The organism is Cronobacter sp. HA18003, assembly GCF_011605905.1.
Taxonomy (GTDB): Bacteria; Pseudomonadota; Gammaproteobacteria; order Enterobacterales; family Enterobacteriaceae; genus Cronobacter; species Cronobacter sakazakii.
The window spans coordinates 1,551,821-1,609,491 of record NZ_JAANQO010000011.1 but is presented as its reverse complement, the minus strand read 5'-3'; the positions used below and the strand labels follow the sequence as shown (position 1 = coordinate 1,609,491).

Genomic DNA, 57,671 nt, shown 5'->3' with positions numbered 1-57,671 from the left:
CGTCTTATAATTAACTTTATTGGTGCCGGTGACGATACGCAGTTCGCGCGCCGTCAACTGTGCGTTAATAACCGCGGAGCGAGAGATGAGATCGGTGTAGTCCGTTCCACGATCGTCCATCCCTTTGCCGGTAATCACGATTTTGCCGTCAGTGACCTTAAAGTTGCTGACTTTGCCGGCGGTCATGTCAACGGTGCCGGTGACCAGCGTTGAGCGACTGGTATTAATGAAACCGCAGCCGTCACAGGTAATACCTGACGGGTTGGCGATAATGACCGCCGCTTTTTTTCCTGCGACTTCCACCATGCCGTTTAACTGGCTGGGGCTGGATGACGCCACTTCGTTTAAAATGACGCTGGCGCTACCGTGTGACATATTCGCGTTGCCGTTGACGTTGCCCGCAAGCGTCGTGTTACTGCTGCCGGCACCGTTATTGAGCACGACACCCGCGCTGTTAACGTCGAACTGTTTGTAGTAGTTATGGGAAACGCCGCCACTGGAAGGGGCGCTCACATCAACGACTGTCGCACCATTACCCGCAACATTGACCGTGGTATCAGGCGATTTTTGTTGATCGACCACAATGGCGGCATTCGCGTAAGTCACCATTCCGAGCGCCATCCAGGTGCCCAGGCAAAGCGCGCTGATGCGATATTGTGGCGACGATACAGACATTTTCATAAATAATCCTTCATTTAACAGAAAATAAAATAGCCTGCCGCCTTAATTGCAGGCAGACCGGTTTTTCTCTTGCTGAGAAACAGTAAAAACACTATGGCGCGCTGGTTATTCCGCGCAAAAATAAGCAGTAATGAAATGAGTCGGGGATATTCCTCCACGCTCCATGTGGGTGATTAAAACGCGCTTGCGTAATAACGATAATGTAAATGCAGCCTTTCGCCTTATTTTCTTAATCATGGCGTCATGGGTAAAAAGTAAAAAGCCGCTGCAAGTTCCAAAAAAAGTACCAGAAAAGCACTGGCGGTGACGGTAACAAAGAGATTTTATCAAGTCAGATGGTTAATACCGATGGGTAGGGGGCAGTTAAATGTTTTTACTTATCAATCAATAGCTCACTGAAAGTTATCAGATTAATGAATAATTTTTGAAAAGGATATTTATAATATTTTATTGATTTTTATAAAGATAATGGAGGTTTAGCTCGTTGAGTGAAGCACGAAGAAAAGTCTGGTTCCGGATGATGTATCGTCGTGAATAATCATCGGGATTAATAACAAAAATAAAATGTGACGCACCGACACACTTTTTCGTCGTCATTATCTTTTTGGATATTTATGCCGAATGAATTAATTTATTATGCAGTTATTAATAATGGAATACATGACGGCGCGCGTTATTCAAAAAACCAAAAAAAACGCCGCAGCAACATAGCGGCGGCGTAAGGATAACAGCGGTTTGTGACGTATTAGCGCGTCCAGCGGTGCCCGGGTTGACCGTTGATATAGAGTGTACGGCGTTCATTTTCAGGCAGCGTCACGTCAATGGCCTGCCACGCGGGCTGGTAATCGCCGGTTGTCGAGAACGTCAGGTGAATAGCGTCGGCGCTGCATTGCATCTGCCAGTTCACCCACAGCGCGTTCCCCTCGCGATAGCCCCAGCTTTCGCCATCATCCTCAAACAACAGGCCCGAACTTTGGCCGTTGCCCGGCACCGGGTAGAGCTTCAGCTCGCGCGCGTCGTCGCGCTGCGCATCCACATGACGCAGGCGCGCGCTAAGCGGCAAGCCGCTGCCTGCGCGCACCAGCAACGGCAGACGTTCCAGCGGCGCGTCCAGCGTCACCCACTGACCGCCGGCATACCACTGGCCGGTGTGGAAATCGTACCAGCCGTGGTCATTCGCAGGCAGCCAGAGCGTGCGGTTGCGCGCGCCTGGCTCCACCACGCTCGCTACCAGCACGTCGCGCCCCAGCATAAACTCGTCGCATTCGCGGAAGGTCTGCGGGTCGTGTTCGTGGTCGAGGAACGTCGGGCGCAGCATCGGCTCGTCATCGGCATGCGCCTGCCACAGCAGCGTGTAGAAATAAGGCAGCAGACGGTAGCGCAGCTCAATGGCGCTGCGAATAGCAGGCGTCACCGCCGGGTACATCCACGGCTCGTTAACGGTATGATCGTCATTCCACGAGTGAATCGTAAAGCGCGGATGCATCACGCCGTTCTGTACCCAGCGCACGAAGAGTTCCGCGTCCGGTTTATCGCCGGAGAAACCGCCGACATCGTGGCCGACGTTGTAGAGCCCTGATAGGCTCATGCCAAGCCCCATGCGAATGTTGTAGCGCAGCGTCTGCCAGCTGGTGCGGTTATCGCCGCTCCAGGTCTGTACATAGCGCTGCATCCCGGCGCAGCCGGAGCGTGAAATCAGGTACGGGCGTTTCTCTGGTGCGAAGGCCTGCTGGGCTTCCATCGAGGCGCGCATCATTAACAGCGGCATCACCGGGCGGATATGTTTAATCGCCACCGGCTCGCCGAAGCCGTGGCAGCGCGCTTCGCCATCCCAGACTTCATATTCGTTATTGTCATTCCAGGTGGAGTCGATGCCCATCTCCAGCAGCTGGGTGGTGACGCCGTTCTGCCACCAGGCGATGGTTGCCGGGTTAGTGAAATCGAGATGCGAGCCTTCGTCATCCCAGAAGCTGGAGCGCTCCGGCGCGTCGGTTTCGGAATCGCGGATAAACAGCCCCTGCTGTGCGACCTCCTGATAGCGCGGGTGATCCTGCAACAGGCAGGGCTTGATGTTGGCGGCAAGCTTAAGCCCGGCGTCATGGAACGCGGCGCTCATCGCTTTTGGCTGCGGCACTTTGTCGTAGTTCCAGTTAAAGACATAGCGCTTGTTATTGATGGAGGTGTACCCCGACGAGAGCTGGAAGGAGTCGCACGGGATCGCGTGTTCTTCACACAGGCGAATAAAGTTCATCAACTGGTTCTGCGCATCCGGCGCGTCGGTGTAATGCATCGTTGAGCCGCTGTAGCCAAGGCTCCATTTCGGGCCGAACAGGGTTTTACCGGTCAGGCGCACAAAGGCTTTGGTGACATCCAGCACGCGCGGGCCGACGAACAGGTAGTAATCGATATCGCCCGCCTCGGCCTGCCAGCGGCGGTAGGGGAGGTGATAGTTGTCAATCTCATTGCCGAGATCGAGCCAGCAACTGCTCAGGTTGTCGTAAAACAGGCCGAAGCTCACCTGCGCGCGGCGGGTAATGGTAAACGGAATATGTTTATACAGCGGATCGGTGCTGGCGGCGTTATAGCCCATCGCGTCCAGGTTACGCATCTCGAAGCGGCGGCCGGTGCGCTCCAGGTTGCCCGCTTTTTCGCCCAGCCCGTAATAGCGGTCGTCTTTCTGGCGGCGCTGATAGTGCGCCACGCCGTCGCCATGCGCGTTGATAAGATAAGCGCTGGTGGGGCGATCGCTGGTAAGAAACTGCCACAGGCCGTTATCGTCGCGGTAATGCCACTCCAGCCACAGCGGCTGATGCACCGTTACGCGCAGTTTATCGCTGCTGATAACGAGGCGCTCCGGCGTTTCGTCAAGCGTAAAACCCGGCAGGCTAAAGCCGTCGAGGCTGTCGCGCGGGCGGCCTTCCCACGGCGTGTCGTCGGAAGGCGCAATGCTCCACGTGCGGTTAAGCGCATACGCGCCGCGGCGTTTCACCGCCACGCGGAACAGGCCCGGCTCCAGCACCCACAGGCAGAGCGTATGGGCATCATCGATGGTCAGCTCGACGTGGTGGTCGTCGGAATGGGTGAATTTCCAGTGTTTGAGGGTTTTCATCAACATCTCCCTATGAAGCGCGCTTGTTGCGGCGCTCGGCAATAAAGGCAACCAGGAACACAGCGCCAATCAGGTCAAAGAACCCCATGGCGACAAACAGCGGGTTGAAGCCGATTTTGTCGGCGGTCACCCCGATAATCAGTGAGAACAGGAAGCTCGCAATCCAGGCGCAGGAGCCGCGCATCCCGTTTACCGTGGCCATCTGGCCGCGATCGAACGATTCCACCACCAGCGCGCTCAGCATGCAGGAGATAATCTGATGCCCGAAGCCGCCGATGGAGATAAGAATGATGGTGATGTACGGGTCTTTGGTAATGGTGACAATCGCGAGCGACACCATGAGAAACGCGCCGGTCACCGAGCTTGCGACCACCGAGTTGATCTGCGTGCAGCCAAAGACGCGCACATAAAGTTTGGTGAGATAGCCGCTCGCGACCGAGCCTAAATCGGCGGCGAGAAACGGCAGCCAGGCGAACATGGCAATCTGCTTGAGATCCATGCCGTGTTCTTTGGCGAGATACAGCGGCACCCAGAAGCTCATCACCGCCCAGGCGGGTTCGGCCATAAACGCCGGGATGGCGATGCCGTAAAAGCGTTTGTTTTTGGCGACGGTTTTCAGCGCGGTGAAGAAGGGCAGGCGCACCGGCGGCGGCTCGTTATCCTGGCGAATGAAGGCCAGCTCCTCCTGGCTCAGGCGCGGGTGTTTTTCCGGGTTGTGATAAAAGAGCCACCACAGCACCACCCAGGCCAGCGCCAGCACGCCGGTAAACAGAAACGCGCCCTGCCAGCCGAAGGAGATATGCGCGAAGTAAATAATCGGCGGTGCGAGCATCGCGCCGATGGAGAACCCGACGCCCGCCCAGCCTGCGGCGACCGGGCGCTCTTTTTTCGGGAACCATTCGCCGAGCGTTTTGGCGTTGGCGGGCGTCGCCGCCGCTTCCGCCGCGCCCATAAAGAAGCGCAGGATAGCCAGATGCAGCCAGCTGCCGGCCCCGGCGTGGAAAATACACATCAGCGCCCAGATGGAGGCGCAAATCAGAAAGCCAAGCTTTAAGCCAATCACGTCAATCAGCCAGCCGCACAGCGGCTGAAACAGGGTATAGGCGAGCTGGAACGCGCCCACGATATAAGAGTATTGCTCGGTGGTGATGCCCAGGCTCTCTTTCAGCTCCGGCGCAAGAATGCCGAGGGAGTTACGGGTGATGTAGTTGACGGTTACACCCATCAAAAACAGCACCAGCACCCACCAGCGCAGATGGCGGATGGCGCGGCGGGTTCGGGTTTTTACCGCGCCGACATCCTGATTAATGCTCTGACTCATTTATTCTTCTCCACGGTTAGCCTGACGGGTATAACAACTCGCATTCCGGACGCGCCGGAAACCACAGCAGAGACCGCTATTTATTTGAATTAACATGCTTTTTGTAGGGGTTGTCATACACGTTTTCGATAAAAGTTGTACGACAACCTGAGAGTAGAGCAGCATCTGGAATGGTAGTAGCCCCTTTTATGCAAGAATTTTCATCATTCACAGTGATGTGTTAAAAGAAGCCCTGCTGGCACGGATATATCGTTAAAACCAGCCGTGAAAAATCTTTCATTTCACAACTGGAGATGGATCACAAAATGAGTAAAAAGCTCCAGGTGGCCCGGATCGCCGAACAAACCGGCCTGTCGCTCAGCACCGTTTCCCGCGTGCTGGCGGGTAAAGCCAATACCAGCGAAAAAGCGCGCCGCCGGGTGCGGGAGTGCGCTAAAGCGCTGGGCGTGCTGGAGGATATGGCGGCTGGCAGGCTGCTGCTGAACAGTCTGGTGGTGTTCGCGCCGCGCCGCGCGTTTGATGAGCGGTCCGACATCTTTTATTACCGCGTGATCCAGAGCATCAACAAAGCGCTGGAGCCTCACGAAGTGCGGCTGCGCTACTGCGCGCTGGAGGAAAACGACGCCGATGCCAATCTGTTTCTCGCGCGGATGAACGATCCGCAGACCGAGGCGGCGCTGCTGCTCGGCATCGACGATCCGCACATTCACGATCTGGCGTGTGACGTGGGCAAACCGTGCGTGCTGATCAACTGCCGCGATCGCAAAATGCGCCTGCCGGCGGTCGCGCCGGATCACCGGGCAATTGGCGAAAACGCGGCACGCTATCTCTTTGAGATGGGCCATCGCGAGGTGCTGAACGTGCTGTGCCTGCGGCGCTATACGATGGAGCTGCGTCTGGCGGGCATCCGCGACGCGTGGGAGGCGCAGAATCTGGCGTTTGACGAGACGCGCCATTTGCTGACCGCGCCCGATTTCAGCGCGCGGGGTAGCGAGGCGCTGGTCACGCGGTTTCTTGAGGAAACGCCCGCGGCGGCGCTTCCCGGCGCGCTGCTGGTGGGCGGTGATTTTATGGCGGCAGGCGCGGTAAAAGCGTTACAAAACGCCGGGCTACGGGTGCCGCAGGACATCTCCGTAATGAGCATCGACGCCTTTAACCTGGCGGCGATTGAAGATGTGCCGCTGACGGCAGTGCATGTGCCGCGCGACGCGCTCGGCGAAGAGGCGGTGTTGATGCTGCAACAGCGGCTTATCCGCCCACAGGCGGCGATCGGCACGCTGCTTCTGAACGGCACGCTGGATGTCCGTGAATCGGTGCGCCGCGTCAGGCCAGGGCGGGGGAGCGCCAGCGTGCAGCGCGACGGCCTGTATGATTAACGCCCGTCGCCGCAGACCTCGCAGTGCGGGTTGCGCGCCAGTTTCATCTCGCGAAACTGTGTGCGCAGCGCGTCATAGATAACCAGCTTTCCGGCGCACGGCTCGCCGTAGCGCGCCAGCACTTTGATGGCTTCCATCGCCTGCAGGGAGCCAATCACGCCCACCAGCGGAGCCATCACGCCCGCTTCCACGCAGGTCAGCGCGTTCTCGCCAAAAAGACGGCTCAGGCAGCGGTAGCACGGTGCGTCGGGCTGCCACGTAAAGACGCTGATCTGGCCCTCCATGCGGATAGCCGCGCCGGAGACCAGCGGCACCTTATGATGGAAACAGGCGGCGTTTAGCTGATTGCGCGTCGCCACGTTATCGGTGCAGTCGAGCACCAGGTCATGGCGGGCGATAAGTGCCGCGAGCGCGGCGTCATCGAGCTGTGCGTTGACCGTTTCGATAACGCAGTGCGGGTTAATGGCGGCAAGCGCCTCACGCGCCGATTCCACCTTCGGCTGGCCGATGGTGGCGTCGCGGTGCAGCACCTGGCGCTGGAGATTGGAGAGCGCGACGGTATCGAAATCAAGCAGCGTCAGCCTGCCGGTGCCCGCCGCGGCCAGATAAGGCGCGGCCGCGCAGCCAAGACCGCCGAGGCCCACCACCAGCACGCGCGCGGCCTTCAGCCGCTCCTGGCCGTCGAAATCGAAATCCCGCAGGATGATTTGCCGGTTATAGCGCAGCATCTCGGCATCGCTTAACGCCTCGGTCATCTCAGCCTCCGAACAGGTGGTTAAAGAGCTCAACCTCAACCCATTCGCCCGGCTCGACGTTGCCGCGCTCGCGCTCCAGCACGATAAAGCAGTTGCCCTGGGTGAAGGAGCTGAAAATATGCGAGCCCTGATGGCCGGTGCTCACCACTTCCGGCAGGCCGTCCGCGCCGGTGCGCAGCACGCCGCGCTGGAAATCGAGTCGTCCGGGGGATTTTTTCAGCCGCGTTGCCGCCCGCACGCGCAGGCGCGGCGTGAACACCTCCTTCTGGCCGCTCAGTTTCGCAATCAGCGGGCGCACCAGTTGATAGAACGTGACGGCGGCGGAAACCGGGTTGCCCGGCAGCCCGCAGAACCAGCTACTGGCAAGGCGGCCAAAGGCGAACGGTTTGCCAGGCTTGATGGCGAGCTTCCAGAAGCCGATTTCGCCAAGCTCTTCCAGCAGCGTTTTGGTGTAGTCCGCTTCGCCGACGGAAACGCCGCCGGAGCTTAACACCAGATCGGCCTCACGGTCGGCTTCCTGAAATGCGGCGCGCAGGGCGTTCGGGTCGTCGCGGATAATGCCGAGGTTCACCACGTCACAACCGAGCGCGTCGAGCATCAGGTGCACCGCGAGACGGTTGGTGTCGTAAATCTGGCCTTCCGCGAGCGGCTGGCCGGGAAGCTGGAGCTCATCGCCGGTGGAGAAAATGGCGACGCGCGGCTTGCGCACCACGTCCACTTCCGCAATGCCGAGCGAGGCAAGGAGCGGCAGTTCGGCGGCGCTCAGTTTCTGGCCTGCTTCCATTACCACCGCGCCCTGGCGAATATCTTCGCCGCGACGGCGGATATGCTGACCCGCGCGCACGTCAGCGGTAAAGCGCACGCCCGCGTCGCTGGTCTGCGCCTCTTCCTGCATGATGACGGTTTCACAGCCCGGCGGCACCGGCGCGCCGGTCATGATGCGGATAGCCGTGCCCGCAGGCCATTCGCCGCTAAACGGCTGGCCCGCGAACGCTTTGCCCGCCACCGGCAGCCACGCGCCGGACGCGACATCCGCGAGACGCACGGCGTAGCCATCCATCGCGGCGTTATCAAAGCCCGGTACGTCCAGCGGCGAGGTCACGGCACGCGCTGTCACCCGGCCCATGCTTTTAAGCAGCGGCAGCGTCTGCGTCTCATTCAGGGGAATGATGCGGGAGAGCATCTCCTCAAGGGCGGTTTCCAGGGACATCAGTCCGGCGGTCGGTTCCATGTTTCACTCCAGCGCGACAATCACAAAGCGCCTATTATGACAGAAAGGGCGGTAGGGATGTATGTTTCGCCCTTTACGCCGCCCGCCGGGCTTTACATCACATTTGCCTCTTTCTATATTCAAAATTCGTCTGAAAGCGCGGCGACGATAATGATATTTATAGAAAAAACGCAGCCGCCTGAGAATAATTTTGCTGAATACTTACGCGCCGAACCATCACCAGCGAGGAACCGCAGTGCCTAAAAGTGACGTTTTGCCTGAAGAACAGGTGTTATCGGTTTCCGGCCTGAGCGTGCGTTTTAAAGATGAAAGCGGCACTACCGACGCGGTGCGCCAGCTCTCGTTTAGCCTGAAACGCGGCGAAACGCTGGCGATTGTCGGGGAGTCCGGCTCGGGGAAATCGGTCACGGCGCTCTCGCTGATGCGCCTGATTGAACAGGCGGGCGGCGAAATGGAGAGCGGCCCGCTGCTGTTGCGCCGGCGCAGCGAACAGGTGATTGATCTGCGCACCTTCAGCCAGAAACAGATGCGCGACGTACGCGGGGCTGACATGGCGATGATTTTTCAGGAGCCGATGACCTCCCTGAACCCCGTCTTTCCGGTGGGTGAGCAAATTGCCGAATCCATTCGCCTGCATCAGGGGTTCGGGCGCGAAAGAGCGATGCGCGAAGCCAAACGGATGCTCGATTTAGTGCGTATCCCGGAGTCCGAAGCGATGCTGGCGCGCTTTCCACACCAGCTTTCCGGCGGGATGCGCCAGCGCGTGATGATCGCGATGGCGCTCTCGTGCCGCCCGGCGGTGCTTATTGCCGACGAACCGACCACGGCGCTGGACGTCACCATTCAGGCGCAAATCCTGCAGCTTATCCGCGTCTTGCAGCAGGAGATGTCGATGGGCGTGATTTTTATCACCCATGATATGGGCGTGGTCGCCAATATGGCCGACCGGGTACTGGTGATGTATCAGGGCGAGGCGGTGGAATCCGGCAGCGTCGAGGAGATTTTTCGCCGCCCGGCGCACCCGTATACCCGTTCTTTGCTGGCCGCCGTGCCGCGCCTGGGGGCGATGAACGGCACCGATCTGCCGCGTAAATTCCCGCTCAATCACGCGCCGCGGTGTGACATGGACTCGCCCGACGCCGAGCAGGATACCGTGGTGCCGGACAGCGAGCCGATTCTTCAGGTGCGCGATCTCGTGACGCGCTTTCCGGTGCGCAGCGGCATCTTTAACCGCGTGAAGCGCGAAGTGCATGCCGTAGAGAAAGTGAGTTTTGACCTCTGGCCCGGCGAAACGCTGTCGCTGGTGGGCGAATCGGGCTGCGGTAAATCGACCACCGGGCGCTCGCTGCTGCGGCTCGTGGAGACGCAGGGCGGCTCGATTACCTTTGGCGGCAGGCGCATCGATACGCTCTCCGACAGCGCGATGCAAGCGGTGCGCCGCGATATGCAGTTTATCTTTCAGGACCCTTACGCCTCGCTCGATCCGCGCCTGACAGTGGGTTATTCGATTATGGAGCCGCTGCTGGTGCACCGGCTGCTCGACGGCGAGGCGGCGCGCAAGCGCGTGGCGTGGCTGCTGGAGCGCGTGGGGCTGAAGCCCGAGCACGCCTGGCGTTACCCGCATGAGTTCTCCGGCGGGCAGCGTCAGCGTATCTGCATCGCGCGCGCGTTGGCGCTCAACCCGAAAGTGGTGATCGCCGATGAGTCTGTCTCCGCGCTCGATGTCTCAATTCGTGCGCAAATCATTAATTTATTGCTCGATTTGCAGCGTGATTTCGGCATTTCGTTTCTGTTTATTTCGCATGATATGGCGGTGGTGGAGCGCATCAGCCATCGCGTGGCGGTGATGTATCTCGGACAGATTGTCGAGATAGGCCCGCGCCGCGCGGTGTTTGAAAACCCACAACATCCTTACACTCGCAAGCTGATGGCGGCAGTACCGGTGGCCGACCCTGGTCATCCGCGCCGTCAGCCTGTGCTGCTTTCCGATGAAATTCCAAGCGCCACGCGCCCGAAAGGCGACGCGCCGTTTGTCGCGCCGCTGGTGCAGGTGGGGCAGGGGCATTATGTGGCGCGTCACCCCGTCGGGGCGACGGACCACCACTTTTAATTTTCAGGTACGGCTTTCAGGAGAAGACGATGACACAACGAATCGCACGCCGCTGGCTTGCCGCGGCAGGGCTGGCTTCTGCGCTGGCCGCCGCGCCCGCCTTTGCGCAGAAAGAGATTGTCGTGGCCGTGGGTTCCAGTTTCACCACGCTCGATCCGTATGACGCCAACGACACGCTTTCCCAGCAGGTCGCCAAATCGTTCTATCAGGGGCTGTTTGGCCTCGATAAATCGATGAAAGTGCAGAATGTGCTGGCGGAAAACTACAGCGTGTCGGATGACGGGCTGGTCTACACGATTAAACTGCGCAGCGGCGTGAAGTTCCAGGACGGGACCGATTTCACCGCCGCGGCGGTAAAGGTGAACCTCGATCGCGCCAGCAATCCGGATAACCACCTGAAGCGTTATAACCTGTATAAAAACATCGCCAGCACCGAGGCGGTAGACCCGACCACCGTCAAAATTACCCTCAAACAGCCGTTCTCGGCGTTTATTAATATTCTGGCGCACCCGGCGACCGCGATGATCTCCCCGGCGGCGCTGGAGAAATATGGCAAAGATATCGGTTTTCACCCGGTCGGCACCGGGCCATATGAACTGGTGACCTGGAACCCGACCGATTTTGTGAAGGTGAAGAAAAACGCCCACTACTGGCAGTCGGGGCTGCCGAAGCTTGACGCCATCACCTGGCGCCCGGTGGTGGACAACAATACGCGCGCCTCGATGCTGCAAACCGGCGAAGCGCAGTTCGCGTTTCCGATCCCTTACGAGCAGGCCGCGCTGCTTGAGAAAAACAGCAAACTGGATCTGGTGGCAACGCCGTCAATCATGCAGCGCTATATCAGCATGAACGTGACCCAGAAGCCGTTCGATAACCCGAAAGTGCGTGAGGCGATCAATTACGCCATTAACCGTCAGGCGCTGGTGAAAGTGGCGTTCGCGGGTTACGCGACGCCCGCCACCGGCGTGGTGCCGCCGACGATTGAGTTCGCGCAGCAGTATCAGCCGTGGCCGTACAACCCGGCCAAAGCGCGTGAGTTGCTGAAAGAAGCGGGCTACCCGAACGGCTTTAGCACCACGCTCTGGTCGTCGCATAATCACAGCACCGCCCAGAAGGTGTTGCAGTTTACGCAGCAACAGCTGGCGCAGGTGGGCATTAAGGCAAAAGTGACGGCGATGGACGCAGGCCAGCGCGCCTCGGAAGTGGAAGGCAAAGGGCAGAAAGAGAGCGGCGTGCGGATGTTCTACACCGGCTGGTCGGCATCGACCGGCGAGGCCGACTGGGCGCTTTCACCGCTTTTCGCCTCGCAGAACTGGCCGCCGACGCTGTTTAATACGGCGTTTTACAGCAATCCGGCGGTGGATAAAGATCTCGCCGACGCGCTGAAAACCACCGATAAAACCCGCAAGGCTGCGCTGTATAAAGCCGCGCAGGATACGCTGTGGAAGGAATCGCCCTGGGTGCCGCTGGTGGTGGAAAAACTGGTCTCGGCGCACAGCAAATCGCTGACCGGGTTTTACATGATGCCGGATACGGGCTTTAGTTTTGAGGACGCGGATCTGAAATAACCGTCGCCGGAAGGTGGGTGCGAGCGTAAATGGCCGGAAGGTGGGTGCGCTACGCTTACCCACCCTACCTTTTATGCGCCCAACCGTGGTAGGGCGGGTAAGCGAAGCGCACCCGCCAGCCAGGGTTAGCGATGTAAACCGTAGGGCGGGTAAGCGAAGCGCACCCGCCAGCCAGGGTTAGCGATGTAAACCGTAGGGCGGGTAAGCGAAGCGCACCCGCCAGCCCAGGGTTTGCGATGTAAATCGTAGGGCGGGTAAGCGAAGCGCACCCGCCAGTGGCACAATACCAATCCCATACAAGAAGACGCGTTCATGAAGGAAAACAGGGTTTCGCATGTTTAGCTACATCATAAAACGCCTGCTGGGGCTCATCCCGACGCTGCTCATCGTGGCGGTGCTGGTGTTTTTGTTCGTTCATCTGCTGCCGGGCGATCCGGCGCGCCTCGTCGCCGGGCCGGAGGCCGACGCTCAGGTCATTGGTATGGTGCGCCACCAGCTCGGCCTTGATCAGCCGCTCTGGCAGCAGTTCTGGCACTACATCAGCAACGTGGTACGCGGCGATTTCGGCATCTCGCTGGTCTCGCGCCGTCCGGTCTCAGAAGAGATTGCCAGCCGCTTTATGCCGACTTTCTGGCTGACGCTTGCCAGCATGAGCTGGGCGATGGTCTTCGGGCTCGCCGCCGGGATTATCGCGGCGGTCTGGCGCAACCGCTGGCCAGACCGTCTGAGCATGACGCTTGCGGTCTCCGGCATTTCGTTCCCTGCGTTTGCCCTCGGTATGCTGCTGATGCATATCTTTTCGGTGCAGCTCGGGTGGCTGCCCACCGTGGGCGCCGACAGCTGGCGGCACTATATTCTGCCGTCGCTGACGCTTGGCGCGGCCGTGGCGGCGGTTATGGCGCGCTTTACCCGCGCCTCTTTCGTGGATGTGCTGGGCGAAGATTATATGCGCACCGCCCGCGCCAAAGGGGTGAGCGAAAAGTGGGTTATCCTGAAACATGGCCTGCGCAACGCCATGATCCCGGTTGTCACTATGATGGGCTTACAGTTCGGCTTTCTGCTGGGCGGCTCAATTGTGGTGGAGAAAGTCTTTAACTGGCCGGGGCTGGGGCGTCTGCTGGTCGATTCCGTAGAGATGCGCGACTACCCGGTCATTCAGGCCGAAGTGCTGCTGTTCTCGCTCGAATTTATTCTTATCAACTTAGTGGTGGATGTGCTCTACGCCGCCATTAACCCGGCTATCAGGTACAAGTAAGGATGCGACTTTTCAACTGGCGCCGACAGGCGATTTTAAACGGCCTGCCTACTGTTCGCCCGCACCAGACGCGCACGCCGTGGCATGAGTTCTGGCATCGTCTGAAGCGCCAGCCGGTGGCGCTGGTGGCGGGCGGTTTTGTGCTACTGCTTATCGCGCTGGCGCTGTTCGCGCCGTGGATTGCGCCGTTCGACGCCGAAAACTATTTCGATTATGACCGCCTGAATGAAGGACCGTCGATGGTGCACTGGTTCGGTGTCGATTCGCTGGGGCGCGATATTTTCAGCCGCGTGATTGTCGGCGCGCGGATTTCGCTCGCCGCCGGGGTGTTTGCGGTGCTGACGGGCGCGATTATCGGTACTGTGCTGGGGCTGCTGGCGGGCTTTTACGAAGGCTGGTGGGACCGCGTGATCATGCGCATCTGCGACGTGCTGTTCGCCTTCCCGGGCATTTTGCTCGCCATCGCCGTGGTGGCGGTAATGGGCAGCGGGATGGCGAACGTCATTATCGCCGTGGCGATATTCAGTATCCCGGCCTTTGCTCGCCTGGTGCGCGGCAATACGCTGGTGCTGAAGCACCAGACGTTTATTGAATCGGCGCGCAGTATCGGTGCGTCTGATGCCACCATTCTGTTCCGGCATATCCTGCCGGGCACGGTGTCGTCGATTGTGGTCTATTTCACCATGCGTATCGGCACGTCGATTATCTCCGCCGCCAGTTTGTCGTTTCTGGGGCTTGGCGCGCAGCCGCCGACGCCGGAGTGGGGAGCGATGTTGAACGAGGCCCGCGCGGACATGGTGATGGCCCCGCACGTGGCGATATTCCCGAGCCTTGCGATTTTTCTGACGGTGCTGGCGTTTAATCTGTTGGGCGACGGGCTGCGCGACGCGCTGGATCCGAAGATTAAGGGGTAGTGCGGGAAAATGATGGGTGTGTGTCGGGATGGCGGGTGCGCTTGCGCTTACCCGCCCTACGGCCAGGTCGATTGTGAATGGCGGGTGCGCTTGCGCTTACCCGCCCTATGGCCAGGTTGGTTGTGAATGGCGGGTGCGCTTGCGCTTACCCGCCCTACGGACAGGTTGGTTGTGAATGGCGGGTGCGCTTGCGCTTACCCGCCCTACGGCCAGGTGGGTTGTGAATGGCGGGTGCGCTTGCGCTTACCCGCCCTACGGACAGGTTGGTTGTGAATGGCGGGTGCGCTTGCGCTTACCCGCCCTACGGGATCGGTTGGTTCTGTGTAGGGCGGGTAAGCGCAGCGCACCCGCCGATGTCATGCACCCGCCATAAAAAAGGCTGCCATCGGCAGCCTCTTCACGTTTACGGCGCGCAGAAACCTTATACCAGGCTTCCCCACAGATCATACTCGTCGGCGTTCTCCACCTTCACGCGCACCACATCGCCCGGCTTCAGTTTGGTTTCACCGTTCAGGTACACCGCGCCGTCGATTTCCGGGGCGTCCGCCATGCTGCGGCCAATCGCGCCTTCCTCGTCCACTTCATCAATAATAACCAGGATCTCGCGGCCCACTTTCTCCTGCAGACGCTCGGCGGAAATCTGCTGCTGCAACGCCATAAAGCGATTCCAGCGCTCTTCTTTCACCTCTTCCGGCACCTGATCCGGCAGATCGTTGGCGGTGGCGCCTTCAACCGGGCTGTACTTAAAGCAGCCCACGCGATCCAGACGCGCCTCTTTCAGGAAATCGAGCAGCATCTGGAAATCGTCTTCGGTTTCGCCAGGGAAGCCGACGATAAACGTCGAGCGCAGGGTCAGCTCCGGGCAGATCTCGCGCCACTGCTTGATGCGCGCCAGCTGGCGGTCTACCGAACCAGGACGCTTCATCAGCTTCAGAATCCGCGGGCTGGCGTGTTGCAACGGGATATCCAGATACGGCAGGATTTTGCCTTCCGCCATCAGCGGGATCACATCGTCCACGTGCGGGTACGGGTAGACGTAATGCAGACGCACCCAGACGCCGAGCTTCGCGAGCTGTTCGCACAGGCTCACCATGCTGGTTTTAACCGGGGAGCCGTTCCAGAAGCCGGTGCGGTGTTTCACGTCCACGCCGTAAGCGGAGGTGTCCTGCGAAATCACCAGCAGCTCTTTGACGCCCGCTTCCACCAGACGTTTCGCCTCGGCCAGCACGTCGCCAATCGGGCGGCTGTCGAGATCGCCGCGCATCGACGGGATAATGCAGAAGGTGCAGCGATGGTTGCAGCCTTCGGAAATTTTCAGGTAGGCGTAGTGGCGCGGCGTCAGTTTTACACCCTGTTCAGGCACGAGGCTCAGGAACGGGTTGTGCTTCGGCTTCGGCACATAGTGATGAACATGTTGCAGCACCTGCTCGTAGCTGTGCGGCCCGGTGATCTCCAGCACTTTCGGGTGCACTTCGCGGATCTGATCTTCTTTCGCGCCGAGACAGCCGGTGACAATCACCTTGCCGTTTTCATTCAGCGCCTCGCCGATCGCCTCCAGCGACTCCTGCACCGCGCTGTCGATAAACCCGCAGGTGTTGACGATAACCATATCGGCGTCGTCATAGCGTGGCACCACGTCGTAGCCCTCGGTGCGAAGCTCTGTCAGGATGCGCTCAGAGTCCACCAGGTTTTTTGGGCAGCCCAGCGAAACGAAGCCGATCTTTGGCTGCTGCATTACATTGCTCATAGGTCAAAAATTCATCATTTATGGAGTTATCAGGGCGGGGATTTTACAGAGGTTGGTGGGAAATTTGTACTGGTATCTTGCGCCTGCGCGATGTTAAAGATTTTGTAAAAGTCCGCCGGGCCGTTCTGCGGCTGGCTACCCTTAATCGGGACTGCCATAAGGAGAACGCCATGCCGCTACGCTCGCCCCGTTTACTCGCTCTGTTGCTCGTTGTGAGCGCCTCCGCCGCCGCGCTGCCTGCAAAGGTGGATGTGCTTGCCGATAATCTCGAAAACCCGTGGTCACTGGCGTTTCTGCCGGATAACCAGGGCATGCTGATAACGCTTCGCGGCGGCGAGCTGAAACGCTGGCAGCCGGGCAAAGGGCTTTCCGCCGCCATCTCCGGCGTGCCGACGGTCTGGCATCAGGGGCAGGGCGGCCTGCTGGATGTAGTGCTGGCGCCCGATTTTAACGAGAGCCGCCGCGTCTGGCTGAGTTACGCCGAAGGCGGCAGCGACGGTAAAGCGGGCACTGCGGTGGGCTACGGGCGGCTTAGCGACGATATGCAGCGGCTGGAAAATTTTAAGGTCGTGTTCCGCCAGCAGCCGAAGCTCTCGGTGGGCAACCATTTTGGCGGGCGTATGGCGTTTGACGGTAAAGGCCATCTGTTCATCGCGCTTGGCGAAAACAACCAGCGCCCGACGGCGCAGGATCTCGATAAGCTTCAGGGCAAAGTGGTGCGCCTGACGGAGAACGGCGACGTGCCGAAAGATAACCCGTTTGTCGGCAAACAGGGCGTGCGCCCGGAGATCTGGTCTTACGGCATTCGCAACCCGCAGGGGCTGGCGCTCAACCCGTGGAGCCAGACGATATGGCTTAATGAGCACGGCCCGAAAGGCGGCGATGAAATCAATATTCCTGAAGCGGGCAAAAATTACGGCTGGCCGCTTGCCACCTGGGGCATTAACTACAGCGGCGAGCCTATTCCGGAGGCCAAAGGCGGCGAAGCGCCGGGCACCGAACAGCCCCTGTTCTACTGGAAAGTCTCGCCCGCGGTGAGCGGCATGGCGTTTTATAACGCCGATAAATTTCCGCAGTGGAAAAATAAGCTGTTTATCGGCGCGCTCAAGGAGCAGAACCTGATCCAGCTGTCGGTGAACGGCAATCAAGTGACGGAAGATGGCCGACTGCTGGAGAAAGAGAACAAGCGTATTCGCGACGTGCGCGTCGGGCCGGACGGCTTCCTGTATGTGCTGACCGACGAAACCGACGGTCAGCTGCTGAAAGTCAGCCCGGCGTCGTGATCAGCTCACCGGGATCATCACGATATTGCGAAAAGCCGGACGCTCGGTGAGCTGCTGATACCAGCGCTCCAGGTGCGGGCGCGTCGTCCACTCGATGCCGACGTTAAAGAGGTTATAGATGTGCGGCGCAGGGGCCATATCGGCGATGCCGAACGCGTCGCCGGAGAGCCACGGGGTTTTCGCCAGTTCGGCGTCAAGAATGGCGAACAGCGCATCGCACTGCTTTTTGCTCTCTTCAATCAGCGCCGGGTCGCGCTGCTCGGGCGGCGTGCGCACCAGGCTGAAGACGACGCCGCGGTGCGGCGCAGGCAGCGTGCTGATGGCCCAGTCCATCCACTTTTCGCCGCGGGCGCGCTCAACGGGGCTTTCCAGCCACAGGCGGCCCTGGCCATACTGCGCTGCCAGATAACGCACAATGGTGTTGGATTCCCACAGCACCAGACCGGTTTCATCGTCGCGCAGGCACGGTACCAGCCCGTTCGGGTTCATCTCCAGATAATCCGCGTCGTGGTTAATGCCATATTTGCCGCCTGCCGGAATGCGGTTGTACGGCAGCTCCAGCTCTTCCAGACACCACAGCACCTTCTTCACGTTAGTGGAATTTTCTCGACCCCATACGGTAATCATATCTTGCTCCTTTGCAGATGAACGATGCCGCGGCGACGGCGCGCCACGAAGATATTCCATGGTGGAATAATCCCCGCGCTTTCGCAACTGCCTGAAAATGCCGTGTCACTTTGTGACCGGAAAGTGAAACTTTAAAAACTTTACCCCCGTGCTGTTTCATTGATGGCGTTTGTGCGTTATTACTCATCTTTTCACCGATACGGTTGATTTGTAGTAGTTTCTGGAATGGATATTCAGGTGGCTCTTATGACCTCATTCTCACGCTCCGGCGCTCGTCGCGTGCTGGCTCTCTCAGGCGCGTTTCTATTGATTTCTCTCTCCACCGCCCACGCGGCCGACCCGATTGCGCCCGCCGCGCCGGACGTCGACGCCCGCGCCTGGATCCTGATGGACTATCACAGCGGCAAAGTGCTGGCAGAAGGCAACGCGGATGAAAAACTCGATCCGGCAAGCCTCACCAAACTGATGACCAGCTATGTGGTCGGCCAGGCGCTCAAGGCGGGGAAAATTCATCTCGATGATAAAGTGACCGTCGGCAAAGACGCCTGGGCGACCGGCAACCCGGCGCTGCGCGGCTCGTCGCTGATGTTCTTAAAACCCGGCGATCAGGTGTCGGTGGCCGATCTCAACAAAGGCGTGATTATTCAGTCCGGCAATGACGCCAGTATTGCTATCGCCGATTATGTGGCGGGCAGCCAGGACGCGTTTGTCAGCCTGATGAACGGCTACGCCAAACGCCTGGGGCTGACTAACACGACCTTTAAAACGGTCCACGGCCTCGATGCGCCGGGGCAGTTCAGCACCGCGCGCGATATGGCGCTGCTCGGCAAGGCGCTGATCCACGACGTGCCGGATGAATACGCCATCCATAAAGAGAAAGAGTTTACGTTCAATAAGATCCGCCAGCCGAACCGCAACCGGCTGTTGTGGAGCAGCAGCATGAACGTCGACGGAATGAAAACCGGCACTACAGCGGGCGCGGGCTATAACCTGGTCGCCTCGGCGACGCAGGGCGATATGCGCCTGATCTCGGTTGTGCTGGGCGCGAAAACCGACGGCATTCGCTTTCGCGAATCGGAAAAACTGCTGACCTGGGGCTTCCGCTTCTTTGAAACCGTCACGCCGATTAAGCCGGATGCCGCGTTCGTTAACCAGCGCGTCTGGTTTGGCGACAGCAGCGAAGTGAAACTCGGCGCGGGCGAGGCGGGTTCTGTGACGATCCCCAAAGGCCAGCTGAAAAACCTCAAAGCCACCTATACGCTCAATTCGCCGCAGCTTACCGCGCCGCTGAAACAGGGCCAGGTGGTGGGCACTATCGATTTCCAGCTGAACGGCAAGAGCATCGAGCAGCGCCCGCTGGTGGTCATGGAAGCGGTAAATGAAGGCGGCTTCTTCAGCCGGATGTGGGATTTCGTGCTGATGAAATTCCATCAGTGGTTCGGGAGCTGGTTCTCGTAAAAATGTGCTCCCGGCTTACGGGAGCGTTTACCACATCACGCTGACGTTTGCCGCCTGCGCCCAGGCGATAAACGCGTCGTCGGGCATCTGGTCGGTCGTGATGGTATCAAACGCCTCAAGCGGCCCCATACAGGCGGGCCGCACCTGCCCAAATTTGCTGTGGTCCGCCACAATCACGTGACGCTGGGCCATTTCCAGCGCCCAGTGTTTCACCGGCAATTCGTCGAGATTAAAACAGGTCGCGCCATATTGCGGATGCACGCCCGCTGCCGAAAAAAAGGCGATATCGGGGCAGAGATTGCGCAGCGTCTCCTGGAAATTGAGCGGCTTGAAAATCGCGTTGCTCGCGTGGAATTCGCCGCCGCAGAGAATAACGCGACAGTGCGGTTTCTCCTGGAGCGCCAGAAAGGTGTTGAGCGAATAGCAGATGCCGGTGAAGGGCAGGGCGTCGTCCAGCGCGTCGATGACCCACGGCGTGGTTGTGCCGCAGTCGAAAAAGAGCGTCTGGTGCGGGCGCGCAAGCGACGCCGCGAGCGCGGCCGCGTGACGTTTCTCCTCCACCAGCCGGGTCTGCTCATCGCTTAACAGGTAGCGGCTTACCGCCACGCCGCGCGGCTCCAGCACAATATAGCCGCCAAGCAGCGTGACCGGCGCGTCATTACCCTGCAGGTCGCGGCGAATCGTCATCTCCGAGACGCCAAGCAGCGCCGCCGCCTCTTTGAGATGCATTTTATCCTGTCGCTTTAGTGCCTGTAGCAGTTGCGCCAGCCGCTCATCACGCCGCGTTTCCATAGTTCCTCTTGCTCAACCCGGCACCACGCCCGTCGCGCGGTGCCTGAAAAGTCGTGCAATCTTACCTGTGGACCTGCGGTTAGTCACGCACCCAGCCTTTACGGATGGGCAGCGCGAAGCAGAGACGATAGAGCTGGCGCAGCGTGCGGTAGAGCGGTTCGCCAAGCGGTGCCCAGAGGATCTGCGCGCTCAGGCAGGCGAGCATCGCCACCAGCAGACCGCCCGCCATATCGAGCGGCCAGTGGACGCCGAGATAGACGCGCGACCAGGCAATCGCGCAGGCGACGGCCATTAACAGCGCGCCAGACCAGACGCGGTGCCAGAAGAGAAACGCCAGCGCGAAGGTGAAAATCACGGTGCCGTGATCGCTTGGATAGGAGTCGTCAGGCGCGTGCGGCAGGAACTGATGACCGAGGCCGACCACAAACGGGCGCGGATGCGGAAACAGATGGCCCGCAAGCCAGGAGACGGCGAGGCTGATGAGCAGCGCCAGCGCGAACTTCACCACCAGCCTGCGCTCGGTCGGACGCCAGAGCCACAGTACCACCGGCAGCAGCGGCACAATCGAGATGAGATCGCGCGCGATAAAGGTCGCCAGCGCGATAAGCCAGCCCGGCGACGCGGGCGTCGCGTTAATTTGCAAAAACAGAAATTGATTCAACGCTTCCATCATAGGGTTGCGGGTTCCTTATTCATCAATGTGGTGGTCACGCCCCACGTCACCACCTGCGTGAGCCACACCCACCAGCCTGCCCACAGGTTATGGGTGAAGAAATGCGCGCCGCGCATCACCTGGCCGAAGCCCATCGCGAGCCCGAGTGCAATGCCCGCCGCCAGCGCCAGCCGGGCGTATCCCGGATGCTCACGCTTAAGGCCGAACCAGAGGCCCATCACCATAAAGCCGCTGGAGGCGTGCCCGCCAGGGAAACACCGACCAGGGCCGCTGCCGTCCGGTACCGCGCCAAAAAGCGGATAGGAGAGCGCCTTTCCGCCATACTCAACGAGATCCCACGGACAGCTGTGATGGCTGGTAGCCTTCAGGATGCCGACGACGGCAGCGCCAAGACCCATCAGCACCGCGACCATCATCCAGCGCGGATGGCGACGAATCACGCCATACAGCAGGCTCCCGACGGCGACCGCGATGGCGCAATATTTGGCGAGCCGGTGATTGAGCAGATCAAGCCAGTGGTTGTCCTGCCAGGGAAAATTCCCTGCCGCGGCGTCAAACCACATCTGCGTCAGCCCGCGGTCCAGCGTTTCGGTGCGTGAAAGCCAGGTGAACAGCACGCCCAGCGCCGTTAACAGCGCAAGCTGACCAACATAAAAGCGCACGGGCAGGGAATAAAGGGAGATTGTCTTATTTATCCGGGGCCTGGCGGGCCAGAAAAGCGGAGATAAAGTACGCATCGCGGCGTCATCCGGAAGCTGAAAAGGGCCAGCATAAAGCGGCTTACTTAAGAAAACCTTAAACAATAGAGCTAAAGGCGCGCCACGCCGGTTTGTCGCACATAATTCACTATCGCGCGGCGCGGCAATTCATTACACTTTGCGCGATTTTATTGATGGATGACTCATGCAAACTCACGCAAACCGAACCGGACGTCTCGGACGCCAGGCGCTGCTGTTCCCGCTCTGCCTGGTGCTCTACGAATTCTCGACTTATATCGGCAACGACATGATCCAGCCGGGCATGCTCGCGGTCGTCGAACAGTATCAGGCGGGCGTCGAATGGGTGCCCACCTCTATGACCGCCTATCTCGCGGGCGGCATGTTTTTACAGTGGCTGCTCGGCCCGCTCTCTGACCGTATCGGCAGACGCCCGGTGATGCTGGCGGGCGTGGCGTGGTTTATCGTCACCTGTCTTGCCACGTTGCTCGCCCGGGACATTGAACAGTTCACCGTGCTGCGCTTTTTGCAGGGCATCAGCCTGTGCTTTATCGGCGCGGTGGGTTATGCCGCGATTCAGGAGTCGTTTGAAGAGGCGGTGTGTATCAAAATCACCGCGTTAATGGCGAACGTCGCGCTTATCGCGCCGCTGCTGGGGCCGCTCGTCGGGGCTGCCTGGGTACACGCCGCGCCCTGGGAGATGATGTTTGTGCTTTTCGCCGTGCTGGCGGCCATCTCGTTCTTTGGCCTGTGGCGCGCTATGCCGGAGACGGCCACGCGGCTTGGCGAGAAGCTGTCGCTGCGTGAACTGGGCCGTGACTATAAAGCCGTGCTGAAAAACCTGCGCTTTGTGTCCGGGGCGCTGGCGATAGGTTTTGTCAGCCTGCCGCTGCTGGCGTGGATTGCGCAGTCGCCGGTCATTATCATCAGCGGCGAGCAGATGAGCACCTATGAATATGGCCTGTTGCAGGTGCCGATTTTCGGCGCGCTGATCATCGGCAACCTGGTGCTGGCGAAGCTCACCGCCCGGCGCTCCGTGCGCTCGCTGATTGTGATGGGCGGCTGGCCGATGATGTTCGGGCTGGCGCTGGCGGCGCTCGCCACGGTGATTTCATCGCACGCGTACCTCTGGATGACGGCGGGGCTCAGCATCTACGCTTTCGGCATCGGCATTGCTAACGCGGGCCTGGTGCGCCTGACGCTCTTTGCCAGCGACATCAGCAAAGGCACCGTTTCAGCGGCGATGGGCATGTTGCAGATGACCATTTTCACGGTGGGTATCGAAATCAGTAAACACGCCTGGCTTGGCGGCGGCAACGCGCTGTTTAACCTGTTTAACTTCGTAAGCGGCCTCCTGTGGCTGGGCCTGATGGTGATTTTCCTGAAGGACAAAACCGTCGGCACCCGCCCGGAAGCGTAACGCATAACGCGACGGCCCGCCCGGGCCGTCGTCTCAGGCGAACGGCGCGTCGCCGTTCAGCACCTTGTCGATAACATCCAGTACACCATCCTGATTATTGGCTGGCGCACGATAGCGCGCGACCTTGTGAATCGCCTCCGGCGCGTTGTCCATCGCGAACCCAAACCCCGCGTGGCGCAGCATCTCGACGTCATTGCCGCCGTCGCCAAACGCCACGACCTCGCTGTCTGCAATGCCCCAGCGCTGTTGCAGCATCTGAATGCCGTTGGCTTTGTGCAGCCCTGGAATGATGAGATCAATAGAGCCGTGGCCGCTTGAGACCGGCACCACGATGCCTTCAAACGCCTCGGTCAGTTCGTCCATTCTTTTCAGCAGCTGGATATCCGGCAGGTTGAGCGCGAATTTAAAGAAAATGTCCCGCGCGTCGTGCAGGTCGTCGACAAAATCCAGGCGGTGATAGTAGCGCGCCGCCATGTTTTTGAAGCGCTCATCGTAGCGCTTAAGCGTGTAGCCGCTGTTTTTTCCGCAGGCGATAATCTCTAAATCGTCGAGCGTCATCAGGTGGTCAATGACGTGACGATACTCGTCATCACTCAGCTCGCCGTTAAAGACATCTTCGCCTTCGCAGACCACCCACGCGCCGTTTTCCGCCACGAAGGCGATGTCGTCGGCGATGTCCGGAAAGAACGACGTTAACTGGTAATACTGGTTGCCGCTCGCTACCACAAAACGGATGCCGCGGGCTTTCATTTCGGCGTACTGCTTAAGAAAACGCTCGCGGTGATAGGTTTTGTCGTCGCGTAAAAAGGTGCCGTCCATATCCACGGCGATTAACTTAACTGTCATAAACGCTCCTTAAGGATTTACCAGGCCGGACGCGGTAAAAGTGCGGATAATGGCCTGTTAACATAAGCTGTGGTTATTAAAAGGATTTTCACTTAATTCAAATTTACACCTAAAGCTAAACTGCCTGGGGGCCGATAGTAGCCTTGTTAACGACTCTCCGATGTGCGAAACGGCAACCCTATGGCGACTATCTTCAACAACCTGATGTCTGGCAGTGTCCTGACGCAGCAGAAAAAAACGGCCGCTAGCTTAAGCCAGTCCATCGAGCGGCTCTCATCCGGCATGCGCATTAACAGCGCGAAGGACGACGCCGCCGGGCAGGCTATTGCCAACCGTATGTCTGCCACGCTCAGGGCGAATGACGTGGCCTCGCGCAGCATGAACGACGGGGTAAGCCTCTCGCAGACGGCCGAGGGCGCGCTTTCTGAAGTCACCGATCTGCTGACGCGCGCAAAATCGCTGGCGGTGCAGTCCGCAACCGGCACGCTGGACGCAAGCGATCGCGCGGCGATCTCCGCTGAATTCAGCGAGATCAAAGCGCAGATAGACGCCATTTCCACAGGGACGACGATTTTCGGCAAATATCCGCTGGCGCCCGCGGCATCCCCGCCACCACCCGCGTCGCAGCTCGGTAATATTCCGTCTATCAACCAGCGCTTCCCGGTGCCGGGCCAGCAGTACACCTTTACCTCCGGGCTGGTGCCGCTGGCCTATATTCCCGCTGGCGCAACTGACATTACGCTGACGATTAACTCGGGCTGGATGGATGACGATATCCAGCTGTTCAGCCGTGATGGCAGCCATCTCGTCGGTACGCCGGTGAATGGCCCCACGCGCGACTTCACCTGGACGAATAACGGCGTGAACAGCACCGCGACGGCGAATACCAAAATCATCTCCACCGATAACGGTTTTTTGCCGGGTGCCAGCTACAGCGACGCGAACCTGACACAGGGGCCGCCCACTTACAACGTGAGCGGCGGCGCGGTGAAGCAGTACAACGGCATGACCATCACCTACAGTGGCGACGGCGACCGCTACGAGACGCCCGCGACGGGCTGGGCCAACAACGGTACGGTGTCGCCGGGCAACTATCTTGAGCGTTTGTCCATTGATAAGGTGACGGAAGATGTGATCATCATGGTGGTGGGCAACGGCTCGTTTTACGGCCAGATGACCTGGACCAAACTGCCGAAACCAACCGATCCGCCGGATAACGGGCCGGTCAGCACCGATACGGATATCGTGATGAGCGCCGACTACGGCGAGGCGGTGCAGTATAAAACCATTCCCGGCACGCCTTCGGACACCAAAACGCTCGGCCTTGATACCGCGCGGCTTGATAATCAGCAGAGCGCGTCGCAGGCGATAGACGCCATCGATCATGCGATCGATACCGTAAGCGCGTATCGCGGCACTTACGGGAGTCTGGTGAATACGTTCGATTCGGCGAAGGCCGGGCTGGCGCAGGATACCGCCGCCACGACCGCCGCGCGCAGCCGCATCGAAGACGCGGATTTCGCGCAGGAGGCGAGCAACCTCAGCCGGACGCAGATCCTGCAACAGGCCGGGGACGCCGTGCTGGCGCAGGCGAACCAGCAGGCGCAGAACGTGCTCTCGCTTCTTAAATAACGTCACGCGCCTGCCCGGAGGCTGACTCATCCGGTGTCGCAGGTTTCGCCACCGCACGCGCCACCACCGCCGCCAGCGCCACCAGCGTTAATACCACCAGCATCGCGCTGCGTAATCCGTAATGTTCCCCCAGGAAGCCGAGTAACGGCGGGCCCACCAGGAAGGCGACATAGCCTGCCGTTGCCACCACGCTCACGCGCACCGGCGCATCCGGCCCGGTATCGCTCGCCGCCGAAATGGTCAGCGGGAAGCCGAGCGACGCGCCCAGCCCCCACAGCAGCACCGACACGCTCGCGATAATCGGGTTATCGATAAAGATAATCAGCCCGATGCCGAGTGCGCCCATCATGGCGCTGGCGCGCACCACATTCACGCGGCTGTAGCGGTCGATAAACCAGCCGCCAAAGAAGCGTCCGAGCGTCATACCGAGCGTGAAACCGGCGTAGATCAGCGAGCCGGAAGTGGGGCTAAAACCGTGACCGTCCACCATCAATAACGGCAGCCAGTCGTTGGCGGAGCCTTCGGCAAACGCCATCGCCAGGACAATCAGGCCAATCAGCAGCAACTGGGTATCTTTCCAGAACGGGAGATGACCGGCAGGGCGCTGCTGGCGCGCTTCTTTCGCCTCTTTACCGACGCCGTAGGGAATAGCCCGCAGCCCGATAATAATCGGGATAATGGTAACCAGCGTGGCGATGGTAAGGTGCAGATCGGCGCGGAAATGGAACGCCGTCAGGCTCAGGCCGATGCCCGCGCCAATCAGCGTGCCGAGGCTGTAAAAGCCGTGCATCATCGGCAGCACGGTTTTGTTCTGTAGCTGTTCAACCGTCGCGCCTTCGACATTGAGCGCCACTTCGGCGGACCCCATCCCCGCGCCCAGCACCGCCAGCCCGCAGGCAAACAGCAGCGGCGAGGCGAGCCACAGCGCGAGCGCCATCAGCAACATGCCGATAACCCCAAGCGCCATGCCGTTGCGGATAACCGTATGTGTGCCGAGGCGCTTCACCAGCCAGCCGGAGCAGAGAATGCCGCTCATGGAGCCAACCGAAAGCCCGAACAGCACAATGCCCATCCCGGCGGTGGAGACCGCCAGCACGTCACGAATGGACGGCGTGCGGGTCGCCCAGGAGGCCATCAGCAATCCTGGCAGAAAGAAAAACAGAAACAGCGCCCACGTCCGGTGACGCAGCGCGGAAGAGTGATTCACGTCGGATGACATAGCCCATTCGCCTGGAGTGAAAAAGAAACCTTTAAAACGTAGCAAGGTTGTGTACATTTGTACACATACAGAAAATGCTTTTCCGGTTGAGAATTCGACACCCATGGCGACACGACAAAACGACCCGCAGCGCCGCGAGCGCATTCTGGAAGCGACGCTCGCCTGCATCGCCACGCACGGCTTTCATCATATTACGCACCGCAAAATCGCCCTTGAGGCAGGCGTGCCGCTGGGCTCCGTCACTTATTATTTCACCTCGCTGGAGGCATTGCTGGCCGAGGCGTTTACGCGTTTCGCCGAGAGCATGTCGCGCCAGTACCAGGCATTGATGGCAAAGGCGCAGAGCCGCGAGGAAGCCTGCGAGGCATTAACGGCGCTGATTTGCGGCGCGCAGGTGACGACGCCTGAAAATATGGAGCTGATGTACCAGCTCTACGCCTACGCGAGCCGCCAGCCGCAACTTAAAATCATCATGCAGGACTGGATGCGCCGCAGCCAGCAGACGCTCGAAACCTGGTTCGACCCGGCGACCGCCCGCGCGCTTGATGCGTTTGTCGAAGGGATGACGCTGCACTACGTGGTCGACCGCGAGCCGCTGAAGGAGGCGGAGATCCGGGTAATAGTGTTGAGACTCGCCGGAGTCGATTAAATCCGCTTCAAAAATTAAGTGAGTCAAAAGGGAAGGTTTTATGTGCCTTTACATAATAACATTTTGGTTAACAAACAGGCGAAAATAGAAATGGGTCGTTATTGATCGGCTTGTCACTATACGTAGCTCAGCGCTTTATCATGCTCGCCGACAATATATTTTCTTAACTTTTTTGTGAAGTGGACATGTAGTATGGTGCCTAAGGTTATCCATAGCAAAATAAGCTCAGTGAAAGGCAGCATGACATATACAAATGTTTTTTCCTTCGGATAAACTTTTATCGAATTAGTCAGGTAACGCTGGCCTTCTTGCGTAAGAAAGAGATCGCAAATCCCTTTCTTTACTTCTGGTGATGGTAAGATACTTTGAGTGGCAACTCGGGTAATGTTCGAGGTACATTCGGCTTTACGCATATTCCACTTGCTTCTGGCAACAATGTTTGCCTGCCAGGCTGAATCGCGAGAAATATAAAAATATTCTCCGGTAGGCTTCCAGATAAGAAGGGCGTGCTCACCGGGAGTCTTAGCAGTGCGGATAACTACCGGAGCAGAAAAGCAAAAGGAACCGATAAAGAATAAAGCAAAGACACAAGGTAGGAACTTATCAAGTCTTTTGATTTCAGGTATCTTTTTTGTCGAAAGTGGGATCATAAAAAAACGTAATAAGGAAGAAGGTATACCTGCATTTTCGAGAGTTTTAGCTTCTCCTTCACGCGGTTTTACAAGCTTGCTTTTTATATTAATTAGGAGTTTAAATACTGTCCCGATGGCTGTTACCAGCGTGATAATTGTCGCAACCGGCGCATTGGTAAACTCTGTGCTTATCATCTCTGTAATCGAATGCATTTTTCTGAATCCTGTGCGTGCTTGCTGTTTTTTATTATCTTATTTTTAACAGGTATGACATGATTTGCAATAGTTGTGAAGAGTACATTGGCGTTATTATTTGTATGTTGGGCTATAACTTGATGAGATTATGATATATGTGAAATTATACCAGAAAACGAGTGCATGCCTTTGTGGCATAATGATGAAGCGATGTCTTTTCTTCGTCATCGAATTAATAAGAGTGAAAGAGGAGAAAATAAAATCTGCTAATTATGTGCCTGCCCACTTAAAAAGTAGGAATGAATTAATATCGCTAAAGGAGTTGATGTCGGGGCAAGCTGCAGCTGGTCAGCAACCGCTTTGGTAACCTTTGGTCTCAGGATAGGGAGAATGGGATGCATGACAAGGTTGTCAGCATGTGTGCTGCCTTACATCCAGTTAGCCCGTTGATAGAACCAACGTGTGGCTGGAGTCTGGGATGGGGCTTCGTAAAACTCAAATACCGCGCTGTCAGGAATTTCACCCAACAAAAAACCCATCAACCTTGAACCAAGATGGCGGGGTTGATGGGCTCCACAAAATGGGGACATCAAAGAAAAGCAGTGGCACTAATTGAGACTGATGCTTTTTCGAAAAGTTCGCGCCATCTGCAAAATTTCTCGTTTTTTTATGTGCCGGGCCAGATGATGACGATAAGCGTACCGGCAAGCGTCAGCAGCACGTTGGCTATCGCATAGGTGCCCGCGTAGCCGAGCGCCGGGATATTGCTGCGCGCGGTATCGCTGATGATCTCCATCGCCGGTGCGCAGGTGCGTGCGCCCATCATCGCACCGAACAGCAACGCGCGGTTCATGCGCAGCACATACGCGCCGAACAGGAAGCAAATCACCACCGGCAGCAGGCTCACTATCAAACCCGCAAACAGCATCTGGCCGCCCACAGCGCCGAGGCCGTGGCCGATGCCGCTGCCCGCGCTGAGGCCCACGCCCGCCATAAACACCATCAGGCCAAACTCTTTCACCATCATCAGCGCGCCCTGCGGGATATAGCCGAACGTCGGGTGGTTGGCGCGCAGGAAGCCGAGCATGATCCCGGCGAACAGCAGACCGGCGGCGTTACCGATGCCGAAGCTGAACGAGCTGAACTGGAAGGTGATCATCCCGATCATCAGGCCGACAATAAAGAAGGCGCAGAAGGCGAGAAGATCCGTTACCTGGCTGTGAATGGAGATAAACCCGATACGGTCGGCGATGGTTTTCACGCGTCGTGCGTCGCCGCTCACCTGTAAGACGTCGCCTTTGTTAAGGACGATGTTGTCGTCAATCGGCATCTCAATCTGGCTGCGGATGACGCGGTTTAAGAAGCAGCCGTGGTCGGTGAGCTTGAGCTGGCCGAGACGGCGGCCCACCACGTTGTGGTTTTTCACCACAATCTCTTCAGTGACGATGCGCATGTCGAGCAGATCGCGGTCGAACACCTCTTTACCGTTGCGAAAGCTTGGGTCGAGGCGCGCGTGGGCGTCCGGGTAACCTACCAGCGCAATCTCATCGCCCATCTGCAAGACTGCGTCGCCGTCCGGGCTCGCAAGAATGCCGTTGCGGCGAATACGCTCGATGTAACAGCCGGTCTGGCGGTAGATGCCAAGCTCGCGCAGGTTTTTGCCATCGGCCCAGGCGACCAGCTCCGGCCCCACGCGATAGGCGCGGATAACCGGCAGATAGACTTTGCGGTTGGCGTCGGTGTCGAGACCGCGCTCGCGCGCAATCTGCTGGGCGCTGGTTTGCAGATCCTGGTGCTGGAGTTTCGGCAGGTAGCGCGCCCCGAAAATCAGGCTTACCAGCCCGATAAGGTACGTCAGCGCATAGCCGAGGCTCAGGTGATCCAGCGCCTGGGCAAGCTGTGCGCCTTCCATACCAGCGTGGCGTAATGTGTCGCCCGCGCCCACCAGCACGGGGGTGGAGGTCATTGAACCCGCCAGCATCCCGGCGGTCAGGCCGATATCCCAGCCGAACGCGCGGCCAAGCCCGAGCGCAATGAGCAGAGCGCTGCCGACCATGACCAACGCCAGCATCAGATAATTCTTACCGTCGCGAAAGAAAATAGAAAAAAAGTTAGGGCCGGCTTCGACACCGACGCAAAAAATAAACAGCATAAAGCCGAGGTTAAGCGCGTCGGTGTTAATCGAAAAATGCTGCTGGCCTAATAATAATGAAACGACTAAAACGCCAATGGAATTACCCAGTTGCACAGAACCCAGGCGTAATTTACCAAGACACAGGCCGAGCGCCAGCACCACAAATAATAACAGGATGTAATTCCCGTTTAACAAATCTGCGACGTTTATATTCACGGAGGCTAACTTCTTGTTTACCAGTAAGTTGTTGAAAAGGAGAGGCTTCTGGGCTAGGATTTTGCTTATGTTTTACCGGAAGTGCGCTTTTTCCGGAGCCATTATTTCGTCTGCATAAGCTTTTAGCCGCCGCTAGTTTAATCGTTATGAATAGTATCGGCCAGCAAGAATATTCTATTACCCGCAGTTAATTATGAGGCACGGACTGCCGCCATGCTTTATCTGACTAAACATCCGCACCGGCGGAGAGGAGATCAGGTTGATACAGGCACTATCAGGGGGATATTTGTTGATGCGACGTCATAGCCGGGCTGCGACCGCCTGCTGTTTTATTCTGTTTCTGGCGGTATTCATGGCACAAAAAATGGTGCCGGGTACGTTCGCGCCAGGTGCCGGAACGATGGATCTGGGAATTTTATCTTTTATGCTGCCCGGCGCTGTGGCGGGTGTTTGCGCCAGACGGGGCCGTGAACTTAAGCCGCTGGCAGGCGCGCTTATCGCCGCGCCGCTCTGCCTGGTGCTTTTGCATCTGTGGGGCGGGGAAGCGCGCTCCTTCTGGCAGGAGCTGGCATGGATTTTCAGCGCGCTGTTCTGGTGCTCTATCGGCTCGCTCTGCTGGCTGTTCCTGATTACGCTGCGCCATCGCGGGGATAGCAGACGCCGGCTGTAACGGCCGGTTTCATTTTCGTTTCTTAACGCAACGTTCCGTTAACCGCCATCTGGCGCATTACGATTATACTGATGTGTTTTGGGCAAGCTTTCGCTTGCTTTTCAACACACCAGGAATAAGGAAAACGTGATGACGCCAACGATTGAGCTGCTTTGCTCGCACCGTTCCATTCGCCACTATACCGATGAGCCCATCAGCGACGCCCAGCGTGAAGCGATTATCCACGCGGCGCAGTCCGCCTCCAGCTCCAGTTTCCTGCAGTGCAGCTCCATTATTCGTGTAACCGACCGCGCGATGCGTGAGCAACTGGTGACGCTGACCGGCGGCCAGCCGCACGTCGCGAAAGCCGCCGAGTTCTGGGTTTTCTGCGCCGATTTCAACCGTCATCTGCAAATCTGCCCGGATGCGCAGCTGGGGCTGGCTGAACAGCTTTTGCTTGGCGTGGTAGATACCGCGATGCTCGGACAAAACGCGCTGGTCGCGGCGGAATCGCTTGGTCTCGGCGGGGTTTACATCGGCGGTATTCGTAACAGCATTGAAGCGGTCACAGAACTGCTGGGCCTGCCGAAACATGTGCTGCCGCTGTTTGGTCTGTGCCTCGGCTGGCCGGCGGACAATCCGCAGGTGAAACCGCGTATGCCTGCGGGCCTGATGGTGCACGAAAACCGCTACCAGCCGGTCGACCGTGAACTGCTTGCTGAATATGACGAAGAGATAGCCGACTACTATCTGCATCGCGACAGCAACGCCCGCCGCGACACCTGGAGCGATCAGATCCGCCGCACCATCATTAAAGAGAACCGCCCGTTTATTCTCGACTATCTGCATAAGCAGGGCTGGGCGACACGCTAAGCCTTTTTACACTCCCCCGCCCGCGCGGGGGCGTGTATGATAGGCCGGTTTTCACGACGTGTTCAGAGAGGTGCAGGGTGAAAATCGCCATTTTGTCCCGGGACGGTACGCTCTATTCTTGTAAACGCCTGCGCGAAGCCGCCACGCGGCGCGGCCATCAGGTGGAAATTCTCGATCCGCTTTCCTGTTATATGACCATCAACCCTGCGGCGTCCTGCGTGCATTATAAAGGCCGTCAGCTGCCGCATTTCGATGCGGTGATCCCGCGCATTGGCTCCGCCATCACCTTTTACGGCACCGCCGCGCTGCGCCAGTTCGAAATGCTTGGCAGTTATCCGCTGAATGAATCGGTCGCCATTACCCGCGCGCGCGATAAGCTGCGCTCGCTGCAGCTGCTGGCGCGTCAGGGCATCGATTTGCCCATCACCGGCATCGCCCATTCGCCGGACGACACCAGCGATCTTATCGATATGGTGGGCGGCGCGCCGCTGGTGGTGAAACTGGTGGAAGGCACGCAGGGCATCGGCGTGGTGCTGGCCGAAACCCGCCAGGCGGCCGAAAGCGTGATTGACGCCTTTCGCGGGCTCAACGCCCATATCCTCGTGCAGGAATATATTAAAGAAGCCAGAGGGCGCGATATCCGCTGTCTGGTGGTGGGTGACCGCGTGGTTGCCGCTATTGAGCGCCAGGCGAAAGAGGGCGATTTCCGCTCGAATCTGCACCGCGGCGGCGTGGCGCGTATCGCGGAGATTAGCGAGCGCGAGCGCGACATCGCGATTAAAGCCGCCGCCACGCTCGGGCTCGATGTCGCAGGCGTCGATATTCTGCGCGCCGACCGCGGGCCGCTGGTGATGGAAGTCAACGCCTCGCCGGGCCTGGAAGGCATTGAGAAAACCACCGGTATGGATATCGCCGGGCAGATGATCAACTGGATCGAACGCCACGCGCGCCCAGACTACTGCCTCAAAACCGGTGGTTAACCCGGCATCATGGTATAACGCCCGTTTTTTGCGTAAGCTATCCGATTGACATGTTTGTTGACTAAGAGGCTACAGGTTTTATGGATTCACTCGTCGTCCCGACGCTGGACACCCTGCGCCGCTGGCTCGATAACCTCGGCGTGAGCTTTTTCGAGTGTGATACCTGCCAGGCGCTCCATCTTCCCCATATGCAGAATTTCGAAGGCGTATTCGACGCCAAGATAGATCTGGTGGACAACGTGGTGATGTTTTCCGCGATGGCGGAAATCAAGCCCTCGGCGCTGCTGACGGTCGCCGCCGATCTCTCAGCCATTAATGCCGGTTCGTTGACCTTAAAGGCTTTTCTCGATATTCAGGATGATAACCTGCCGAAGCTGGTCGTCTGTCAGACGCTGCTCGTGGAAATGGGCGTGACGGTGGCACAGTTCGAAGCGTTTTACCGCCAGAGCGAACAGCAGACCTCGATGGTGCTTATGGAAGCGCGCGCGCATCACCTGATTTATACCCCCGAAGAGGATGAAAAAGGGGAACCCGAAGTGAATAACCATTTTCTTCACTGATCCCGCCTGCTTTTAGCGCAGTCGCCACCAGGGCGGCTGCGTATTTCCCGTTTTTATCCTGTAAATAAACTGTTGCGATAGCATAAATCACCGCTCACATCGCTGTTTTGGCTTATCACATAGACCAAATCTGGCTAAAAAATTGTTAAATGGCGTTTTTTATTCCGGGCTATAGCCTCGGGGTCAGGCTACAGTTATCCTTGCGAAGCTGCATACAGCGTGCAATGTCTGCCGGAGAGCCGCGCTCTTTTTTCTGTGCAGAATGACCATCTATGCATGAATCTTGCATATGTTTAATTGCGTAAATTTAGTTCGCGCCGACGCGAACTTTTACCCTTTATTCAGAAGGAAAACAGATATGTCCACCCAGAGTAAAAAATGGTTATCGGGTGTGGTTGCCGGTGCGTTGATGGCCGTTTCTGCGACGACCCTGGCGGCTGAACAGAAAACGCTGCATGTGTATAACTGGTCAGACTATATTGCCCCGGACACGATCGCGAATTTCACTAAAGAGACCGGCATTAAAGTCGTCTATGACGTGTTCGATTCCAACGAAGTGCTGGAAGGCAAACTGATGGCGGGCAGCACCGGTTTTGACCTCGTTGTGCCGTCCGCAAGCTTCCTTGAGCGCCAGCTCACCGCAGGCGTGTTCCAGCCGCTTGATAAGAGCAAACTGCCGAACTGGAAAAATCTCGATCCGGAAATCCTCAAGCTGGTGGCGAAGCACGACCCTGATAACAAATACGCGATGCCTTACCTGTGGGCGACCACCGGCATCGGCTATAACGTGGACAAAGTGAAAGCCGCGCTCGGCACCGATGCCCCGCTAAATAGCTGGGATCTGGTGCTGAAACCGGAAAATCTCGAAAAACTCAAAAGCTGCGGTGTCTCCTTCCTGGATGCCCCGGAAGAAATTTTCGCCACCGTGCTGAATTACCTCGGCAAAGATCCGAACAGCAGCAAAGCGGATGACTACAGCGGTGCGGCGACCGATCTGCTGCTGAAGCTGCGTCCGAATATCCGTTACTTCCACTCCTCCCAGTACATCAACGATCTGGCGAACGGCGACATCTGTGTGGCGATCGGCTGGGCGGGCGATGTGTGGCAGGCGGCGAACCGCGCGAAAGAGGCGAAGAACGGCGTCAACATCTCTTACACCATCCCGAAAGAGGGCGCGCTGGCGTTCTTTGACGTCTTCGCGATGCCGGCGGACGCCAAAAACAAAGACGAAGCGTACCAGTTCCTCAACTACCTGATGCGCCCGGACGTCATGGCACACATCAGCGACCACGTCTATTACGCGAGCGGTAACAAAGCTTCTACGCCGCTGGTGAGCAAAGAGGTGCGTGACAATCCGGGCATCTACCCGCCGCCGGACGTGATGGCCAAACTCTTCACGCTCAAAGTGCAGGAGCCGAAGCTGGATCGCGTCAGAACCCGCGCCTGGACCAAAGTGAAAAGCGGTAAATAAGGCCGTTTTGCCGTAAATGGTGTGCATCGGGGCGGTGCAACTGCCCCATAACAGAACAGAGGACACGCGCCTCTGTTCTGCCATTTGTGCGGCAACCGGGCCGCACAGGTACTTTTGCTTTTTGCCGGAGAGCAATGTAGTGAACGACGCTATTCCCCGCCCACAGGCGAAACCCCGCAAGGCGCTGACCCCGCTGCTGGAAATCCGTAACCTGACCAAATCGTTCGACGGCCAGCACGCCGTCGATGACGTCAGCCTGACCATCTATAAAGGCGAAATTTTCGCGCTGCTCGGCGCCTCCGGGTGCGGAAAATCAACGCTTCTGCGCATGCTCGCGGGCTTTGAAATTCCCACCGCCGGGCAGATTGTGCTGGACGGCGTGGATCTCTCTCACGTGCCGCCGTACCAGCGCCCCATCAATATGATGTTCCAGTCCTACGCGCTCTTTCCGCATATGACGGTTGAGCAGAATATCGCTTTCGGCCTGAAACAGGACAAACTGCCGAAGGCGGAGATAGCAGGCCGCGTCGAAGAGATGCTCGGCCTGGTGCATATGCAGGAGTTCGCGAAGCGTAAGCCGCACCAGCTTTCCGGCGGCCAGCGCCAGCGCGTGGCGCTGGCCCGCAGCCTCGCCAAACGCCCGAAACTGCTGCTGCTCGACGAGCCGATGGGCGCGCTCGATAAAAAGCTGCGCGACCGTATGCAGCTTGAAGTCGTCGATATTCTTGAGCGCGTCGGCGTGACCTGCGTGATGGTGACGCACGATCAGGAAGAGGCCATGACGATGGCAGGCCGCATCGCCATCATGAACCGCGGCAAGTTTGTGCAAATCGGCGAGCCGGAAGAGATTTACGAGCATCCAACCACCCGCTACAGCGCGGAGTTTATCGGCTCGGTGAACGTCTTCGACGGGCTGCTGCGCGAGCGTCGCGACGAGGGATTAATCATCGACGCGCCGGGGCTGGTGCATCCGCTGAAAGTGGATCCGGACGCCTCAGTGGTGGACGGCGTACCGGTTCACGTCGCGCTGCGCCCGGAGAAAGTGATGCTCTGCGACGAGCCGCCCGCCGATGGCTTTAACTTTGGCGTGGGTGAAGTGGTGCATATCGCCTATCTTGGCGATCTCTCCATCTACCACGTGCGGCTGCACAGCGGGCAGATGATCAGCGCGCAGTTGCAGAACGCGCACCGCTACCGCAAAGGCGCGCCCACTTGGGGTGATGAAGTCCGCCTGTGCTGGGACGCGGACAGCTGCGTTGTGCTGACAGTGTAAGGAGCGACAGATGAGCACTATTGAACGTCAAAGCGAGCCGCCGTCTGCCGCGCCCGGCGGTTTCCGGCTCTGGCTCGCGCGCCTGCAAATGGCGCATGGCCGTAAGCTTGTGGTCGCGCTGCCTTATCTGTGGCTGATCCTGCTGTTTATGCTGCCGTTTTTAATCGTCTTCAAGATAAGCCTTGCAGAGATGGCGCGCGCGATCCCGCCGTATACCGATCTGGTGAGCTGGGCGGACGATCAATTATCGGTGACGCTGAATATCGGCAACTTCCTGCAACTGACCGACGATCCGCTCTATTTCGAGGCGTATTTGCAGTCGTTACAGGTGGCGGCTGTCTCCACGCTGTTCTGTCTGCTGCTCGGCTATCCGCTCGCCTGGGCGGTGGCGCACAGCAAGCCGTCGACGCGTAATATCCTGCTGCTGCTGGTGATCCTGCCATCGTGGACGTCGTTTCTTATCCGCGTTTACGCCTGGATGGGCATCCTTAAAGAGAACGGCGTGCTGAATAACGTGCTGTTGTGGCTCGGGGTTATCGATCAGCCGCTCACCATCCTGCACACCAATCTCGCGGTTTACATCGGGATTGTGTACGCGTATCTGCCGTTTATGGTGCTGCCAATCTACACCGCGCTAACCCGCATCGACTACTCGCTGGTCGAGGCGTCGCTCGATCTGGGCGCGCGTCCGCTGAAAACCTTCTTCAGCATCATCGTGCCGCTCACCAAAGGCGGGATTATCGCGGGCTCGATGCTGGTGTTTATCCCGGCGGTGGGGGAGTTCGTTATCCCGGAACTGCTCGGCGGGCCGGACAGCATCATGATAGGCCGCGTGCTCTGGCAGGAGTTCTTTAATAACCGAGACTGGCCGGTGGCCTCGGCGGTGGCGATCACCATGCTGGTGGTGCTGATTGTGCCCATCATGTGGTTCCACAAATATCAGAATAAAACGATGGGAGACCATGCATGAATAATCTGCCTGTGGTGCGTTCCCCGTGGCGCATTCTGATTTTGATTCTCGGTTTTACGTTTCTCTACGCGCCGATGCTGATGCTGGTGGTCTATTCGTTTAACAGTTCGAAACTGGTGACGGTATGGGCAGGTTGGTCGACCCGCTGGTACGGCGAGCTGTTTCACGATTCGGCGATGATTAACGCCGTGGGGCTGAGCCTGACGATTGCCGCCTGTGCAGCGACAATGGCGGTGGTGCTGGGCACCATCGCGGCGGTGGTGATGGTGCGTTTCGGGCGCTTTCGCGGCTCCAATGGGTTCGCGTTCATGCTGACCGCGCCGCTGGTCATGCCGGATGTGATAACCGGCCTGTCGCTGCTGCTGCTCTTTGTGGCGCTCGGCCATGCGATCGGCTGGCCGTCCGATCGCGGGATGCTCACCATCTGGCTGGCGCACGTCACGTTCTGTACCGCGTATGTGTCGGTGGTGATAAGCTCGCGGCTGCGTGAACTGGACCGCTCGATAGAAGAGGCGGCGATGGATCTCGGGGCAACGCCACTGAAAGTGTTTTTTGTCATAACGCTGCCGATGATCATGCCTGCCGTGGTTTCCGGCTGGCTGCTCGCCTTTACGCTCTCGCTTGATGACCTTGTTATCGCAAGCTTTGTGTCGGGCCCGGGGGCCACGACGCTGCCGATGCTGGTCTTCTCCAGCGTTCGTATGGGCGTCAACCCGGAGATCAACGCGCTGGCGTCGATTATCCTTGGCGTGGTCGGCGTTATCGGTCTGATCGCCTGGTTTTTTATGGCGCGGGCAGAAAAGCAGCGACTGCGCGATGTCCAGCGTGCAAGGCGTAGCTGAACCGCCTAAAATCTGCAATCATGTGCACCCGGCGCCGCGCACGACGCGGCGCTGTTTCACAGGGAAGGCGAGATTTGGACATTTTCAGCAAAGCGCGACAATCACACGCCCGAATGAACGCTCCTACGCTGGTACAGGTGGCGGCGATAGGCATTATTTCTACGCGCTGTCTGGATCTGCTGATGATTTTCAATCTGCTGGGCGTGCGCGGCGCGATGGATTTTATCCACCGCAGCGTACAGACCTGGAGCCTGACGCTGATTTTCTTCGCAAGCCTCGTTTTACTCTGTATCGAATTCCGCTGCGCGTTTGTGATCCTCAAGGGCCGCGCCTGGGGCCGCTGGGTCTTTCTGCTTACCCAGATTATCGCGACCGGCTATCTGTGGGCGGCCTCTCTTGGCTGGGGATACCCGGAGCTGTTCAGTATCGCAGGCGGCTCGCGGCGCGAAATTTTCCATTCGCTGGTGATGCAAAAGCTGCCGGATCTGCTGGTGCTGGCGCTGCTGTTTATTCCTGCCCGCAGCCGACGTTTTTTCCGGCTACAGTAATCCTGCGGCGTGATAGAATCGCCGGTCCGCGTTTTTCTTAAGGTTTTTAGCTATGCACTGCGCACTCTATGACGCCGGGCGCTGCCGCTCCTGTCAGTGGATTGAACAGCCCCCCGACACCCAACTTGCCGCCAAAATGACCGACCTGCGAACGCTGCTGGCAGCGCTGCCCGTGGGCGAGTGGGGCGCGCCGGTAAGCGGGCCGGAGCTGGCGTTTCGCAATAAAGCGAAAATGGTAGTGAGCGGGAGCGTGGAAAAACCGCTGCTCGGCATGCTGCATCGCGACGGCACGCCGGTGGATTTGACCGAATGCCCGCTCTATCCGGCGTCGTTTTACGCCGTGTTTGCGGCGCTGAAGCCCTTTATCGCCCGCGCGGGGCTGACGCCGTACAACGTCGCCCGCAAACGCGGCGAGCTGAAATATCTGTTGCTGACGCAAAGTACGCTCGACGGCGGGCTGATGCTGCGTTTTGTGCTGCGCTCGAAGGAGAAACTTGAGCAACTGCGCGCCGCGCTGCCTGGGCTGCTGGCGGAATTGCCGCAGCTTAAGGTCGTGACCGCCAATATTCAGCCGGTGCATATGGCGATTATGGAAGGCGACGAGGAGATTTGGCTGACGCAACAGCAGGCGCTCGCGGAAAGCTTCAACGGCGTGCCGCTGTGGATCCGTCCGCAGAGCTTTTTCCAGACCAACCCGACGGTCGCGAGCGCCCTGTACGCCACGGCGCGCGACTGGGTGCGCGCGCTGCCGGTGAATCATATGTGGGATCTGTTTTGCGGCGTCGGGGGCTTCGGGCTGCACTGCGCCACGCCGGAGATGACGCTGACCGGCATTGAGATCGCCCCGGAAGCCATTGCGAGCGCTCGTGCGTCGGCGCAGGCACTGGGGCTGCGTAACGTGCATTTTCAGGCGCTGGATTCGACCGATTTCGCGACCGGCCAGCAGGCGGTTCCTGACCTTGTTCTCGTGAACCCGCCGCGGCGCGGTATCGGCAAGGCGTTGTGTGAATATCTGAGCCATATGGCCCCGCGCTATATAGTTTATTCAAGCTGTAACGCGCAGACGATGGCGAAAGACATCGGCGAGTGGCCGGGTTATCGCATCGCCCGCGTGCAGTTATTCGATATGTTCCCGCATACGGCGCATTACGAGGTGTTGACGCTGCTGGTGCGGGAGTAAACGACGGGCGTTTTTAAGTGGTGGGTGCGCTAACGCTTACCCACCCTACGCAAGATGGTAAGGCTCATTGAAGTTGTAGGGCGGGTAAGCGAAGCGCACCCGCCAGAACGTAAAGGTGGGTCCGCTAACGCTTACCCACCCTACGCAAGATGATAAGGCTCATTGGCGTTGTAGGGCGGGTAAGCAAAGCGCACCCGCCATGATGCAAAGGTGGGTGCGCTAACGCTTACCCCCCTACATAAGATGGTAAGGCTTATTCGGAGTCGTAGGGCGGGTAAGCGCAGCGCACCCGCCGCCTGGGCCTGCATAACGCCCGTCACTTATCTTCACATCCATTTACGCGCCATATAAAAAATAAAGGCCCGCGTGGCGGGCCTTGAAAGGGCAAAACGATGTTTACTGCGGGAACCACTGGTCGCTGATTTTCTGATAAGTGCCATCGGCTTTAATGGCCGCCAGCGCGTCGTTAAGTTTTTTCAGCAGCGCAACGTTATCCGGGCGTACCGCGATGCCAAGGCCGGTGCCGAAATATTGCGGATCGGTGACTTTTTCTGACGCGGTGCCAAGCTGCGGATTGTTCTTCAGCCATTCGTTTACCACGGCGGTATCGCCGAAGACGCCGTCGATACGGCCATTTTTCAGGTCGATAATCGCGTTCTGGTAGCTGTCATACGCCACGGTTTTCACTTCCGGGTGTTTATCCTGGAGATATTTCTGGTGCGTGGTGCCGTTTTCCATGCCGATACGTTTGCCTTTCAGATCATCGAAAGATTGATATGCGCCTTTTTTGGCGATAACGATGGCAGAGTTGGCGTAATACGGCGCGGTAAAGGCGACCTGTTTCTGACGCTCCGGCGTGATATCCATACCGGAGATAACAGCGTCATATTTTTTAAATTTCAGCGCCGGGATCAGGCTGTCGAAAGCATGGTTAGTGAAGGTGCATTCCGCCTGCATTTGTTTGCATAACGCTTTGGCGAGATCGATGTCGAAACCGACGATCTGATTGCTGGCGTCGAGCGACTCAAAAGGTGGGTAGGTTGCCGAAGAACCGAAGCTGATTTTATCCGCTGCCGCGGCGTGGAATGCGACGCCAGCGAGCATGGCGGCCAGAATGATTTTTTTCATGCGTGAAGCTCCCGTCTGTCAATCTTGTTTTATGTCACCGTTTACCCGGCGTGTTGACACCATGCCATTAAGTGAATTTATATGCAATAAAAACGTATAAGTATTTTATTTGGTTGTGCGGATGGGGGGATGGCGGGTGCGCTGCGCTTACCCGCCCTACAAAGAATATTCAGGTTTTCAGACTGGCGGGTGCGCTCCGCTTACCCACCCTACAAAAGAAGATTCAGGTTTTCGGGCAAGGCGGGCGCGCTGCGCTTACCCACCCTACAAAGAATATTCAGGTTTTCGGGCGAAGCGCACCCGCCATAAAACAGAAAACCCTCTCCCACAAAGGGAGAGGGCAGAGAGAACTAACTGCGGCGCTCAAACGCCAGCGCGCGGCGCTCGATCAAACGCATCAGAAGCGTCAGCAGGCCGTTGACGATAAGATAAATCACGCCAGCCGCGCCAAACACCATCACATCATAGGTGCGGCCATACAGCAGTTGTCCGTAGCCCATCACTTCCATCAGCGTAATGGTGTACGCAAGCGACGTACTCTTGAACACCAGCACCACTTCGTTGGAATAAGACGACAGCGCGCGCTTAAACGCATACGGCAGCAGAATGGCCAGCGTATCTTTACGGCTCATGCCCAGCGCCCCGCAGGACTGCCACTGACCCTCCGGGATCGCCCGGATAGCACCGTAAAACAGCTGCGTGGTATACGCCGCCGAGTTCAGCGACAACGCCACCAGCGCGCACAGCCACGGCTCGGAGAGCACATGCCACAGCCACGGAGAGTTCTGCAGCGACGGGAACTGCCCCGGCCCGTAGTAAATCAGGAAGATCTGCACCAGCAGCGGCGTACCGGTAAAGAGCGTAATGTAGCCGCGCACAATCCAGACCAGCACCGGCGTTTTCAGCGTCAGGATAACCGTGAAAATCACCGACAGCACCAGCGCTACGGCGATCGACGCCGCGGTGAGCGTCAGGCTGGTGTGCAGCCCTTTTAACAGCTCTGGTAAGTAATCCAGCATCAGCCCGGCCTCCGCTCAAAGCGCGTGGCGCGCAGGTCGATACGCTTAAGGATGTACTGGCTTATCAGGGTGATCACCAGATAAATCGCCGCCGCGATAATGTACCAGGTAAACGGCTCCTGGGTGCGGGTGGCGATGCTTTTGGTTTGCAGCATCAAATCGTTCACGCTAATCAGCGACACCAGCGCGGTGTCTTTCAGCAGTACCAGCCACTGGTTGCCAAGCCCCGGCAGCGCGTGACGCCACATCTGCGGCATCACGAGACGAAAGAAAATCGCCGATTTCGACAGGCCCAGCGCCTGGCCCGATTCCCACTGGCCGTGCGGCACCGCTTTCAGCGCGCCGCGCAGCGTCTGCGAGGCATAGGCGGAATAGAGCAGGGCGAGGGCAATCACACCGCACAGGAACGGGCTGACGTCGAAATTATCGATCTGCACTTGTACCGGAATGGACGTGAAACCAAGCGGGATCGTAAAGCCGTCCGAGAGGGTGAGCAGCAGTTGCGAGGAGCCGAAATAGATAAACAGCACCACCAGAATTTCCGGCAGGCCGCGCAGCAGGGTGACCAGCGCCGTGGCAAGCCAGCCGACCGGCCGCCACTTCGCCGATTCCAGCACGGCGAAGAGCATCGCCAGCACCAGCCCCAGGCCAAGCGCGCAAACGGCAAGGCCGACGGTCATCCCGGCGGCGCTTGCTAAAGGTAACATATCGTTCATTCAGGCGATTACTTCTGGAACCATTTGTCGTAGATGGCCTTGTAAGTGCCGTCTTTCTTCACTTTCTCCAGCGCAGTGTTGAATTTCTGCTGAAGCTCGGTGTTGCCCTGACGAACCGCGATGCCAAGGCCGGTGCCGAAATAGTCTTTGTCCGTCACTTTATCGCCAACGGCGGCCAGTTTCGGGTTGGTTTTCAGCCACTCGGTCACAACGGCAGTGTCGCCAAATACGGCGTCGATACGGCCGTTTTGCAGATCCAGGCGCGCGGTCTGGTAGCTGTCATACGGCACCGTGGTGATTTCCGGGTGTTTGTCGGTGATGTATTTCTGGTGAGTGGTGCCGTTCTGCACGCCCACGCGCTTACCTTTCAGCTGTTCGATGCTGCTGTTTTTACCCTGTAAACCCACGAACAGCGCGGAGTTGTCGTAGTACGGCGTAGTGAACAGCACCTGTTTTTCGCGCTCAGGCGTAATATCCATGCCGGCCATGACCGCGTCCACACGCTTGAATTTCAGCGCCGGGATCAGGCTGTCGAACGCCTGGTTGGTGAAGGTACAGGTCGCCTCGATCTCTTTACAGAGCGCATTGGCCAGATCGACGTCGAAACCGACGATTTTGTTGCCCGCATCCATCGACTCAAAGGGAGGGTAAGAGGCTTCGGTTGCGAAACGAATAGTTTGTGCTGCGGCGGCGGAAAGGCTAACGCTTGCAAGAAGCGCGGCAATCAATACGTTTTTCATTGTCATTATTCCGGTCATCTTCAGTGGGAAAGATAGTTTTTAAACGCCTCGGTCGCAGGGGCGCTAAAGCAGCTCGCGTCGCCCTGCTCGATAATGTGTCCATTTTCCATATAGACTACCCGGCTGGCGGTTTTACGCGCCACTTCCACTTCATGCGTCACAATCACCTGCGTGATCCCGGTCTGGGACAGCTCGCGGATAATGCTGACGATCTGCGCAGTGATTTCCGGGTCGAGCGCGGCCGTCGGTTCGTCGAACAACAGCACCTGCGGCTCCATCATCAGCGCGCGCGCAATCGCCACGCGCTGCTGCTGACCACCGGAAAGGTGCAGCGGATAACGATCGACATACGGCGTCAGGCGCAGGCGCTCCAGCAGTTTATCGGCACGCTTACGCGCGGCCTCTTTGCTGAGCCCGAGCACCCGGCACGGCGCCTCGATAAGATTATCCAGCACCGTCAGGTGCGGCCACAGATTGTACTGCTGGAACACCATGCCGACGTTGCGGCGCAGTTCGCGAATCGCTTTGTCGCCCGGCGCCTTCGCGAAATCAAACTGGTTGCCCGCAATGCTGAGCTGCCCGGAACGCGGCATCTCCAGCAAATTGAGTACCCGCAGCAGCGAGCTTTTACCCGCGCCGCTTGGGCCAAGCAACACCAGCGTTTCGCCCTCGGGGCAGCTGAGCGTGATGTCAAACAGCGCCTGATGCGCGCCGTAGAAGCAGTTTATGCCGTTTAGTTGAATACTCATGCGTAGCAGTTGAATAGCAATTGAGACCGCGAATAGTACCGTTGGCAGAATAGTTATGCAATATTAGTGCGTTAAAACTTAATATTCTCCACATTTACGGTACAAAACCAGCACGAAATAGCGGGGTGGGGGTGGGGCAAGAATAAATGTCGGCCAGATGGCGCTAAGCCAGACGGTTTATCGCACGCCACCCCCAGCGCGCTTAGCGACGCTCCAGCGACTGGCGCAGCGTGCCCGCTGGCGCATGTACGGTGCCGCCCAGATAGCGCACATCGTCCACCGTCCAGCACTGGCCTTCGCGCACCATCAGCACTTCATCAAGCCATTTTGTCTCGCCGCGCTGCTGCTCCACGCGCAGCGGAATATTGCGCGCGTCGGTGTTCGGGATACGCGAGGCGCTGGCGACGCGCACGCGCTCAGGCGTTTCGGTGCGGCTGGAGAACGGATCGGAACGCAAGAAGCCGTTCCCGGCATGGTTCTCACGGTTCGATTTATCCAGCAACTGATAGAGCGAATCGCTTAAATAGGGACGCAGAGACGTCAGGTTCGTCAGCCCCTGGCTGCGCTGTTCGATGCGATGCTGGTAGAACTGTTCCGCCACGGTATCAGGGCCGCCTTCCACACACGGACCGCTGCGCGAGCCGATGTCCTTAAAGGCGGGCGTCACGGTCGTACAGGCGCTCAGCAGCAGGGCGCACGGAAGAACCAGAGTCAGAACTGAATGGCGCATTTTTTATTTCCTTATTCCGGTAAGCAGGACTACGTTTCTTGTCACAGGACTTTTTTAGCATAGCGTATCGCGACCGAATTGCGTCTGGTATCGTCAGCTAACGCATTGATAGCCAAAAGGAGAGAACCATGCAGTTTTCCACCACCCCAACCCTGGAAGGACAAGTCATTGTTGAGTATTGCGGCGTCGTCACCGGCGAGGCGATCCTCGGCGCGAATATCTTTCGCGATTTCTTCGCGGGTATCCGCGATATCGTCGGCGGCCGCTCCGGCGCGTATGAAAAAGAGCTGCGCAAGGCGCGTGAAATCGCGTTTCGCGAGCTGGGCGACCAGGCGGCGTCGCTGGGGGCTGATGCGGTTGTCGGGATCGATATCGATTATGAAACCGTCGGTAAAGACGGCAGCATGCTGATGGTGAGCGTTTCCGGCACGGCGGTGAAAACCCGTCGATGAAGCTGCGTTACTGGCCGCTGTTACTGGCGGCATTGCTCGCGGGCTGCGCGGGCGAAAAAGGGATTGTCGATCGCGGCGACTATAAAGTGGATACGCGCCGCGCGGCGCAGGCGGCGTATCCGCGCATCAAAGTGCTGGTTATTCACTACACCGCCGATGATTTTGACACCTCGCTTGCCACGCTGACCGACCGGCACGTCAGCTCGCACTATCTGATCCCGGCGAACCCGCCGCAAAAGGGCGGCAAACCGGTTATCTGGCAGCTGGTGCCGGAGCGCGAGCTGGCGTGGCATGCGGGCATCAGTTTCTGGCGTGGAGCCACGCGCCTGAACGACACCTCCGTGGGCATTGAGCTGGAAAACTACGGCTACCGGAAAATCGACGGTCAGAAGCAGTACTTCCCGTTCAGCCCGCCGCAGATAGCCGTGCTGAGCAAGCTTGCGCGCGACATCATTCAGCGCTACCAGATAGCCCCGCAAAACGTCGTGGCGCATGCGGATATCGCGCCGCAGCGCAAAGACGATCCGGGGCCGCTCTTTCCGTGGCAGGCGCTGGCGGCACAAGGGATCGGGGCATGGCCGGATGAATCGCGCGTGGCGTTTTATCTCGCCGGGCGTAACCCTTATACGCCGGTGGATGAAGCAACGCTGCTGGATTTGCTCGCGCGCTACGGCTATGAAGTGACGCCGCAGATGAGCGAGGCGCAGCGCAAACGTGTGATTCAGGCGTTCCAGATGCACTTTCGCCCCGCGCGCTACGACGGTCTCCCGGACGCGCAAAGCGAGGCCATCGCCGAGGCGCTGCTGGAGAAATATGGCCAGGGGTGAGATTTCAGAGCCCGAAATGAAAAACGCCGCGCAATGCGGCGTTTTTTATCGGTGATGCGCGTTATCCGCGGTGCAGCGTGCCGTGATCGCGCAGCCAGTACGCGGTGCGCTCGATGCCTTCATCCAGCGACACCACCGGCTTATAGCCGAGTTCATTTTCAGCGCGGCTGATATCCAGCGTGAAATCGAAGTTCAGCTTGGAGACGCCGTAATGCGTCAGCGCTGGCTCTTTATGGGAATGCTTGCCGAGCCGCTCCAGACTTCTCGCCATCATATCCAGCATCGGGTAGGGCACCGAGCGAATGCGGCACGACATCCCCAGTTCATCAATCAGCTTCTGCACAATGCTTTTCAGCGGACGCGCTTCGCCGTTGGTGATGTTATAAGCGCGGCCTGACGGCAGGGCGTCGCAGGCGCTGCTGCTTGCAAGCCACATCGCGTGCACCGCGTTTTCGTGATAGGTCATATCGACCATCGCCTCGCCGCCGCGCGGCAGCAACACGCTGCCATAGTGGCGCATCATCTGCACCAGTCGCGGGAAAAAGACTTTATCGTGCGGCCCGAACAGGCTTTGCGGACGCAGAATGGTAAAGCGCGTCTGCGGGTTCGCCTGCGCCAGCAGCTGAATGACCTCTTCGCTGGCGGCTTTGCTGCGCGCAAAGGCGTTAGCCAGCCGGTGCGGGCGGAAATCTTCACGGATATCGCGATGGTGGTGGTAATCGAAATAGAGCGCGGGTGAAGAAATATGCACGAAATTGCGCACGCCCCAGGCGACGGCCCATTCGCCGAGGCGGCGGGTGGCGCGCACGTTAGCGAGATCGAACGCCTCCTGCGGGCCCCAGGGAGAGGTAAAGCTGGAACAGTGCCAGAGCGTATCGATACCGGCCAGCATCGCTTTCGCCTGCGACGAGACCAGCTCGGTTAAATCGGCTTGGATAAACTCCGCGCCCATTTTCTCAAGCAGCCTGCCCATCGCTTCGTTGCGCCCGGTGGCTCTGACCTGGACGCCCTGATGACGTAAATATTCGACCGCGTTTCGGCCTAAACCGCTGGTGGCGCCCGTGACCAGTACCTTCATATCGATCCACTGTGCTGTAACGTTTAGCCGCGCATTCTTCCGTGAAATCAGCGCTGATGCAATGGGAACAACGTAACAATGCGCTTTAGCACAGCTGAATATTCCCCTCGCCGCAGCGCTGTAAACGCGTTATGCCGTTTGCTGTAAAAATTCCCGCCAGTACGCCACGACGGTTTCAAGCTGCTCGCGGTTGACATCAAGGTGCGTCACCAGACGCGTCACCGGCGCGGCGCTAATCAGTACATTGCGCGATTTCATAAACGCGCCCAGCGCGGCGACCTGCGCCTGCGGCACGCTGACAAACAGCGTATTGGTGTCGTGACGGCGCACCTCTGCGCCTGCGTCGCGCAGCGCCGCCGCAAGCCAGGCCGCATTGTCGTGGTCCTCTTTCAGACGCGCGACGTTATGCTCCAGCGCATACAGTCCGGCTGCGGCGAGAATACCCGCCTGACGCATCCCGCCGCCGGTCATCTTCCGCCAGCGTTTCGCGCGCTTAATATAGTCCTGACTGCCGACCAGCAGCGAGCCCACCGGCGCGCCAAGCCCTTTAGAGAGGCAGATCGTGAAGGTGTCGCAATACTGCGCGATCTCTTTCAGCTCGCAGCCATACGCCACCACTGCGTTAAAGATGCGCGCGCCATCCACGTGCAGCGCGAGTCCGCGCTCGCGGGTGAAGTCCCACGCCTGCTGGAGATAGTCACGCGGCAGCACTTTGCCGTTATGGGTATTTTCCAGGCTCAGCAGTCGGGTGCGGGCGAAATGAATGTCGTCGGGTTTGATTTTGGCCGCCACTTTGTCCAGCGGCAGCGTACCGTCACCGTCGGCCTCAATCGGCTGCGGCTGAATGCTGCCGAGCACCGCTGCGCCGCCCGCTTCATACAGATAATTATGCGCGAGCTGGCCGACGATATACTCCTCGCCGCGCTCGCAGTGGCTCAGCAACGCCACCAGGTTGGCCTGAGTGCCTGTTGGCAGAAACAGCGCCGCCTCTTTACCGCTTAAACGCGCGGCATAGTCCTGAAGCGCGTTGACGGTTGGGTCGTCACCATAAACATCATCCCCGGTGGGGGCTGCCATCATGCGCTCCAGCATCGCTTTGCCGGGGCGCGTGACGGTATCGCTGCGTAAATCGATCACGGCATATCCTTTTCAGTGAACAGAAAAGACTCTTTTACCGGAACCAGTTGGTTTTCGCCAGATCGATAACCTCATCCCCGCGGCCGTTAATGATGGCGCGCAGCATATAGAGGCTGAAGCCTTTGGCCTGCTCCATTTTGATTTGCGGCGGCATCGCCAGCTCCTCTTTGGCGACGGTGACATCCACCACCACCGGGCCGTCGGTGCTGAAGGCGCGCGAAAGGGCGTCGTCCAGTTCGCTCGCTTTCTCAACGCGAATGCCCGGAATGCCGCAGGCTTCGGCGATGCGCGCATAGTTGGTGGCGTGCAGATCGGTGCCGTCGGTCAGATAGCCGCCCGCTTTCATCTCCATCGCCACAAAGCCCAGCACGCTGTTATTAAAGACGATGACTTTCACCGGCAGCTTGAGCTGCACCAGCGAAAGCAGATCGCCCATCAGCATACTGAAACCGCCGTCGCCGCACATCGCCACCACCTGACGCCCCGGCGCGCTCGCCTGAGCGCCTATCGCCTGCGGCATCGCGTTCGCCATCGAACCGTGGTTAAACGAACCGAGCAGGCGGCGTTGGCCATTCATCTCCAGATAACGCGCGGCCCATACCGTCGGCGTGCCGACATCGCAGGTGAAAATGGCGTCCGGCGCGGCGAAATGACTTATCTGGCGGGCCAGATATTGCGGATGCAGCGCTTTCTCGCTCGGCTGCGCCAGGTCATCCAGCCCCTTGCGCGCGTCGCGGTAATCTTCCAGCGCTTTGTCCAGGAAGTGCCGGTCGGTTTTCTCTTCCAGCAGCGGCAGAAGGGCGGCGAGCGTCGCTTTCACATCGCCCACCAGCGCCATGTCCACTTTGCTATGCGCGCCGATGCTGCCGGGGTTGATGTCAATCTGAATGATTTTGGCATGGGTGGGGTAGAACGCGCGGTAGGGGAAGCGGGTGCCGAGGAGGATCAGCGTGTCGGCGTTCATCATAGTGTGATAGCCGGACGAGAAGCCGATAAGCCCGGTCATGCCCACATCATACGGGTTGTCGTACTCGACATGCTCTTTGCCGCGCAGGGCGTGGACGATGGGCGCTTTCAGCGTGCGGGCGAATTCCAGCAGCTCCTGATGCGCGCCCGCGCAGCCGCTGCCGCACATCAGCGCGATGTTGTCGGAATAGCGCAGCAGCTGGGCGAGCTTTTTGAGTTCGTCATGCGGCGGCACGATAACCGGCTGCGGCGCGTGATACCAGCCGGGGCTGACCTCTTCCGGCGCGGGTTTCAGCGCCACGTCGCCAGGCAAAACAATCACCGAGACGCCGCGCTCCAGCACCGCTTTACGCAGCGCGATGGCCAGCACCTGCGGGATCTGCTCCGGGCTTGAGACCAGCTCGCAATAGTGGCTGCATTCGCGAAACAGTTCCTGCGGGTGCGTCTCCTGGAAATAGCCACTGCCGATTTCGCTGGAGGGAATATGCGCGGCGATGGCCAGTACCGGAACATTGTTGCGGTGGCAGTCAAACAGGCCGTTGATAAGGTGCAGGTTGCCAGGCCCACAGGAGCCCGCGCAGACCGCCAGCTCGCCGGTCAGTTGCGCTTCGGCACCCGCCGCGAACGCCGCGACCTCTTCATGGCGGGTGGACATCCACTCGATAGTGCCCATGCGGTTTAAGCTGTCGCTGAGGCCATTGAGCGAATCACCCGTTACGCCCCAGATGCGTTTCACGCCCGCCTGCTCCAGGGTTTTAGCGATATATGACGCGACGGTCTGTTTCATGCTCCCTCCTTAGTGAGAAGTAGTGATAACGGTTACAAGCGTAGTTCAAAATCGCAGGCAGGAAGGGACGTAGCCGTGAGTTGGGTGGGTTTTACGGGCATGGTGGATTGGTGTTATGGGCATGGTGGGTGCGCTACGCTTACCCACCCTACGGGGGGCGTTGGATTGGTTTTATGGTTATGGTGGGTGCGCTTCGCTTACCCACCCTACGGGGGCGTTGGGTGGTTTTATGGACATGGTGGGTGCGCTTCGCTTACCCACCCTACGCGGGGCGTTGGGGTGATTTTACGTAGGGCGGGTAAGCGTAGCGCACCCGCCGCCACACAAACCCGCCACGCAAAAATCACATCACGCCAGAACCAGATCGCCTGCCGGATGACACGAACACGCCAGCACGTAGCCGTCGGCAATCTCCTGCTCGGTCAGCGTCATGGTGCTCGTCACGCTGTACTCGCCAGACAGCACCCGCGTTTTACAGCATCCGCACACGCCCGCACGGCATGCGGCATTCACCGGCACGTGATTGCTCTCAAGCGCCGCCAGCAGCGTGGTGCCGACCGCGCCATAAAACTCGCGGGCGGGCGTAAGCGTGGTGAACTTAATCCCGCTGGTCGCGGCCTCGGCCACCGGCGTGAAAAACTGCTCTTTATAAAAACGCGCCACGCCAAGCGCTTTCACTTCCTGCTCTACAAAATCCATATACGGCGCGGGGCCGCACACCATTACGGTACGGCGGGTAAGATCCGGCACCGCCATCAGCATCTCGCGAGTGAGACGCCCGTGAACAAAACCCGGCGCATCGCCGTTTTCCGCCACCAGCGTCACCGGGTAATCGCGCCACTCGTCGGCGAAAATCACATCCTGCGGCGTGCGCACGTTATAAATCACCTGAACATCCGCCTGCGGGCGATATGCCGCAAGCCAGCGGCGCATCGACATGATCGGCGTTACGCCGCAGCCGCCCGCCAGCAGCAGGAAGCGATCTTCGGTTTTGTCGGCGCAGGTAAAATCGCCCTGCGCGTCAGACAGCCACAGATAATCGCCGCGTTTAACCTCGCGCGTCAGCCAGCCGGAGCCCTCGCCATTGTCGATGCGGCGCACCGTCAGCGTAATCAACGGGCTCACGCCGGGCGTTGAAGAAATCGTATACGCGCGCAGGGTATCGGCGCTGTTGCGAATGCTTACCAGCGCATACTGCCCGGCCTGATACGGGTAGAAATCGTGGCACAGCAGCGAGAGTGTCCAGACATCCGGCGTCTCCTGCCGGATATGGTGGACCTGCATCCGCCACGGACATTGTGGGGTCGGCATTGTCATTCTTTCCTCCTTACGCGCCTAACAGCGCGCGCATATCCTGCTCAACGGTAGTCACCTGGCGCAGACCAAATTTCTCATTCAGCACCGCCAGCAGATCCGGCGTCAGGAACCCTGGCGCGGTCGGGCCGGTGACGATATTGGTCACGCCGAGCGACAGCAGCGTCAGCAGGATCACAATCGCTTTTTGTTCGAACCACGACAGCACCAGCGACAGCGGCAGATCATTGACGCCGCAGCCCAGTTTTTCAGCCAGCGTCACGGCGAGAATAATAGCGGAATAGGCATCGTTACACTGGCCTGCGTCCACCAGACGCGGCAGGCCTTCGATCGCGCCGAAATCGAGTTTGTTAAAGCGGTACTTACCGCAGGCGAGCGTCAGGATCAGGCAATCGCTCGGCACCTGGGTGGCGAAATCGGTGAAATAACTGCGCTCACCGCGCGCGCCATCGCAGCCGCCGACCAGGAAGATGTGGCGCAGTTTTTCGCGGCTCACCAGATCGATCAGTGTGTCGGCGGCAGCAAGCAGCGTCTGACGCCCGAAGCCGACGGTGATGAGGTGTTCGATTTCGCTATACGGGAAGCCCGACATCTGCTGCGCCTGGGCGATCACCGGCCCAAAGTCGTCGCCTTCAAGATGACTCACGCCCGGCCAGCCGACGATGCTGCGGGTCCAGATGCGATCGTCATAACTGCCGACGGTCGGGTCGATAATGCAGTTGGAGGTCATCACAATCGGGCCAGGGAAGCGGGCAAACTCTACCTGCTGGTTCTGCCAGCCGCTGCCGTAGTTGCCGACCAGATGCTTAAATTTGCGCAGCTCAGGATAGCCGTGCGCAGGCAGCATTTCGCCGTGGGTGTAAACATTCACGCCGGTGCCTTCCGTCTGTTCCAGCAGGTTATAAAGATCGTTCAGATCGTGGCCGGAAATCAGAATGCATTTGCCCGCCACCGCTTTGACGTTAACCTGCGTCGGCGTCGGGTGGCCATATTTGCTGGTTTCGCCCGCGTCCAGAATACGCATGACGTTAAAGTTCATCTGGCCGATTTCCATCGCGCACTCCAGCAGCGCGTTCATGTCCGCAGGCCAGGTGCCGAGCCACGCCATCATCTTGTGATATTGACCATAAATGGCGTTGTCATACTGCCCGAGCACATGCGCGTGCTCCATATAGGCCGCCGCGCCTTTCAGACCGTAGAGGCAAAGCAGGCGAAGACCGAGAATATTCTCGCCAATCACCGCTTTATCGATATTCGGCGCGAACGCGGCGGCCTGACGCTGTAAATCGCCCAGATCGTCGCTTGAAAGCGTCAGCGAGGCCATCGGGTTATCCACCTGCGCGCTTTTATCAACGGCCTGGCATTGGGTTTTCAGCGCCTCGCGCAGGGCGATAGCCTCACGGGCGTAACCCACAATACGCGGTGAGTCGAAATTGACGTTAGTGAGGGTAGAAAAAAACGCGCGGGGCGCGAAGCTATCTACCTGATGATCGATGATGCCAAGCTCGCGTGCTTTCACCGCCCAGGCGGAAAGCCCCTGCAAAGCCGCAATCAGCAGATCCTGAAGGTCGGAGGTTTCAGCGGTTTTCCCGCACATCCCTTGCGCATACGCGCAGCCGTTACCTGCCGGAGTACGAATCGTTTGTTCACATTGCACGCAAAACATGATGACACCTTAAAGTTATATTTAATATGCATGTTTAAGGTTAGGCTTCGGCGCGCAGGGTGAAAAGGGATTTTTCAGGAACCTGAAGAGAGATTGATTTAACGCAATTTTGGCGGCAGAGGGCTACCGCCAAAGGAGTATCAGGCAGCGAAAAACGCCATCAGCAACGGCACTAACAGGCTCAGAATAAACCCGTGGACGATAGCGGCAGGCACCAGCTCCAGGCCACCGCTGCGTTGCAGCACCGGCAGCGTGAAATCCATCGACGTCGCCCCGCAGATGCCGAGTGCGGCAGAGCGGCTGCGGCGCACCAGCGCCGGGATCAGCATAATCGCGATGAGCTCACGGCCCAGATCGTTAAAGAAGGCGGCGCTGCCAATCACCGGGCCGAAGGATTCCGTCATCAGAATGCCGGAGAGCGAATACCAGCCAAAACCGGACGCCATTGCAAATCCCGTGCGAAGCGGTAAATCGAGCAGCAGCGCATTCACGGCACCTGCAATAAGCGAGCTACCCAGCACCACAATGGCGACCATCATGCCGCGGCGGTTCAGCACAATCTGTTTTAGCGTCATGCCGTTGTTGCGAAGCTGAATACCAATCAGGAACAGCAGAAAAATTAAGGTGTATTCGCTGGCTTCAGTGGCGTGTTTAAGAAACGCAAGGCCGGTCAGCCCCAGCAGGAAACCAAGCACAACCACGCCGCACAGTTTCAGAGATTCCAGTGCCATCGCGAGGCGCGACGGCAGCTTTTCCTGGCGGTGTTGATGACGCCACGGAATGGCCCGTTCAAGCCACAGGAGGGCTGCGATATTACACAGCATGATGACGGTAATGCTGACGGCAGAATAATGCAGGATCGCCAGCAGATTCGCCGACAGATTATCGAGAAAGGCCAGGCTGATGCCCATAAAGAACAGAATAATGTACACAAGCCAGCTTAACAGCTGATTGATAAGCCGCAGCGCGCCTGCTTTACGCAGGGGAATAAGGTAGCCGAGAATCAGCGGCACTAAGATAATTAACAGTCCTGACAACATGAGGTGAGCGGTCCCTGAGATAACGTAAGTGCGGGAATAAGCGTGCCGCCACACCCTACAGAATTCATCCAGGCGAGTAAAGCGGCGGTTATTAGCCGTATTTCATTGCGTTAGCGCATGATGAAAGCTATTTATTACCGGCTTGATTATCACGCTTTTATTATTTCGAGACGCCTCGCAATGTGGCGTTTACGCCCCGTCTTTCTCTGTTAAGGCACTGATTGAATAGCTATACTGCCGACACGCAGCCATGCAGATGCAGCCGGAGGAGAGATGTTTCTTGAACGCGTGGAAATCGCCGGGTTTCGTGGAATTAACCGCTTATCGTTAACGCTTGAACATAATAATGTGCTGATTGGCGAAAACGCGTGGGGGAAATCAAGCCTGCTGGATGCGCTGACGCTGCTGCTGAATCCCGGTGAAACGCTCTACTCCTTTACGCGCAATGACTTCTGGTTTCCACCGGGAGATATTCACGGACGCGAACGACATCTGCATGTCATTCTTATTTTTCGCGAAACCGAGCCGGGGGATTTTCAGCGCCGCCGTTTTCGCGGTTTACGCCCATTAATGACGCCGGGCGGCGATGGCTTTGAGCGGATTTTCTACCGGCTGGAAGGCGAGCTTAACGACGATAACAGCGTGCTCACGCTGCGTAGCTTTCTTAACGCCGAGGGTGAACCGCTCGCGCTGGACGATATCGATGCGCTGGCGCGGCAGCTTATCCGTCTGAATCCGGTACTGCGGTTGCGTGACGCCCGTTTTATGCGCCGTCTGCACGACAACACCATTGCCCATACGCCCCAGGTGGAAGTGACGGCGCGCGAGTTGGAATTTCTCACACGCGAGCTGGTCTCCCGCCCGCAAAACCTCACGGATGAACAGATTCGCCAGGGGCTGTCGGCGATGGTGCAACTGCTGGAGCACTACTTTTCCGAGCAGGGCACCGCAGGCCCGCGCTATCGCCTGATGCGTCGTCATTCACACGACGAACAGCGCAGCTGGCGTTATCTCGACATCATCAACCGCATGATTGATAAACCTGGCGGGCGGGCTTACCGGGTTATCCTGCTAGGGCTGTTCGCCACGTTGTTGCAGGCGAAAGGCAACGTGCGGCTCGATAAATACGCCCGGCCGCTGCTGCTGGTGGAAGATCCTGAAACACGGCTACACCCCATTATGCTCTCCGTGGCCTGGCAGTTGCTGAACCTGCTGCCGCTGCAAAAGCTCACCACCACCAACTCCGGCGAGCTGCTGTCGATGACACCGGTTGAGCATGTCTGCCGGCTGGTGCGTGCGTCGGGCAAGGTGGCGGCGTGGCGGCTGGGGCCTGGCGGCATGAATGCCGAAGATAGCCGCCGCATCGCGTTTCATATCCGCTTTAACCGGCCATCAGCGCTGTTCGCGCGCTGCTGGCTGCTGGTGGAAGGGGAAACGGAAGTCTGGATGATGAACGAGCTGGCGCGCCAGTGCGGTTACCACTTCGAGGCTGAAGGCATCAAAGTTATTGAGTTCGCCCAGTCGGGCTTAAAACCACTTATCAAATTTGCCCGCCGTATGGGCATTGAGTGGCATGTACTGGTGGATGGCGACGATGCCGGGCGCAAATATTCTGCGACGGTAAAAAGCATCGTGAATAACGACGGCGAACAGGTGCGTCAGCATCTGACCGAGCTTCCCGCGCCGGATATGGAACATTTTATGTATCGCGAAGGGTTTGACGCCGTGTTTTACCGCGTCGCGCAGGTGCCGGAAACGGTGCATATGAATATGCGGCGGGTGATTGTTAAAGCCATTCACCGCTCGTCGAAACCCGATCTGGCGATTGAAGTGGCGATGGAGGCCGCCCGTCGCGGGATGGATGCGGTGCCACCGCTGCTGCGCAAAATGTTCTCGCGCGTGCTGTGGCTCGCCCGCGGTCGCGCGGATTAGCTTTTTGGCAATAAGTACATCTGGTAGGGCGGGTAAGCGAAGCGTACCCGCCAGCGGTTGGCGATGATTTGTAGGGCAGGTAAACGCGCGCACCCGCCCGCCGATTACCGCTCGTTAAACCGCGCGGCGATTTGCGCCGTCATATTCTCCAGCAACTCATAACGACGACGATATTCCGCGCGTTTTTTGCTGGCTATCTCCTCAAGCGATTTACGGGTTATCTGCAACGGCATGTGGTAAAGCCCCCGGGCGTCCTTTTCACCGCCGAGCGATTCCCAGAAGCTGTCATAATCGGCGTGCAGTTTATCCTTTTTCTTCTTCGCATAGCGCCAGCTGCGGTAGATATGTGTCTCGTTACTGACCGCGAGTATCTGGCTTACACCAAAGTGCTGCGCCAGCAGGCAGACCGCCTCAAGCAGCAGGCGTTTAGGAAACAGACCGTGGCAGGCTTTGGTCGCCAGCTGGATCTGATCGTGTTCAACCCAGGCTTTGGCACCCTGTAAGCCGCCAATAAACAGTGCAGATTGGCCGTCGACTTCGCAAAGCGTAAAGGTCATTTCGGCCAGTACGACGCCGTTAGCGTCACGGAAAATCACCGTCGTTTCGCCTTCTTTGTCGAGGTCGGCGATGGCGGCAAGGTCGAGACGATACTGCGCGTCGTTTTTTCCGCTAAGCGTGGCAAGCGTGCTGCCCTGTCGCGTCAGGTGCCCTTGCATCAGCGTGTCGGGCAAAAGACGCTCGATATGCTGGTAATGATATTCCAGCGCGGCCAGCGCCGCTTTTCGCGACACATTGACCGACAGCCAGGGCCTGTGCAGACGGCACGGCAGGCCCGGCTGGGCATGCAGCAAGGCGTCAAGCATCGGCTGACGGGCGAGCACTGAAAGCCAGCGTCGGGTGGCGAAGGGCGTTGCCAGCGAGCGCAGCATGAATTTCCGCCGATAGGCGGGGTTTTCCCATGCGAGCCCCGGCGTTTTCTGGCCTGTCGCAAGCAGGCGAAAGAGTTGCCAGGCGCTATGGGCTGGCGGCTGTATGGAAATTTCGGCAAGTGCGGACATAACCTGGTCTCGTAATGAAGTCTGAGGTTATGGAAACAAATCATCACTCAACGCAATATCAACGCCGTGGTTTATTTACGAGCTGCATAGGGTTTGGTTGAGATTGCGTTTAGAATGGGAGAGCACACTCTGTTTATTCGTCCGAAACGTCAGGAAAGATATGAAGCTTAAGGGAAGGATTAAGAAGCGCTACGTGGTGCTGGCTCTGGTTATCATCATCGGCGCGGTATGGCTGTGGAAGACACTGAACGCGCCGCTGCCCCGTTATCAGACCATGCTGGTGCGTAAAGGGGATCTGCAGCAGAGCGTACTTGCGACCGGTAAGCTCGACGCGCTGCGTAAAGTCGATGTCGGCGCGCAGGTGAGTGGCCAGTTGAAAACGCTGTCGGTCAATATCGGCGATAAAGTGAAAAAAGATCAGCTGCTT

Annotated in this window: 51 protein-coding genes (2 of these 51 running past the window's edge); 24 read left to right on the top strand and 27 right to left on the bottom strand. The window is 58.5% G+C overall.

Going from position 1 to position 57,671, the window contains the following annotated elements; genetic code table 11:
- From G6041_RS08715 to G6041_RS08705, 3 genes are all read right to left on the bottom strand, one after another.
- Positions 1-681, bottom strand: the 5' end (the start) of a protein-coding gene (locus G6041_RS08715) for a filamentous hemagglutinin N-terminal domain-containing protein (RefSeq protein ID WP_041460563.1). Its footprint begins 1,464 nt before the window's first position; 681 of the gene's 2,145 nt are visible here — the first part of the coding sequence; it begins with the start codon at positions 679-681; its stop codon lies beyond the left edge, outside the window.
- A 745-nt stretch (positions 682-1,426) separates the two neighbouring features.
- The gene (locus G6041_RS08710; RefSeq protein ID WP_084999304.1) at positions 1,427-3,790 is read right to left on the bottom strand and encodes a glycoside hydrolase family 31 protein; all 2,364 of its coding nucleotides are present in this window, start codon (positions 3,788-3,790) and stop codon (positions 1,427-1,429) included.
- A 10-nt stretch (positions 3,791-3,800) separates the two neighbouring features.
- Positions 3,801-5,111 (bottom strand): MFS transporter, encoded by a 1,311-nt coding sequence (locus G6041_RS08705; RefSeq protein WP_007902098.1) that lies wholly within the window; start codon positions 5,109-5,111, stop codon positions 3,801-3,803.
- 305 nt (positions 5,112-5,416) lie between these two features.
- On the opposite strand from G6041_RS08705, the gene G6041_RS08700 reads away from it, so the two are divergent.
- Entirely contained in the window at positions 5,417-6,487 is a 1,071-nt protein-coding gene (locus G6041_RS08700) for a LacI family DNA-binding transcriptional regulator (protein WP_038881447.1), read from the top strand.
- On the opposite strand, the gene moeB is transcribed toward G6041_RS08700, so the two are convergent.
- On the bottom strand, positions 6,484-7,242 hold the full coding sequence (moeB, locus tag G6041_RS08695; RefSeq protein WP_012125264.1) for a molybdopterin-synthase adenylyltransferase MoeB: 759 nt from the start codon (positions 7,240-7,242) through the stop codon (positions 6,484-6,486). The two genes, G6041_RS08700 and moeB, sit on opposite strands and share 4 nt — an antisense overlap.
- 1 nt (position 7,243) lies before the next feature.
- A complete protein-coding gene (gene moeA / locus G6041_RS08690) occupies positions 7,244-8,473 on the bottom strand; it encodes a molybdopterin molybdotransferase MoeA (protein ID WP_012125263.1) in 1,230 nt (409 codons plus the stop codon).
- A 235-nt stretch (positions 8,474-8,708) separates the two neighbouring features.
- On the opposite strand from moeA, the gene gsiA reads away from it, so the two are divergent.
- The 4 genes from gsiA (at position 8,709) to gsiD (ending at position 14,320) form a co-directional block, all read left to right on the top strand.
- Complete coding sequence (gene gsiA / locus G6041_RS08685) at positions 8,709-10,583, top strand: glutathione ABC transporter ATP-binding protein GsiA (RefSeq protein ID WP_004388440.1); 1,875 nt, start codon at positions 8,709-8,711, stop codon at positions 10,581-10,583.
- Positions 10,584-10,612: 29 nt separating this feature from the next.
- Entirely contained in the window at positions 10,613-12,151 is a 1,539-nt protein-coding gene (gsiB, locus tag G6041_RS08680; protein ID WP_012125261.1) for a glutathione ABC transporter substrate-binding protein GsiB, read from the top strand.
- A 334-nt stretch (positions 12,152-12,485) separates the two neighbouring features.
- Positions 12,486-13,406 (top strand): glutathione ABC transporter permease GsiC, encoded by a 921-nt coding sequence (gsiC, locus tag G6041_RS08675; RefSeq protein ID WP_012125260.1) that lies wholly within the window; start codon positions 12,486-12,488, stop codon positions 13,404-13,406.
- 2 nt (positions 13,407-13,408) lie between these two features.
- The gene (gene gsiD / locus G6041_RS08670) at positions 13,409-14,320 is read left to right on the top strand and encodes a glutathione ABC transporter permease GsiD (protein ID WP_012125259.1); all 912 of its coding nucleotides are present in this window, start codon (positions 13,409-13,411) and stop codon (positions 14,318-14,320) included.
- Between the two features lie 421 nt (positions 14,321-14,741).
- Here gsiD and rimO read toward each other — a convergent pair whose 3' ends face one another.
- A complete protein-coding gene (gene rimO / locus G6041_RS08665) occupies positions 14,742-16,067 on the bottom strand; it encodes a 30S ribosomal protein S12 methylthiotransferase RimO (protein WP_007866226.1) in 1,326 nt (441 codons plus the stop codon).
- Between the two features lie 170 nt (positions 16,068-16,237).
- On the opposite strand from rimO, the gene G6041_RS08660 reads away from it, so the two are divergent.
- Complete coding sequence (locus G6041_RS08660) at positions 16,238-17,350, top strand: PQQ-dependent sugar dehydrogenase (protein WP_041460561.1); 1,113 nt, start codon at positions 16,238-16,240, stop codon at positions 17,348-17,350.
- Here the strand turns inward: G6041_RS08660 and G6041_RS08655 are convergent, their stop codons facing one another.
- Positions 17,351-17,977 (bottom strand): glutathione S-transferase family protein, encoded by a 627-nt coding sequence (locus G6041_RS08655; RefSeq protein WP_012125257.1) that lies wholly within the window; start codon positions 17,975-17,977, stop codon positions 17,351-17,353.
- 246 nt (positions 17,978-18,223) lie between these two features.
- Here G6041_RS08655 and dacC point away from each other — a divergent pair, with 246 nt between their 5' ends.
- Positions 18,224-19,435 (top strand): serine-type D-Ala-D-Ala carboxypeptidase, encoded by a 1,212-nt coding sequence (gene dacC / locus G6041_RS08650; RefSeq protein ID WP_032981418.1) that lies wholly within the window; start codon positions 18,224-18,226, stop codon positions 19,433-19,435.
- Positions 19,436-19,462: 27 nt separating this feature from the next.
- On the opposite strand, the gene deoR is transcribed toward dacC, so the two are convergent.
- From deoR to G6041_RS08635, 3 genes are all read right to left on the bottom strand, one after another.
- Positions 19,463-20,227: a DNA-binding transcriptional repressor DeoR gene (gene deoR / locus G6041_RS08645; protein ID WP_012125255.1), complete on the bottom strand. Its 765-nt coding sequence runs from the start codon at positions 20,225-20,227 to the stop codon at positions 19,463-19,465.
- A 79-nt stretch (positions 20,228-20,306) separates the two neighbouring features.
- Positions 20,307-20,900 carry an undecaprenyl-diphosphate phosphatase gene (ybjG, locus tag G6041_RS08640; RefSeq protein ID WP_007901377.1) on the bottom strand — a complete coding sequence of 198 codons (594 nt, stop codon included), beginning with the start codon at positions 20,898-20,900 and terminating at the stop codon, positions 20,307-20,309.
- A complete protein-coding gene (locus tag G6041_RS08635; protein WP_041460560.1) occupies positions 20,897-21,637 on the bottom strand; it encodes a phosphatase PAP2 family protein in 741 nt (246 codons plus the stop codon). Before G6041_RS08635 ends, ybjG begins: the two co-directional genes overlap by 4 nt.
- Positions 21,638-21,803: 166 nt before the next feature.
- On the opposite strand from G6041_RS08635, the gene G6041_RS08630 reads away from it, so the two are divergent.
- Entirely contained in the window at positions 21,804-23,036 is a 1,233-nt protein-coding gene (locus G6041_RS08630) for an MFS transporter (RefSeq protein ID WP_012125253.1), read from the top strand.
- A gap of 33 nt (positions 23,037-23,069) precedes the next feature.
- Here the strand turns inward: G6041_RS08630 and G6041_RS08625 are convergent, their stop codons facing one another.
- The gene (locus G6041_RS08625; RefSeq protein WP_012125252.1) at positions 23,070-23,882 is read right to left on the bottom strand and encodes a Cof-type HAD-IIB family hydrolase; all 813 of its coding nucleotides are present in this window, start codon (positions 23,880-23,882) and stop codon (positions 23,070-23,072) included.
- A gap of 180 nt (positions 23,883-24,062) precedes the next feature.
- On the opposite strand from G6041_RS08625, the gene G6041_RS21555 reads away from it, so the two are divergent.
- Positions 24,063-25,514, top strand: coding sequence for a flagellin N-terminal helical domain-containing protein (locus G6041_RS21555; RefSeq protein ID WP_012125251.1), 1,452 nt, complete (start codon positions 24,063-24,065; stop codon positions 25,512-25,514).
- Here G6041_RS21555 and G6041_RS08615 read toward each other — a convergent pair.
- Positions 25,507-26,733: an MFS transporter gene (locus tag G6041_RS08615; protein WP_041460559.1), complete on the bottom strand. Its 1,227-nt coding sequence runs from the start codon at positions 26,731-26,733 to the stop codon at positions 25,507-25,509. The two genes, G6041_RS21555 and G6041_RS08615, sit on opposite strands and share 8 nt — an antisense overlap.
- Before the next feature lie 103 nt (positions 26,734-26,836).
- Here G6041_RS08615 and G6041_RS08610 point away from each other — a divergent pair, with 103 nt between their 5' ends.
- Positions 26,837-27,382, top strand: coding sequence for a TetR/AcrR family transcriptional regulator (locus G6041_RS08610; RefSeq protein WP_012125249.1), 546 nt, complete (start codon positions 26,837-26,839; stop codon positions 27,380-27,382).
- Positions 27,383-27,498: 116 nt separating this feature from the next.
- Here the strand turns inward: G6041_RS08610 and G6041_RS08605 are convergent, their stop codons facing one another.
- Together G6041_RS08605 and G6041_RS08595 are read right to left on the bottom strand one after the other, a co-directional pair.
- Positions 27,499-28,227, bottom strand: coding sequence for a DUF6216 family protein (locus tag G6041_RS08605; protein WP_012125248.1), 729 nt, complete (start codon positions 28,225-28,227; stop codon positions 27,499-27,501).
- A gap of 649 nt (positions 28,228-28,876) precedes the next feature.
- A complete protein-coding gene (locus G6041_RS08595; protein WP_004385782.1) occupies positions 28,877-30,559 on the bottom strand; it encodes an aspartate:alanine antiporter in 1,683 nt (560 codons plus the stop codon).
- A gap of 292 nt (positions 30,560-30,851) precedes the next feature.
- On the opposite strand from G6041_RS08595, the gene ybjM reads away from it, so the two are divergent.
- The 10 genes from ybjM to rlmC all read left to right on the top strand — a co-directional run bounded on the left by ybjM (position 30,852) and on the right by rlmC (position 39,905).
- Positions 30,852-31,229, top strand: a complete 378-nt coding sequence (gene ybjM, locus G6041_RS08590) for an inner membrane protein YbjM (protein WP_041460558.1) — start codon at positions 30,852-30,854, stop codon at positions 31,227-31,229.
- Between the two features lie 129 nt (positions 31,230-31,358).
- The gene (gene nfsA / locus G6041_RS08585; RefSeq protein ID WP_007848889.1) at positions 31,359-32,081 is read left to right on the top strand and encodes an oxygen-insensitive NADPH nitroreductase; all 723 of its coding nucleotides are present in this window, start codon (positions 31,359-31,361) and stop codon (positions 32,079-32,081) included.
- A gap of 77 nt (positions 32,082-32,158) precedes the next feature.
- On the top strand, positions 32,159-33,061 hold the full coding sequence (rimK, locus tag G6041_RS08580; RefSeq protein WP_007901351.1) for a 30S ribosomal protein S6--L-glutamate ligase: 903 nt from the start codon (positions 32,159-32,161) through the stop codon (positions 33,059-33,061).
- An 80-nt stretch (positions 33,062-33,141) separates the two neighbouring features.
- A complete protein-coding gene (locus G6041_RS08575; RefSeq protein ID WP_004385778.1) occupies positions 33,142-33,621 on the top strand; it encodes a YbjN domain-containing protein in 480 nt (159 codons plus the stop codon).
- Between the two features lie 358 nt (positions 33,622-33,979).
- Positions 33,980-35,092, top strand: a complete 1,113-nt coding sequence (gene potF / locus G6041_RS08570) for a spermidine/putrescine ABC transporter substrate-binding protein PotF (protein ID WP_007707336.1) — start codon at positions 33,980-33,982, stop codon at positions 35,090-35,092.
- A 139-nt stretch (positions 35,093-35,231) separates the two neighbouring features.
- Positions 35,232-36,365, top strand: coding sequence for a putrescine ABC transporter ATP-binding subunit PotG (gene potG / locus G6041_RS08565; RefSeq protein ID WP_143336841.1), 1,134 nt, complete (start codon positions 35,232-35,234; stop codon positions 36,363-36,365).
- 10 nt (positions 36,366-36,375) lie between these two features.
- Positions 36,376-37,335: a putrescine ABC transporter permease PotH gene (gene potH, locus G6041_RS08560; RefSeq protein WP_012125240.1), complete on the top strand. Its 960-nt coding sequence runs from the start codon at positions 36,376-36,378 to the stop codon at positions 37,333-37,335.
- Entirely contained in the window at positions 37,332-38,177 is an 846-nt protein-coding gene (gene potI / locus G6041_RS08555; protein ID WP_012125239.1) for a putrescine ABC transporter permease PotI, read from the top strand. Before potH ends, potI begins: the two co-directional genes overlap by 4 nt.
- Positions 38,178-38,290: 113 nt before the next feature.
- Entirely contained in the window at positions 38,291-38,725 is a 435-nt protein-coding gene (locus G6041_RS08550; protein WP_012125238.1) for a YbjO family protein, read from the top strand.
- A 52-nt stretch (positions 38,726-38,777) separates the two neighbouring features.
- Positions 38,778-39,905, top strand: a complete 1,128-nt coding sequence (gene rlmC, locus G6041_RS08545) for a 23S rRNA (uracil(747)-C(5))-methyltransferase RlmC (RefSeq protein ID WP_012125237.1) — start codon at positions 38,778-38,780, stop codon at positions 39,903-39,905.
- A gap of 396 nt (positions 39,906-40,301) precedes the next feature.
- Here the strand turns inward: rlmC and artJ are convergent, their stop codons facing one another.
- The 6 genes from artJ to G6041_RS08515 form a co-directional block, all read right to left on the bottom strand.
- On the bottom strand, positions 40,302-41,033 hold the full coding sequence (gene artJ, locus G6041_RS08540; RefSeq protein WP_012125236.1) for an arginine ABC transporter substrate-binding protein ArtJ: 732 nt from the start codon (positions 41,031-41,033) through the stop codon (positions 40,302-40,304).
- A gap of 350 nt (positions 41,034-41,383) precedes the next feature.
- Positions 41,384-42,052: an arginine ABC transporter permease ArtM gene (artM, locus tag G6041_RS08535; RefSeq protein WP_012125234.1), complete on the bottom strand. Its 669-nt coding sequence runs from the start codon at positions 42,050-42,052 to the stop codon at positions 41,384-41,386.
- A complete protein-coding gene (gene artQ / locus G6041_RS08530) occupies positions 42,052-42,768 on the bottom strand; it encodes an arginine ABC transporter permease ArtQ (protein WP_007888487.1) in 717 nt (238 codons plus the stop codon). Before artQ ends, artM begins: the two co-directional genes overlap by 1 nt.
- 8 nt (positions 42,769-42,776) lie before the next feature.
- Positions 42,777-43,508, bottom strand: coding sequence for an arginine ABC transporter substrate-binding protein ArtI (artI, locus tag G6041_RS08525; RefSeq protein WP_041460557.1), 732 nt, complete (start codon positions 43,506-43,508; stop codon positions 42,777-42,779).
- A 20-nt stretch (positions 43,509-43,528) separates the two neighbouring features.
- On the bottom strand, positions 43,529-44,257 hold the full coding sequence (gene artP, locus G6041_RS08520; protein ID WP_004388042.1) for an arginine ABC transporter ATP-binding protein ArtP: 729 nt from the start codon (positions 44,255-44,257) through the stop codon (positions 43,529-43,531).
- Between the two features lie 202 nt (positions 44,258-44,459).
- Entirely contained in the window at positions 44,460-44,987 is a 528-nt protein-coding gene (locus tag G6041_RS08515; protein ID WP_012125232.1) for a lipoprotein, read from the bottom strand.
- A gap of 128 nt (positions 44,988-45,115) precedes the next feature.
- Between G6041_RS08515 and G6041_RS08510 the strand changes: the two genes are divergently transcribed.
- Entirely contained in the window at positions 45,116-45,439 is a 324-nt protein-coding gene (locus G6041_RS08510) for a heavy metal-binding domain-containing protein (RefSeq protein WP_004386731.1), read from the top strand.
- The gene (locus tag G6041_RS08505; RefSeq protein ID WP_054628766.1) at positions 45,436-46,266 is read left to right on the top strand and encodes an N-acetylmuramoyl-L-alanine amidase; all 831 of its coding nucleotides are present in this window, start codon (positions 45,436-45,438) and stop codon (positions 46,264-46,266) included. The genes G6041_RS08510 and G6041_RS08505 overlap by 4 nt, the downstream gene beginning before the upstream one ends.
- 61 nt (positions 46,267-46,327) lie before the next feature.
- Here G6041_RS08505 and G6041_RS08500 read toward each other — a convergent pair whose 3' ends face one another.
- The 6 genes from G6041_RS08500 to G6041_RS08475 all read right to left on the bottom strand — a co-directional run bounded on the left by G6041_RS08500 (position 46,328) and on the right by G6041_RS08475 (position 54,254).
- Positions 46,328-47,344, bottom strand: a complete 1,017-nt coding sequence (locus G6041_RS08500) for an NAD-dependent epimerase/dehydratase family protein (RefSeq protein WP_007782450.1) — start codon at positions 47,342-47,344, stop codon at positions 46,328-46,330.
- A gap of 129 nt (positions 47,345-47,473) precedes the next feature.
- Positions 47,474-48,481, bottom strand: a complete 1,008-nt coding sequence (gene ltaE / locus G6041_RS08495) for a low-specificity L-threonine aldolase (RefSeq protein WP_041460556.1) — start codon at positions 48,479-48,481, stop codon at positions 47,474-47,476.
- Between the two features lie 34 nt (positions 48,482-48,515).
- Positions 48,516-50,234 (bottom strand): ubiquinone-dependent pyruvate dehydrogenase, encoded by a 1,719-nt coding sequence (gene poxB, locus G6041_RS08490; RefSeq protein ID WP_007888481.1) that lies wholly within the window; start codon positions 50,232-50,234, stop codon positions 48,516-48,518.
- A 348-nt stretch (positions 50,235-50,582) separates the two neighbouring features.
- Entirely contained in the window at positions 50,583-51,551 is a 969-nt protein-coding gene (gene hcr, locus G6041_RS08485; protein WP_014729227.1) for an NADH oxidoreductase, read from the bottom strand.
- Between the two features lie 10 nt (positions 51,552-51,561).
- Positions 51,562-53,214, bottom strand: coding sequence for a hydroxylamine reductase (gene hcp / locus G6041_RS08480; protein ID WP_041460555.1), 1,653 nt, complete (start codon positions 53,212-53,214; stop codon positions 51,562-51,564).
- A gap of 140 nt (positions 53,215-53,354) precedes the next feature.
- Positions 53,355-54,254 carry a lysine exporter LysO family protein gene (locus tag G6041_RS08475; RefSeq protein WP_004387940.1) on the bottom strand — a complete coding sequence of 300 codons (900 nt, stop codon included), beginning with the start codon at positions 54,252-54,254 and terminating at the stop codon, positions 53,355-53,357.
- A gap of 273 nt (positions 54,255-54,527) precedes the next feature.
- Between G6041_RS08475 and G6041_RS08470 the strand changes: the two genes are divergently transcribed.
- Positions 54,528-56,186: an ATP-dependent endonuclease gene (locus G6041_RS08470; RefSeq protein WP_007888475.1), complete on the top strand. Its 1,659-nt coding sequence runs from the start codon at positions 54,528-54,530 to the stop codon at positions 56,184-56,186.
- A gap of 104 nt (positions 56,187-56,290) precedes the next feature.
- Here the strand turns inward: G6041_RS08470 and G6041_RS08465 are convergent, their stop codons facing one another.
- Entirely contained in the window at positions 56,291-57,244 is a 954-nt protein-coding gene (locus tag G6041_RS08465) for a VirK/YbjX family protein (protein WP_012125227.1), read from the bottom strand.
- Positions 57,245-57,404: 160 nt separating this feature from the next.
- Here G6041_RS08465 and macA point away from each other — a divergent pair, with 160 nt between their 5' ends.
- Positions 57,405-57,671: the 5' portion of a macrolide transporter subunit MacA gene (gene macA, locus G6041_RS08460; protein ID WP_007866432.1), read on the top strand. It continues 846 nt past the right edge of the window; the window shows 267 of its 1,113 coding nt (coding positions 1-267); the start codon lies at positions 57,405-57,407; the stop codon falls past the right edge of the window.

What these genes read in the sequence shown, in the direction of transcription:
- gsiD (WP_012125259.1), top strand. Translation starts at nt 13,409, where the DNA reads ATGCGACTTTTCAACTGGCGCCGACAGGCGATTTTAAACGGCCTGCCT.
- G6041_RS08625 (WP_012125252.1), bottom strand. Translation starts at nt 23,882, where the DNA reads ATGACAGTTAAGTTAATCGCCGTGGATATGGACGGCACCTTTTTACGC.
- artP (WP_004388042.1), bottom strand. Translation starts at nt 44,257, where the DNA reads ATGAGTATTCAACTAAACGGCATAAACTGCTTCTACGGCGCGCATCAG.
- ybjM (WP_041460558.1), top strand. Translation starts at nt 30,852, where the DNA reads ATGCGACGTCATAGCCGGGCTGCGACCGCCTGCTGTTTTATTCTGTTT.
- G6041_RS08605 (WP_012125248.1), bottom strand. Translation starts at nt 28,227, where the DNA reads ATGCATTCGATTACAGAGATGATAAGCACAGAGTTTACCAATGCGCCG.
- G6041_RS08700 (WP_038881447.1), top strand. Translation starts at nt 5,417, where the DNA reads ATGAGTAAAAAGCTCCAGGTGGCCCGGATCGCCGAACAAACCGGCCTG.
- nfsA (WP_007848889.1), top strand. Translation starts at nt 31,359, where the DNA reads ATGACGCCAACGATTGAGCTGCTTTGCTCGCACCGTTCCATTCGCCAC.
- deoR (WP_012125255.1), bottom strand. Translation starts at nt 20,227, where the DNA reads ATGGAAACGCGGCGTGATGAGCGGCTGGCGCAACTGCTACAGGCACTA.
- poxB (WP_007888481.1), bottom strand. Translation starts at nt 50,234, where the DNA reads ATGAAACAGACCGTCGCGTCATATATCGCTAAAACCCTGGAGCAGGCG.
- dacC (WP_032981418.1), top strand. Translation starts at nt 18,224, where the DNA reads ATGACCTCATTCTCACGCTCCGGCGCTCGTCGCGTGCTGGCTCTCTCA.
- potH (WP_012125240.1), top strand. Translation starts at nt 36,376, where the DNA reads ATGAGCACTATTGAACGTCAAAGCGAGCCGCCGTCTGCCGCGCCCGGC.
- G6041_RS08655 (WP_012125257.1), bottom strand. Translation starts at nt 17,977, where the DNA reads ATGATTACCGTATGGGGTCGAGAAAATTCCACTAACGTGAAGAAGGTG.
- G6041_RS08710 (WP_084999304.1), bottom strand. Translation starts at nt 3,790, where the DNA reads ATGAAAACCCTCAAACACTGGAAATTCACCCATTCCGACGACCACCAC.
- artM (WP_012125234.1), bottom strand. Translation starts at nt 42,052, where the DNA reads ATGCTGGATTACTTACCAGAGCTGTTAAAAGGGCTGCACACCAGCCTG.
- G6041_RS08515 (WP_012125232.1), bottom strand. Translation starts at nt 44,987, where the DNA reads ATGCGCCATTCAGTTCTGACTCTGGTTCTTCCGTGCGCCCTGCTGCTG.
- G6041_RS08470 (WP_007888475.1), top strand. Translation starts at nt 54,528, where the DNA reads ATGTTTCTTGAACGCGTGGAAATCGCCGGGTTTCGTGGAATTAACCGC.
- hcr (WP_014729227.1), bottom strand. Translation starts at nt 51,551, where the DNA reads ATGACAATGCCGACCCCACAATGTCCGTGGCGGATGCAGGTCCACCAT.
- G6041_RS08465 (WP_012125227.1), bottom strand. Translation starts at nt 57,244, where the DNA reads ATGTCCGCACTTGCCGAAATTTCCATACAGCCGCCAGCCCATAGCGCC.
- rlmC (WP_012125237.1), top strand. Translation starts at nt 38,778, where the DNA reads ATGCACTGCGCACTCTATGACGCCGGGCGCTGCCGCTCCTGTCAGTGG.
- G6041_RS08635 (WP_041460560.1), bottom strand. Translation starts at nt 21,637, where the DNA reads ATGCGTACTTTATCTCCGCTTTTCTGGCCCGCCAGGCCCCGGATAAAT.
- G6041_RS08705 (WP_007902098.1), bottom strand. Translation starts at nt 5,111, where the DNA reads ATGAGTCAGAGCATTAATCAGGATGTCGGCGCGGTAAAAACCCGAACC.
- G6041_RS08500 (WP_007782450.1), bottom strand. Translation starts at nt 47,344, where the DNA reads ATGAAGGTACTGGTCACGGGCGCCACCAGCGGTTTAGGCCGAAACGCG.
- gsiB (WP_012125261.1), top strand. Translation starts at nt 10,613, where the DNA reads ATGACACAACGAATCGCACGCCGCTGGCTTGCCGCGGCAGGGCTGGCT.
- moeB (WP_012125264.1), bottom strand. Translation starts at nt 7,242, where the DNA reads ATGACCGAGGCGTTAAGCGATGCCGAGATGCTGCGCTATAACCGGCAA.
- potF (WP_007707336.1), top strand. Translation starts at nt 33,980, where the DNA reads ATGTCCACCCAGAGTAAAAAATGGTTATCGGGTGTGGTTGCCGGTGCG.
- artJ (WP_012125236.1), bottom strand. Translation starts at nt 41,033, where the DNA reads ATGAAAAAAATCATTCTGGCCGCCATGCTCGCTGGCGTCGCATTCCAC.
- G6041_RS08550 (WP_012125238.1), top strand. Translation starts at nt 38,291, where the DNA reads ATGAACGCTCCTACGCTGGTACAGGTGGCGGCGATAGGCATTATTTCT.
- ybjG (WP_007901377.1), bottom strand. Translation starts at nt 20,900, where the DNA reads ATGATGGAAGCGTTGAATCAATTTCTGTTTTTGCAAATTAACGCGACG.
- G6041_RS08575 (WP_004385778.1), top strand. Translation starts at nt 33,142, where the DNA reads ATGGATTCACTCGTCGTCCCGACGCTGGACACCCTGCGCCGCTGGCTC.
- G6041_RS08505 (WP_054628766.1), top strand. Translation starts at nt 45,436, where the DNA reads ATGAAGCTGCGTTACTGGCCGCTGTTACTGGCGGCATTGCTCGCGGGC.
- potI (WP_012125239.1), top strand. Translation starts at nt 37,332, where the DNA reads ATGAATAATCTGCCTGTGGTGCGTTCCCCGTGGCGCATTCTGATTTTG.
- artQ (WP_007888487.1), bottom strand. Translation starts at nt 42,768, where the DNA reads ATGAACGATATGTTACCTTTAGCAAGCGCCGCCGGGATGACCGTCGGC.
- G6041_RS08610 (WP_012125249.1), top strand. Translation starts at nt 26,837, where the DNA reads ATGGCGACACGACAAAACGACCCGCAGCGCCGCGAGCGCATTCTGGAA.
- moeA (WP_012125263.1), bottom strand. Translation starts at nt 8,473, where the DNA reads ATGGAACCGACCGCCGGACTGATGTCCCTGGAAACCGCCCTTGAGGAG.
- G6041_RS08630 (WP_012125253.1), top strand. Translation starts at nt 21,804, where the DNA reads ATGCAAACTCACGCAAACCGAACCGGACGTCTCGGACGCCAGGCGCTG.
- G6041_RS08510 (WP_004386731.1), top strand. Translation starts at nt 45,116, where the DNA reads ATGCAGTTTTCCACCACCCCAACCCTGGAAGGACAAGTCATTGTTGAG.
- hcp (WP_041460555.1), bottom strand. Translation starts at nt 53,214, where the DNA reads ATGTTTTGCGTGCAATGTGAACAAACGATTCGTACTCCGGCAGGTAAC.
- rimO (WP_007866226.1), bottom strand. Translation starts at nt 16,067, where the DNA reads ATGAGCAATGTAATGCAGCAGCCAAAGATCGGCTTCGTTTCGCTGGGC.
- G6041_RS08475 (WP_004387940.1), bottom strand. Translation starts at nt 54,254, where the DNA reads ATGTTGTCAGGACTGTTAATTATCTTAGTGCCGCTGATTCTCGGCTAC.
- G6041_RS08660 (WP_041460561.1), top strand. Translation starts at nt 16,238, where the DNA reads ATGCCGCTACGCTCGCCCCGTTTACTCGCTCTGTTGCTCGTTGTGAGC.
- gsiC (WP_012125260.1), top strand. Translation starts at nt 12,486, where the DNA reads ATGTTTAGCTACATCATAAAACGCCTGCTGGGGCTCATCCCGACGCTG.
- artI (WP_041460557.1), bottom strand. Translation starts at nt 43,508, where the DNA reads ATGAAAAACGTATTGATTGCCGCGCTTCTTGCAAGCGTTAGCCTTTCC.
- G6041_RS21555 (WP_012125251.1), top strand. Translation starts at nt 24,063, where the DNA reads ATGGCGACTATCTTCAACAACCTGATGTCTGGCAGTGTCCTGACGCAG.
- G6041_RS08615 (WP_041460559.1), bottom strand. Translation starts at nt 26,733, where the DNA reads ATGTCATCCGACGTGAATCACTCTTCCGCGCTGCGTCACCGGACGTGG.